At 73.4% G+C, this 56,990-nt stretch carries 51 protein-coding genes (2 of these 51 cut by a window edge); 24 read left to right on the top strand and 27 right to left on the bottom strand.

Annotated features, from left to right (window positions below):
* The 5 genes from ACF1A5_RS23400 to ACF1A5_RS23380 form a co-directional block, all read right to left on the bottom strand.
* Window positions 1–995, bottom strand: the 5' portion of a protein-coding gene (locus ACF1A5_RS23400) for a thiolase family protein (protein ID WP_392194804.1). It extends 226 nt beyond the left edge of the window; 995 of the gene's 1,221 nt are visible here — the first part of the coding sequence; it begins with the start codon at window positions 993–995; the stop codon falls past the left edge of the window.
* Window positions 996–1,143: 148 nt separating this feature from the next.
* The gene (locus tag ACF1A5_RS23395; protein ID WP_392194803.1) at window positions 1,144–4,134 is read right to left on the bottom strand and encodes a hypothetical protein; all 2,991 of its coding nucleotides are present in this window, start codon (window positions 4,132–4,134) and stop codon (window positions 1,144–1,146) included.
* 145 nt (window positions 4,135–4,279) lie between these two features.
* Entirely contained in the window at window positions 4,280–5,569 is a 1,290-nt protein-coding gene (locus ACF1A5_RS23390; RefSeq protein ID WP_392194802.1) for a ribonuclease D, read from the bottom strand.
* A 254-nt stretch (window positions 5,570–5,823) separates the two neighbouring features.
* A complete protein-coding gene (locus ACF1A5_RS23385; protein WP_356184276.1) occupies window positions 5,824–6,486 on the bottom strand; it encodes a response regulator transcription factor in 663 nt (220 codons plus the stop codon).
* A gap of 372 nt (window positions 6,487–6,858) precedes the next feature.
* On the bottom strand, window positions 6,859–7,524 hold the full coding sequence (locus tag ACF1A5_RS23380) for a DUF3000 domain-containing protein (protein WP_392194801.1): 666 nt from the start codon (window positions 7,522–7,524) through the stop codon (window positions 6,859–6,861).
* 120 nt (window positions 7,525–7,644) lie between these two features.
* On the opposite strand from ACF1A5_RS23380, the gene hemE reads away from it, so the two are divergent.
* A complete protein-coding gene (gene hemE / locus ACF1A5_RS23375; RefSeq protein WP_392194800.1) occupies window positions 7,645–8,724 on the top strand; it encodes a uroporphyrinogen decarboxylase in 1,080 nt (359 codons plus the stop codon).
* A 9-nt stretch (window positions 8,725–8,733) separates the two neighbouring features.
* Here the strand turns inward: hemE and ACF1A5_RS23370 are convergent, their stop codons facing one another.
* Window positions 8,734–9,558, bottom strand: coding sequence for a rhomboid family intramembrane serine protease (locus tag ACF1A5_RS23370; protein ID WP_392194799.1), 825 nt, complete (start codon window positions 9,556–9,558; stop codon window positions 8,734–8,736).
* A 117-nt stretch (window positions 9,559–9,675) separates the two neighbouring features.
* Between ACF1A5_RS23370 and ACF1A5_RS23365 the strand changes: the two genes are divergently transcribed.
* Window positions 9,676–9,963: a hypothetical protein gene (locus ACF1A5_RS23365; RefSeq protein WP_392194798.1), complete on the top strand. Its 288-nt coding sequence runs from the start codon at window positions 9,676–9,678 to the stop codon at window positions 9,961–9,963.
* A 62-nt stretch (window positions 9,964–10,025) separates the two neighbouring features.
* On the opposite strand, the gene ACF1A5_RS23360 is transcribed toward ACF1A5_RS23365, so the two are convergent.
* A complete protein-coding gene (locus tag ACF1A5_RS23360) occupies window positions 10,026–11,441 on the bottom strand; it encodes an FAD-dependent oxidoreductase (RefSeq protein WP_392194797.1) in 1,416 nt (471 codons plus the stop codon).
* Window positions 11,442–11,468: 27 nt separating this feature from the next.
* Window positions 11,469–12,452 (bottom strand): DUF4349 domain-containing protein, encoded by a 984-nt coding sequence (locus ACF1A5_RS23355; protein WP_392194796.1) that lies wholly within the window; start codon window positions 12,450–12,452, stop codon window positions 11,469–11,471.
* A gap of 162 nt (window positions 12,453–12,614) precedes the next feature.
* Between ACF1A5_RS23355 and hemG the strand changes: the two genes are divergently transcribed.
* A complete protein-coding gene (gene hemG, locus ACF1A5_RS23350; RefSeq protein WP_392194795.1) occupies window positions 12,615–14,069 on the top strand; it encodes a protoporphyrinogen oxidase in 1,455 nt (484 codons plus the stop codon).
* Window positions 14,070–14,073: 4 nt separating this feature from the next.
* Entirely contained in the window at window positions 14,074–14,805 is a 732-nt protein-coding gene (gene hemQ / locus ACF1A5_RS23345) for a hydrogen peroxide-dependent heme synthase (protein WP_392194794.1), read from the top strand.
* 31 nt (window positions 14,806–14,836) lie between these two features.
* Here the strand turns inward: hemQ and ACF1A5_RS23340 are convergent, their stop codons facing one another.
* The 6 genes from ACF1A5_RS23340 to ACF1A5_RS23315 all read right to left on the bottom strand — a co-directional run bounded on the left by ACF1A5_RS23340 (window position 14,837) and on the right by ACF1A5_RS23315 (window position 21,916).
* Complete coding sequence (locus ACF1A5_RS23340) at window positions 14,837–16,528, bottom strand: alpha/beta hydrolase (RefSeq protein ID WP_392194793.1); 1,692 nt, start codon at window positions 16,526–16,528, stop codon at window positions 14,837–14,839.
* 162 nt (window positions 16,529–16,690) lie between these two features.
* Window positions 16,691–17,467 (bottom strand): TIGR04222 domain-containing membrane protein, encoded by a 777-nt coding sequence (locus tag ACF1A5_RS23335; protein ID WP_392194792.1) that lies wholly within the window; start codon window positions 17,465–17,467, stop codon window positions 16,691–16,693.
* A gap of 108 nt (window positions 17,468–17,575) precedes the next feature.
* The gene (locus ACF1A5_RS23330) at window positions 17,576–18,358 is read right to left on the bottom strand and encodes a DUF4142 domain-containing protein (RefSeq protein WP_392194791.1); all 783 of its coding nucleotides are present in this window, start codon (window positions 18,356–18,358) and stop codon (window positions 17,576–17,578) included.
* Between the two features lie 329 nt (window positions 18,359–18,687).
* Window positions 18,688–20,013 (bottom strand): DUF692 domain-containing protein, encoded by a 1,326-nt coding sequence (locus ACF1A5_RS23325; RefSeq protein ID WP_392194790.1) that lies wholly within the window; start codon window positions 20,011–20,013, stop codon window positions 18,688–18,690.
* 234 nt (window positions 20,014–20,247) lie between these two features.
* Entirely contained in the window at window positions 20,248–20,961 is a 714-nt protein-coding gene (locus ACF1A5_RS23320; RefSeq protein WP_392194789.1) for a peptidyl-tRNA hydrolase, read from the bottom strand.
* Between the two features lie 73 nt (window positions 20,962–21,034).
* On the bottom strand, window positions 21,035–21,916 hold the full coding sequence (locus ACF1A5_RS23315; RefSeq protein WP_392194891.1) for a polysaccharide deacetylase family protein: 882 nt from the start codon (window positions 21,914–21,916) through the stop codon (window positions 21,035–21,037).
* A gap of 308 nt (window positions 21,917–22,224) precedes the next feature.
* Here ACF1A5_RS23315 and ACF1A5_RS23310 point away from each other — a divergent pair, with 308 nt between their 5' ends.
* Window positions 22,225–22,611: a hypothetical protein gene (locus ACF1A5_RS23310; RefSeq protein WP_392194788.1), complete on the top strand. Its 387-nt coding sequence runs from the start codon at window positions 22,225–22,227 to the stop codon at window positions 22,609–22,611.
* 2 nt (window positions 22,612–22,613) lie between these two features.
* On the top strand, window positions 22,614–24,947 hold the full coding sequence (locus tag ACF1A5_RS23305; protein ID WP_392194787.1) for a caspase family protein: 2,334 nt from the start codon (window positions 22,614–22,616) through the stop codon (window positions 24,945–24,947).
* An 89-nt stretch (window positions 24,948–25,036) separates the two neighbouring features.
* Here the strand turns inward: ACF1A5_RS23305 and ACF1A5_RS23300 are convergent, their stop codons facing one another.
* The 6 genes from ACF1A5_RS23300 to zapE form a co-directional block, all read right to left on the bottom strand.
* Window positions 25,037–25,588: a YbhB/YbcL family Raf kinase inhibitor-like protein gene (locus tag ACF1A5_RS23300; protein ID WP_392194786.1), complete on the bottom strand. Its 552-nt coding sequence runs from the start codon at window positions 25,586–25,588 to the stop codon at window positions 25,037–25,039.
* A 105-nt stretch (window positions 25,589–25,693) separates the two neighbouring features.
* Window positions 25,694–26,623: a slipin family protein gene (locus ACF1A5_RS23295; RefSeq protein WP_392194785.1), complete on the bottom strand. Its 930-nt coding sequence runs from the start codon at window positions 26,621–26,623 to the stop codon at window positions 25,694–25,696.
* A gap of 115 nt (window positions 26,624–26,738) precedes the next feature.
* The gene (locus tag ACF1A5_RS23290) at window positions 26,739–28,229 is read right to left on the bottom strand and encodes a SulP family inorganic anion transporter (RefSeq protein ID WP_392194784.1); all 1,491 of its coding nucleotides are present in this window, start codon (window positions 28,227–28,229) and stop codon (window positions 26,739–26,741) included.
* Window positions 28,230–28,237: 8 nt separating this feature from the next.
* Window positions 28,238–28,816 carry a carbonic anhydrase gene (locus ACF1A5_RS23285; RefSeq protein WP_392194783.1) on the bottom strand — a complete coding sequence of 193 codons (579 nt, stop codon included), beginning with the start codon at window positions 28,814–28,816 and terminating at the stop codon, window positions 28,238–28,240.
* Between the two features lie 349 nt (window positions 28,817–29,165).
* The gene (locus tag ACF1A5_RS23280) at window positions 29,166–29,564 is read right to left on the bottom strand and encodes a hypothetical protein (protein ID WP_392194782.1); all 399 of its coding nucleotides are present in this window, start codon (window positions 29,562–29,564) and stop codon (window positions 29,166–29,168) included.
* Between the two features lie 205 nt (window positions 29,565–29,769).
* Window positions 29,770–30,885, bottom strand: a complete 1,116-nt coding sequence (gene zapE, locus ACF1A5_RS23275; RefSeq protein ID WP_392194781.1) for a cell division protein ZapE — start codon at window positions 30,883–30,885, stop codon at window positions 29,770–29,772.
* 37 nt (window positions 30,886–30,922) lie between these two features.
* On the opposite strand from zapE, the gene ACF1A5_RS23270 reads away from it, so the two are divergent.
* The 10 genes from ACF1A5_RS23270 (at window position 30,923) to ACF1A5_RS23225 (ending at window position 42,102) form a co-directional block, all read left to right on the top strand.
* The gene (locus ACF1A5_RS23270; RefSeq protein ID WP_392194780.1) at window positions 30,923–31,750 is read left to right on the top strand and encodes a pyrimidine reductase family protein; all 828 of its coding nucleotides are present in this window, start codon (window positions 30,923–30,925) and stop codon (window positions 31,748–31,750) included.
* A 398-nt stretch (window positions 31,751–32,148) separates the two neighbouring features.
* The gene (locus tag ACF1A5_RS23265; RefSeq protein ID WP_392194779.1) at window positions 32,149–32,622 is read left to right on the top strand and encodes an indole-3-glycerol phosphate synthase; all 474 of its coding nucleotides are present in this window, start codon (window positions 32,149–32,151) and stop codon (window positions 32,620–32,622) included.
* A gap of 74 nt (window positions 32,623–32,696) precedes the next feature.
* Window positions 32,697–34,085, top strand: coding sequence for a UDP-N-acetylmuramate--L-alanine ligase (gene murC, locus ACF1A5_RS23260; RefSeq protein WP_392194778.1), 1,389 nt, complete (start codon window positions 32,697–32,699; stop codon window positions 34,083–34,085).
* A 14-nt stretch (window positions 34,086–34,099) separates the two neighbouring features.
* Window positions 34,100–34,507, top strand: a complete 408-nt coding sequence (gene msrB, locus ACF1A5_RS23255) for a peptide-methionine (R)-S-oxide reductase MsrB (protein ID WP_392194777.1) — start codon at window positions 34,100–34,102, stop codon at window positions 34,505–34,507.
* Window positions 34,508–34,637: 130 nt separating this feature from the next.
* Window positions 34,638–35,006, top strand: a complete 369-nt coding sequence (locus ACF1A5_RS23250; protein ID WP_392194776.1) for a DUF6479 family protein — start codon at window positions 34,638–34,640, stop codon at window positions 35,004–35,006.
* Between the two features lie 152 nt (window positions 35,007–35,158).
* A complete protein-coding gene (locus ACF1A5_RS23245; RefSeq protein WP_392194775.1) occupies window positions 35,159–36,325 on the top strand; it encodes an ABC transporter ATP-binding protein in 1,167 nt (388 codons plus the stop codon).
* Window positions 36,322–37,038 carry an ABC transporter permease gene (locus ACF1A5_RS23240; RefSeq protein ID WP_392194774.1) on the top strand — a complete coding sequence of 239 codons (717 nt, stop codon included), beginning with the start codon at window positions 36,322–36,324 and terminating at the stop codon, window positions 37,036–37,038. The genes ACF1A5_RS23245 and ACF1A5_RS23240 overlap by 4 nt, the downstream gene beginning before the upstream one ends.
* A complete protein-coding gene (locus ACF1A5_RS23235; protein ID WP_392194773.1) occupies window positions 37,035–37,703 on the top strand; it encodes an ABC transporter permease in 669 nt (222 codons plus the stop codon). Before ACF1A5_RS23240 ends, ACF1A5_RS23235 begins: the two co-directional genes overlap by 4 nt.
* 142 nt (window positions 37,704–37,845) lie before the next feature.
* Window positions 37,846–38,805, top strand: a complete 960-nt coding sequence (locus ACF1A5_RS23230) for an ABC transporter substrate-binding protein (RefSeq protein WP_392194772.1) — start codon at window positions 37,846–37,848, stop codon at window positions 38,803–38,805.
* A gap of 333 nt (window positions 38,806–39,138) precedes the next feature.
* Window positions 39,139–42,102, top strand: a complete 2,964-nt coding sequence (locus ACF1A5_RS23225) for a glycosyl hydrolase (RefSeq protein ID WP_392194771.1) — start codon at window positions 39,139–39,141, stop codon at window positions 42,100–42,102.
* Here ACF1A5_RS23225 and ACF1A5_RS23220 read toward each other — a convergent pair.
* Complete coding sequence (locus tag ACF1A5_RS23220; RefSeq protein WP_392194770.1) at window positions 42,093–42,578, bottom strand: DUF6114 domain-containing protein; 486 nt, start codon at window positions 42,576–42,578, stop codon at window positions 42,093–42,095. The two genes, ACF1A5_RS23225 and ACF1A5_RS23220, sit on opposite strands and share 10 nt — an antisense overlap.
* Window positions 42,579–42,582: 4 nt before the next feature.
* Window positions 42,583–43,284, bottom strand: coding sequence for a DUF6230 family protein (locus ACF1A5_RS23215; RefSeq protein ID WP_392194769.1), 702 nt, complete (start codon window positions 43,282–43,284; stop codon window positions 42,583–42,585).
* A 536-nt stretch (window positions 43,285–43,820) separates the two neighbouring features.
* On the opposite strand from ACF1A5_RS23215, the gene ACF1A5_RS23210 reads away from it, so the two are divergent.
* Window positions 43,821–44,474: a Tat pathway signal sequence domain protein gene (locus ACF1A5_RS23210; RefSeq protein ID WP_392194768.1), complete on the top strand. Its 654-nt coding sequence runs from the start codon at window positions 43,821–43,823 to the stop codon at window positions 44,472–44,474.
* A gap of 18 nt (window positions 44,475–44,492) precedes the next feature.
* Here ACF1A5_RS23210 and ACF1A5_RS23205 read toward each other — a convergent pair whose 3' ends face one another.
* The 3 genes from ACF1A5_RS23205 to ACF1A5_RS23195 all read right to left on the bottom strand — a co-directional run bounded on the left by ACF1A5_RS23205 (window position 44,493) and on the right by ACF1A5_RS23195 (window position 47,054).
* On the bottom strand, window positions 44,493–45,428 hold the full coding sequence (locus ACF1A5_RS23205) for a lytic polysaccharide monooxygenase (RefSeq protein WP_392194890.1): 936 nt from the start codon (window positions 45,426–45,428) through the stop codon (window positions 44,493–44,495).
* 126 nt (window positions 45,429–45,554) lie between these two features.
* Entirely contained in the window at window positions 45,555–46,403 is an 849-nt protein-coding gene (locus ACF1A5_RS23200; RefSeq protein ID WP_392194767.1) for an NAD(P)H-binding protein, read from the bottom strand.
* A gap of 3 nt (window positions 46,404–46,406) precedes the next feature.
* The gene (locus ACF1A5_RS23195) at window positions 46,407–47,054 is read right to left on the bottom strand and encodes a ScbR family autoregulator-binding transcription factor (protein WP_392194766.1); all 648 of its coding nucleotides are present in this window, start codon (window positions 47,052–47,054) and stop codon (window positions 46,407–46,409) included.
* 175 nt (window positions 47,055–47,229) lie between these two features.
* On the opposite strand from ACF1A5_RS23195, the gene ACF1A5_RS23190 reads away from it, so the two are divergent.
* The 3 genes from ACF1A5_RS23190 (at window position 47,230) to ACF1A5_RS23180 (ending at window position 50,257) form a co-directional block, all read left to right on the top strand.
* Window positions 47,230–48,150: a ScbA/BarX family gamma-butyrolactone biosynthesis protein gene (locus tag ACF1A5_RS23190; protein WP_392194765.1), complete on the top strand. Its 921-nt coding sequence runs from the start codon at window positions 47,230–47,232 to the stop codon at window positions 48,148–48,150.
* 71 nt (window positions 48,151–48,221) lie between these two features.
* Entirely contained in the window at window positions 48,222–48,869 is a 648-nt protein-coding gene (locus ACF1A5_RS23185) for a ScbR family autoregulator-binding transcription factor (RefSeq protein WP_392194764.1), read from the top strand.
* Window positions 48,870–49,078: 209 nt separating this feature from the next.
* Window positions 49,079–50,257 (top strand): damage-control phosphatase ARMT1 family protein, encoded by a 1,179-nt coding sequence (locus tag ACF1A5_RS23180; protein ID WP_392194763.1) that lies wholly within the window; start codon window positions 49,079–49,081, stop codon window positions 50,255–50,257.
* Between the two features lie 51 nt (window positions 50,258–50,308).
* On the opposite strand, the gene ACF1A5_RS23175 is transcribed toward ACF1A5_RS23180, so the two are convergent.
* Window positions 50,309–51,574 (bottom strand): cytochrome P450, encoded by a 1,266-nt coding sequence (locus tag ACF1A5_RS23175; RefSeq protein ID WP_392194762.1) that lies wholly within the window; start codon window positions 51,572–51,574, stop codon window positions 50,309–50,311.
* Window positions 51,571–52,353 carry an alpha/beta fold hydrolase gene (locus tag ACF1A5_RS23170; protein WP_392194761.1) on the bottom strand — a complete coding sequence of 261 codons (783 nt, stop codon included), beginning with the start codon at window positions 52,351–52,353 and terminating at the stop codon, window positions 51,571–51,573. Before ACF1A5_RS23170 ends, ACF1A5_RS23175 begins: the two co-directional genes overlap by 4 nt.
* Before the next feature lie 152 nt (window positions 52,354–52,505).
* Between ACF1A5_RS23170 and cyc2 the strand changes: the two genes are divergently transcribed.
* The 4 genes from cyc2 to ACF1A5_RS23150 form a co-directional block, all read left to right on the top strand.
* Window positions 52,506–54,695, top strand: a complete 2,190-nt coding sequence (gene cyc2 / locus ACF1A5_RS23165; RefSeq protein WP_392194760.1) for a germacradienol/geosmin synthase Cyc2 — start codon at window positions 52,506–52,508, stop codon at window positions 54,693–54,695.
* Window positions 54,696–54,888: 193 nt separating this feature from the next.
* Window positions 54,889–55,449: a PDZ domain-containing protein gene (locus tag ACF1A5_RS23160; RefSeq protein ID WP_392194759.1), complete on the top strand. Its 561-nt coding sequence runs from the start codon at window positions 54,889–54,891 to the stop codon at window positions 55,447–55,449.
* A 265-nt stretch (window positions 55,450–55,714) separates the two neighbouring features.
* Entirely contained in the window at window positions 55,715–56,842 is a 1,128-nt protein-coding gene (locus ACF1A5_RS23155; RefSeq protein WP_392194758.1) for an aminopeptidase P family protein, read from the top strand.
* 48 nt (window positions 56,843–56,890) lie between these two features.
* On the top strand, window positions 56,891–56,990 hold the start of the coding sequence (locus ACF1A5_RS23150; protein WP_392194757.1) for an aminoglycoside phosphotransferase family protein. It continues 845 nt past the right edge of the window; the window shows 100 of its 945 coding nt (coding positions 1–100); it begins with the start codon at window positions 56,891–56,893; the stop codon falls past the right edge of the window.

The raw sequence follows: 56,990 nt of genomic DNA, 5'->3' as shown, positions 1-56,990 counted from the left end.
TCGAGGAAGGCCAGGACCTGGACGGCGAAGGCCTCGTTGATCTCGAACAGGCCGATGTCGGAGATGGACAGCCCTGCCTGCGCGAGGGCCTTCTCCGTCGCCGGGATCGGGCCGTAGCCCATGACCTCCGGCTCCACGCCGGCGAAGGCGTAGGAGACCAGGCGCATCTTGACCGGCAGGCCGTTCTCGCGGGCGAAGTCCTCGGACGCGATGAGCGAGGCGGTGGCGCCGTCGTTCAGACCGGCCGCGTTGCCCGCGGTGACCCGGCCGTGCACGCGGAACGGGGTCTTGAGCCCGGACAGGTTCTCCAGGGTCGTGCCCGGGCGCATCGGCTCGTCGGCGGTGACCAGGCCCCAGCCGGTCTCGCCGGCCTCGGGGGTGGTGCGGCGCACGGAGACCGGCACCAGGTCCTGCTGGATCTTGCCGTTGGCGTACGCCTTGGCGGCCTTCTCCTGCGAGCGCACCGCGTACTCGTCGGCGCGCAGCTTGGTGATCTGCGGGTAGCGGTCGTGCAGGTTCTCCGCCGTCATGCCCATGAACAGGGCGGACTGGTCGACCAGCTTCTCGCTCACGAACCGCGGGTTCGGGTCCACGCCCTCGCCCATCGGGTGGCGGCCCATGTGCTCGACACCGCCCGCGACGGCGACGTCGTACGCGCCGAACGCGATGGAGCCGGAGACGGAGGTGACGGCGGTCAGCGCGCCCGCGCACATGCGGTCGATCGAGTAACCGGGGACCGAGGTGGGCAGGCCCGCGAGGATGCCGGCGGTGCGGCCGAGGGTCAGGCCCTGGTCGCCGATCTGCGTGGTCGCGGCGACGGCGACCTCGTCGATCTTCTTCGGGTCGAGGCCGGGGTGGCGGCGCAGCAGCTCCCGGATCGCCTTCACGACGAGGTCGTCGGCGCGGGTCTCGTGGTAGATGCCCTTCGGGCCCGCCTTGCCGAACGGGGTGCGGACGCCGTCTACGAAGACGACGTCCCTGACGGTACGAGGCACGATGGCTCTCCTCCAGGGTGCGGGATGGCACTGCTGCGACGCGCAGCACTGAGCGCGCGCTCAGGCCCATGCTACTTGTGGGTAACGTAGCTGCCCAGTCCTGCCGGGGGGAGCGGTGAACGTCACACCCGCGCGGGTGGCCCCGACGTCACGGGAGACTCCAGATCCGGGTGGTGCCGTCGGCGCAGGCCACGGCGAGGGATCTCCCGGCCGGGCTGAGCGCCAGCGCCTCGACCTTGCTGGTGGGCCCGCTCGGGGAGGGGCTGACGACCTCACCCGAGGAGAGGTCCCAGACCTGCGCGCTCTCACCGTGGGCGACGGCCAGCCGGGTGCCGTCGTCGCTGAGTGCGAGGAAGCGGGGTGGGGCGGTCAGCCGGAGAAGCCGTCGGAACGCCGGGTGTCCCTGCCGCCGGGTGATGTCCCATCTGGTGACCCGAGCCTCGGCTCCGGCCGGGTCGAAGCGGGTTTCGACCGTGGTCAGCCGCGTTCCCTGGGCGTTCACGGCCATCGCGACAGCGAAGAAGACCCCGGTCAGCGTGGACGTCGTCGTCCCGGCGACAGTGTCCCGGACGGTGATCGACGAGCCCGTCTCCTGCATCGCCACCCATCGTCCGTCCGCGCTGCCGGCACAGGCGTGGCCGCCTTCCCTCCGCATGGGCGCCATGCAGAGCGGTGCGGGCGCGAGGACCGCGGGACCGGTCTCGTCGCCGCTTTCCGTGTCCCAGTACCGCACCCGTCCCTCGTCCTCGGTGACCAGGGACGCGCCGTCCGGGGTGAAGGCCATGCTGCCGACCGAGCCGGTGGGCAGGGTGACCCGGGAGGTGTCCGCGGGCAGCAGGGCGCAGAGCAACGCCAGGAACAGCGCCAGGACCGCCGAACCGCCGAGCGTCCGCCACCGGCGGCGCACCGTGACCCGCGGCATGTCGGCGGGCCGGTCGTTCGCGGTCCCCGAGAGGGTGACCAGCCGCTCCTGCAACCGGGCGTGACGGAACTGGTACGTGCTTCCCACCTGGCGCAGAATCTGCCGGTCACGTGCCTGCTCGAGGAAGGCCATCAGCCGGAAGGGCAGCTTGCGCCGTACCCCGAGGACGAACCGGACGAGACAGAAGCGCGGCCATGCCCGGGTCAGCAGCACCAGCAGGGAGAACGCGGCTCCCACGGACCCGAGGATGACGGCGTCCCACCCGGTGAGGCCGGTCGAGCCGCTGCCGGTGAACGACTGCCAGCCGAGGTCGAGCGCGCTTCCGTAGGGCCGGTACGAGGTTCCGGAGACCGTCCACACCACGATCAGATGGAGCGCCGCCGCGACCAGCAGCAGGGGCAGCAGGGTCACCGCCAGGACGGTTCCGGCCAGCAGGGAGGAGACGAGGGAGGAGGCGCGGTCCTGCCGGAGTCTCGCGCCCGGAGTGGCCCGGGAGGAGCGCTCGGGGGAGCGGTCGACCCAGTTGTGGACGGCCAGCGCCAGGCCCAGGGCGCCGCCTAGGGCGAGCGCCACCCACAGGAAGCCGACGAACGTGTAGACGTTGGCCGCCGACCACCCCTCGGTGTCGGACACGGAGATGGCGACCGCGGCCGCCGCCAGGACGGGCAGAGTGGGAACGGCCGTCAGCAGCATCCCCGTGGCCAGACCGCGGAGCATGTCGCTCCACGGCCCGCGCAGGCGGAAGGAGAGCCGTCCGGGAGGCTGCTGCGGCAGCGCGAACCAGACGATCATCGAGAGCACCGCGAAGGCCGCGCCGACCCCCGCACCGGCACCGAGCGAGTCGGGAAGGCTGTCGCTCCCGGCGAACGAGAAACCGACGGTGGCAGGGACCAACACGAGGAAACCCAGGGCGATGCCGATCCACGGGCCGGTCCACCGCGACAGCATGTGGTCGCTCATCGACCACCAGTTCAGATCCCGCTCCCGCCGGCGGTGAAGGTGACGGGCCAGCTGCGTCAGCCAGTGCCGCGCCTGCTCCGCTCCGTGCGGGTCGAGGTCGGCGTACGCGGTCTCGAGGGTGCGGTCGAGCAGATGGTCCTCCGCGCCGTGGCGGCTGGTGCAGGTCAGGAGGGAGGAGGGCACGCCGGGATCGCCGCGGTGGACGGATCTGGCCAGCGAGAGCATGAGCGGCGTGGACAGTGCCTTCGCCAGCGGCCCACGGGGGTCCGACCCGAGGCGCTCCATGATCGCGGCGATGCCCGCGCTCGGCGGGGACCGATCCGGACCCGGGCCCAGCTGGGCCAGCATCGTGTCCACGCTGAGCGGCTGCACCTCCACGACCGGTGCGCGGCTCAGCACGGGATCCCCGCCCTCGATCACGTCCTGATACTCCGCCGAGCGGCAGGTGACGACGATCCCCTGTCGTTCCCCGGAGCCCTCGTTGATCGCCGACACCGCCCCGCGCCGCGCCTGCTCGGGCATCTCGTCGAGGCCGTCCAGAACGGGCAGCAGCTTCCCCCGCGAGAGCAGCGCGCGGGGGATCTCGCCGTGGCCGTGGAAGTACTCCGCGGCCACGGTGCCGACGATCCAGTCGTCCAGCGGCTCGTCCAGCGGATCCCAGGAGGCGGCGGAGAGCAGGACCGGCACGGGCTCCTGGTCGGTCCGTGATCTCAGCAGCCCCAGGACGAGCATGATCGCCAGCACGGTCTTGCCCGATCCCGGCTCCCCGAGGACCACCAGGCGATCGCTGGGGATCCGCCGGTACCCGCGGGCCAGCAGGAGGGCGGCGCGGTCGAAGTCGCCGTGCAGGCGGCCCTCGAGTTCCGTCAGGCGGTACCGCGCTCCCGGAACGCCCGCCACAGACTCGGCCGTGTCCGCCACGGGGCGGGCGGTCGCCGACCACTCCAGCGGAATGACCGACTCCTGCAGAAGTCCGCGTGCCTCTGCCTCATCCTCCCACTGGTCCAGGACGTCGCGGGCGAGCATCGAGGCGTGGTCGGCGAGGCCGGCCGGCGGCTGGGCCGGCCACATCTCCCTGATCGAGAAGCCCAGAGCGGCCAGGGACGCGGCCAGCCCTGCGGCGGCCGAGGCCCGGCCCGCCAGGGCGCTGCCGTTGAACGCGACCCAGGCGCACAAGGGCGCCGACACGAGGACGAGGGCGCCGAGCAGTACCGCGACCCGGCGCCGATCCTGGAAATATTCTCTGGTGCCCCCCACGGGGCATATTTTCGGCCCGCGGTTCCGGTGCGCGGGTCATCCGGCTGCGGGGTGGCTCGTACGGGCGATTTTCCCGTCCCACGCTTGCCGACTGCGGCCGGCCTCGGTAAAGAGCACGGGTCCGGCCGCTCCGGAGGGCGCGGCGTCAGGCGCCCTTCGCCGTCAGCGCCGCCACCAGCACCGGCGTGACCAGCTCCACCTGCCACGGACGCGCCCCGTGGCCGGTGAGCGCGGCCGCCACCGACTCGGCGTCGACGTCCTTCGGCGGCTCCCAGCACAGGCGCCGCACGGCGTCCGGCGCGACCAGGTTCTCCTGCGGCATGGCGAGCCGCTCGGCCAGCGCCGAGACGCCGGCTCGTGCCGCCGACAGTCGCGCGGCGGCCGCCGGGTCCTTGTCGGCCCAGGCCCGGGGCGGCGGCGGTCCGGTCACCGGCTGGCCCTGCTGGGGAAGCTGGGGGTCGGGCAGGGCGCGGGCGCGCTCCACCGCGGCCTGCCACTGCTCCAGTTGTCTGCGGCCCATGCGATGCCCGAAGCCGTTCAGCGCGGCCAGTGCGTGCGCGTTGGACGGCAGGCCGAGGGCGGCCTCCACGATGGCCGTGTCCGAGAGCACCTTGCCGGGGGAGACGTCCCGGCGCTGGGCGATCCGGTCCCGGGTCTCCCACAGCTCCCGCACCACCGCCAGCTGCCGCCTGCGCCGCACCTTGTGCAGTCCGGACGTACGGCGCCAGGGCTCCTTGCGGGGCTCGGGCGGCGGCGCGGAGGCGATGGCGTCGAACTCCTGCCGTGCCCACTCCAGCTTGCCCTGCCGGTCCAGCTCCTTCTCCAGGGCGTCCCGCAGGTCGACGAGGAGCTCGACGTCGAGGGCCGCGTACCGCAGCCAGGGGTCGGGCAGCGGCCGGGTCGACCAGTCGACGGCGGAGTGGCCCTTCTCCAGGACGAAGCCGAGGACGCCCTCGACCATCGCCCCGAGCCCGACCCTCGGGAACCCGGCGAGCCGGCCGGCCAGCTCGGTGTCGAACAGGCTGGTGGGCACCATGCCTATCTCGCGCAGGCACGGCAGGTCCTGGGTGGCGGCGTGCAGGACCCACTCGACGCCGTCCAGCCGGTCGCCGAGGACCGAGAGGTCCGGGCAGGCGACGGGGTCGATCAGCGCGGTCCCGGAGCCCTCCCGGCGCAGCTGCACCAGGTAGGCGCGCTGGCCGTAGCGGTAGCCGGACGCCCGCTCGGCGTCGACGGCGAGGGGGCCGGAGCCGGAGGCGAACGCGGCGACCACCTCCGCGAGCGTCTCCGCGTCGGCGACGACGGGCGGGATGCCCTCGCGCGGTTCGAGCAATGGGATCGGCGCCCCTGTGTCAGAAGATCCGCCGTCGTCCGGAGGGGCGCCTCCGGTGGTGCGCAGTGGGCTGTCTGCTGCGGTCTTTTGGGCGTCGGTCACCTGTCAAGGGTATCCGTGGATGGACGACGCCCGCCGACGGAACGTTCCGTCGGCGGGCGCCGGGGGGTCGTAAACCGGTCAGGTCGATGACACGTCCGGTTGACGACCGGCAGGGAGGAGGCGGCGGGACCGGCTGTCGGCACCGGTCACGTGGGGGAATCGTCGCGATTCTCGGCCTGATCCGCGAAAAGGGTGACGTGGACGGGATGGATCTTGCTCAGGGGGGTCGTTCCGGTGCCGGGAACCGGCTCCGGTCAGTGGATGATGCCGGTCCGCAGGGCCACCGCCACCATGCCGGCACGGTCGCCCGTGCCGAGCTTGCGGGCGATGCGGGCGAGGTGGCTCTTGACGGTCAGCGCGGACAGGCCCATCGAGACGCCGATCGCCTTGTTCGACTGGCCCTCGGCGACGAGCCGCAGCACCTCGACCTCGCGGCCGGACAGTTCTCGGTAGCCGCCCGGGTGGCTCGGGGCACCCGGGGGGCGGCGGTGCAGCCTGGCCGCGGCCGAACCGATGGGGGCGGCACCGGGCCGGGTGGGGAGCCCGAGGTTGGTGCGGGTGCCGGTGACGACGTAGCCCTTCACTCCGCCCGCGAGGGCGTTGCGGACGGCACCGATGTCGTCGGCGGCGGACAGGGCCAGCCCGTTGGGCCAGCCGGCGGCGCGGGTCTCGGACAGCAGGGTGAGCCCGGACCCGTCGGGCAGGTGGACATCGGCGACACAGATGTCGCGCGGGTTGCCGATGCGGGGGCGGGCCTCCGCGACGGACGACGCCTCGATGACGTCACGGACTCCGAGCGCCCACAGGTGCCGGGTCACGGTGGAACGGACGCGCGGGTCCGCCACGACGACCATGGCGGTCGGCTTGTTCGGGCGGTAGGCGACCAGGCTTGCGGGCTGCTCGAGGAGAACGGACACCAGGCCTCCTGGGGGGGTGGGGGACGGGGCCGGCTTGTGGGGGCGAAGCCGGGACTAACCGTGCTTGCAAGGTCACAGTCGTCTTCGGCACCAAACCCGGTGTCCTTTAGAGAATGATCACGATCTGGTGAGTAACAATCCGTGCAATTCGGACACGCTATCGATCATCCGAAGATCGAATCGGTTCGGACGGGGCCGTTCAGCGTCGATACCCGCCCGAATATGGCCGTATCGACAAAGGGACAGCAAGAAGGCGGTAAGCCTCCCGGGCAGGAGCGCACAGCGATCGGCCGGCCCCGCGTCCGGGACCCGGCGCCGGCCCGGCCGGTGCGGGCGGCCCGGGGGTTCGGCGCGTGGGGCCGAGGGGTGGGTTCAGCGCGACTGCGGACCGCGCCGCTGGGGGAGCGTCACCACCGAGGCGTCGCCCGGCCCGGCCGGCGGCAGCCCCGCGACCTGGGCCAGCAGATCGCACCAGGACGCCAGGTGGGCGGCCGTGTCCGGCGCCCCGCCCAGGCCCTCCCGCGGCGTCCAGGAGGCACGGATCTCGATCTGCGAGGCGGCGGGGCGTGGCGACAGCCCGCCGAAGTAGTGGGAGGAGGCGCGCGTGACGGTGCCGCTCGGCTCCCCGTACGTCAGACCGCGCGCCTGGAGCGCGCCGGTCAGCCACGACCAGCACACGTCCGGCAGCAGCGGATCGACGGCCATCTCCGCCTCCAGCTCCGCGCGCACCAGCGTCACCAGCCGGAACGTGCCCTGCCAGGCCTCGTGCCCGGCCGGGTCGTGCAGCAGCACCAGGCGGCCGTCGGCGAGTTCCTGCTCGCCGTCGACGACCGTGGCTTCCAGGGCGTACGCGAACGGGGCGAGGCGCTTCGGCGCGGGCACCTGCTCGATCTCGACCTGCGGTCGCACCCGCGCCGCCCGCAGCGCGTCGACGGCGGCCCGGAAGGGCAACGGAGCCGACCTGTCCGCATGCTCCTCCTCCTTCGCGTCGTCCATCCCGTCAGCGCCGTCCGACAGTCGTCCCTGTGCCGCAGCCATGCGGGGAAGAGTAAGGGGAACGGGGCTCCGGTGCAGGGCAAGACACCCCGCCGGGGGCGGCGGCAGCGCGATCCCGCACCTCGCACGAAGTGCACTTCCGGCCGTGCGAGACTTGCCACCGTGAGTGCCAACGAGACCCCCGCGGGCGGGCCGCAGCCGCAGCCGCCGACAGCCACCTACGACTCCGCCTTCCTCCGGGCGTGCCGGCGCGAGCCCGTGCCGCACACACCGGTGTGGTTCATGCGGCAGGCCGGGCGCTCCCTCCCCGAGTACCGCAAGGTGCGCGAGGGCATCCCGATGCTCGAGTCCTGCATGCGGCCCGAGCTGGTCACCGAGATCACCCTCCAGCCGGTCCGCCGGCACGGCGTGGACGCGGCGATCTACTTCAGCGACATCGTCGTGCCCCTGAAGGCCATCGGCGTCGACCTCGACATCAAGCCGGGCGTCGGCCCCGTCGTCGAGCGCCCGATCCGCTCCCGTGCCGACCTGGACCGGCTCCGCGACCTCACCCCCGAGGACGTCTCCTACGTCGCCGAGGCGATCGGCCTGCTCACCCGCGAGCTCGGCGCCACCCCGCTGATCGGCTTCGCGGGGGCGCCGTTCACCCTCGCGAGCTATCTCGTGGAGGGTGGACCGTCCCGCAACCACGAGCACACCAAGGCGCTCATGTACGGCGACCCGCGGCTGTGGTCCGACCTGCTCGACCGCCTCGCCGACATCACGGCCGCCTTCCTCAAGGTGCAGATCGAGGCGGGCGCTAGCGCCGTGCAGCTCTTCGACTCCTGGGTCGGCGCCCTGGCCCCCGCCGACTACCGCCGCTCGGTCGTGCCGGCCTCCCGCAAGGTCTTCGAGGCCGTCGCCGGGTACGGCGTCCCGCGCATCCACTTCGGCGTCGGCACCGGTGAACTGCTCGGCCTCATGGGCGAGGCGGGCGCGGACGTGGTCGGCGTCGACTGGCGCGTCCCGCTCGACGAGGCCGCCCGCCGCGTCGGCCCGGGCAAGGCGCTCCAGGGCAACCTCGACCCGGCGGTCCTGTTCGCCGGCCCGGAGGCGGTCGAGACCAAGACCCGCGAGGTGCTGGACGCGGCCGCGGGCCTGGAGGGCCACGTCTTCAACCTGGGCCACGGCGTCCTGCCCACCACCGAGCCGGACGCGCTCACCCGTCTCGTCGAGTACGTCCACACGCAGACCGCGCGCTGAGCGCGGCGCTCACCACGTGTGCCGGGGCCGGGCCTGCCTGCCGAAGAGCAGGCGGCGCGGTTCCGGCGGGGGCGGTGTGCCGGGGCGCAGCGGCAGCGCGATCAGCATGCCGACGAGGAAGCCGACGACGTGTGCCGCGTACGCCACGGCGCCCGTGCCGGACACCCCCTCCCCGGACGAGTACAGCGCCTGCAGCACGAACCAGAAGCCGAGCACCAGCCAGGCCGGCAGCCGCAGCGGCAGGAAGATCAGGAAAGGCACCAGGACCCACACCCGGACCCTGGGATACAGCACCAGATAGGCGCCGAGCACACCCGCGATCGCTCCCGAGGCCCCGATCAGCGGGGTGGCGGAGTCGGCGTTGAGCAGCGCGAAGCCGTACCCGGCCGCATAGCCGCAGGCGACGTAGAAGAGGAAGAACCGCACATGCCCCATGCGGTCCTCGATGTTGTTGCCGAAGATGTACAGGAACAGCATGTTCCCCAGCAGGTGCAGCCAGCCGCCGTGCAGGAACATCGCCGTGAACACCGACAGCGGCGGGGACTTGTCGTAGCCCGGCGGACCCAGCACGCAGCCCGGCCCGTGCGCGCCCACCCCGACCGCGCCGGTCGGCACCAGCGACGGCAGCTGATGGTGGATCAACTCGCGGGGCACGGCGGCGAAGTGGTCCGTGAACGCCTGCAGATGGCACAACTGGGACAGGGAGCTGTCGCCCGCCACGGACCCGGCCAGGCCGGGCATGAACAGGAACACGGCGACGTTCGCGGCGAGGAGGGCGTACGTCACCCAGGGGGTACGGCGCACCGGGTTCAGGTCGTGCACGGGTATGACCACATGTGAGTAGTGCCCGCCATTCGCCCGGCGAATCGATGAACGCGGCCCGCCGGCCGTCCGTATGTCTCGGCGGCGGCACGGGGATGCGGGCCGCGGGGACGACGTGAGGATCAGGCGATGAACGACCGAGTTACTCCTCCGATGCACGCCCTGCCGGACGGCGAGGCGGAGATCTCGCTGGTGGTGCGGCTGCCGTGGGAGGACGTGGCCCGACTGGGCCAGGAGGCCGGGCGGCTGGCCGCGCAGATGCAGCGGCCGGTGACGCTCGACGAGGCCGTCAGCAACCGGCTGCGGTCCACCCGGCCGGCCGCGGCGCACGCGAAGCCGGCCGGGGAGCAGCCCGCCGCGGTGACGTCCTCCAGCGCGTCGGTGGCGTCGCTGCCGCGGCTCAACGGGACGGCCTAGATGTGCCGTCCCGGGAGGGCGTTGCGGATCCCCGCGTCCCGGCGGGATCCGGAAGAGAGTCCCTAGCGGTCCCGCACCTTCGCGGCCGCCCTCCTCGCCGCCACCAGGACCGGGTCCCACACCGGTGAGAACGGGGGCGCGTACCCCAGGTCCAGCGCCGTCATCTGTTCCACCGTCAGCCCGGCCGTGAGGGCGACCGCGGCGATGTCGACCCGCTTCGCCGCGCCCTCGCGACCGACGATCTGGACACCGAGCAGGCGGCCGGTGCGGTGCTCGGCGAGCATCTTGACCGTCATGGGGGAGGTGCCGGGGTAGTAGCCCGCGCGGCTCGTCGACTCGATGGTGACGGTCTCGAACCGCAGCCCCACCCGGCGGGCGTCCTTCTCGCGCAGCCCGGTGCGCGCGATCTCCAGGTCGCACACCTTGCTGACCGCGGTGCCGACCACGCCCGGGAAGGTGGCGTAACCGCCGCCGATGTTGGTGCCGATGACCAGGCCGTGCTTGTTGGCGTGCGTGCCCAGCGGGACGTGCCGCGTCTGCCCGGAGACCAGGTCCAGGACCTCGACGCAGTCGCCGCCGGCCCAGATGTTCTCGTGCCCGCGCACCCGCATCGCCCGGTCGGTGAGCAGGCCGCCGTGCGCGCCGAGCGGGAGCCCCGCCGTCCGCGCGAGGGCCGTCTCGGGGCGGACGCCGATGCCGAGCACCACGACGTCCGCCGGGTACTCGGCCTCGGCGGTGGCCACCGCCCGGACCCGGCCGTCGTCCCCGGTGAGCATCTCGGTCACCTCGGTGTCGTCGACCATGGTGATGCCGAGCCCCTCCATGGCCTGGCGCACCAGGCGGCCCATGTCCGCGTCGAGCGTCGACATGGGTTCCCGGCCGCGGTTGACGACCGTCACCTCGTAACCGCGTTTGATGAGGGCCTCGGCCATCTCCACGCCGATGTAGCCCGCGCCGACCACCACCGCGCGCCCGGGACGGGCCGCTCCGGCGTGGTCGCGCACGCGGGTCAGGGTGCCGAGCAGTGCCTCGCCGTCGTCCAGCGTCTGCACCCCGTGCACGCCGGGCGCGCCGGCGCCGGGCAGGTCGGGCCGGACGGGACGGGCGCCGGTGGCGATCACCAGATCGTCGTACGACGTCCAGGACTCGGCCCCGGAATCGAGGTCCCGCGCGCGGACGCGGCCCCGGGCGACGTCGATCTCCGTGACCTCGGTGCGCAGACGCACGTCGATGCCCCGCGCGCGGTGCTCCTCGGGCGTGCGGGCGATCAGCCGGTCCCGTTCGCCGACGTCGCCGCTCACCCAGTACGGGATGCCGCACGCCGAGAACGAGGTGAAGCGGCCGCGTTCGAACGTCACGATCTCCAGCTCGTCGGGCCCGCGCGTCCGCCGTGCCTGCGACGCCGCGGACATCCCCGCGGCGTCGGCCCCGACGACGACCAGTCGCTCTCTCGTTCCCCGCGCACCGCTCATGCTCATGCGAACACGCTACGGCCACGCGGGACTTCAGGGGCGCCGACCCTGCTCCCCGCCAGGTCGTGGCGCCGGCGGGGCCGCCGGCAGCGGTCCGGCCGCGGACGGTGCGGGAGCCGGCGCGGCTGCGGGGCGGCGGGCCCGCCGGGGCCGTACGAACCGCACCCACACCACGGCGAACAGCGCCGCCGTCGCGGCGAACGGGAGCACCGCGCCGAGCGCCAGGGCGATCCAGCGGACCACGGTGACGAAGACGTGCCAGCCGCCCCTCACCGCGTCCACGAAGCCCGGGCCGTCGTCCCCGGCGGCCCGGGTCACCGGGGTCTCCGACAGCGACAGGGTGATGGTGGCCAGGCTCGTGCGGTCCTTCAGGGCGGCCTGCTGGGCCAGCAGCGCCTCCAGATCGGACTCGCGGCGGCTCAGCTCGCCCTCCAGCGTGACCACGTCACCGATCTTGTCGGCCCGGTCCATCAGGGCCCGTACCCGGGCCACGCTGGCGCGCTGCGACCTGATGCGGCTCTCGACGTCGACGACCCGGTCGGTGACGTCCTTCGCCTTCGCCGTGCGCTCCAGGAGCCTGCCGGTGCCCGCCAGGTCGGTGAGGACCTCGTCGTACCGGTCGGTGGGCACGCGCAGCACGACCCGGGTGCGTTCGTGGCCGCCGTCGTCCCTGCTGGTGCTCTCGTCGCCGATGTAGCCCCCCGCCTCCTCGGCGGTCGCGCGGGCCGCGTCGAGCGCCTTCGGAACGTCCCGGACCTGCACGGTGAGGGAGGCGGTGCGGATGATGTGGCTCGCGGTGATCCGGGGCGCCGCGGTGCCCTGCGGGCCCGCCTTCGCGCCGGAGGCCGCACCCCCGTCCGCCGCGCTCCCCTCCGCCGCGCCCCGTCGGGCCTCGCCCGCGGCGGCGGGCTTGTCGTCGGAGCCGCCGCCCGCGGCGCATCCGGTGAGCGTGAGCGCGGTCGCGAGCAGCAGCCCGGACAGGGCGTGAACGGGTCGGACGGAACGTCGTACGAGCATGTGGACCTACCCCCGGGGGATCTCCTGACGACTGACGCTCCTTCGACGCCCGGCCCGCGCGGAACGTTGGCCAAAAATGATCCCGATGCGGTCACGGTCGGGACTCGTGCCGGACACCGGGGCACGGCGGGGGGTGTCAGAGGGGTCTGAGAGAGTGGGGCCATGAGCGCAACGGGTGCGGAATCGGGGCATGTCGTCGTCATCGGGGCCGGGATCGCGGGGCTGGCGGCCGCGCACCGGCTGCTGGAGCGCGGGGCGCGGGTGACCGTGCTGGAGGCGGCGGACCGGGTCGGTGGCAAGCTGCTGCCCGGCGAGATCGCGGGCGTGCGGGTGGACCTCGGCGCCGAGTCGATGCTGGCCCGCCGGCCCGAGGCGGTCGGCCTCGCCCGCGAGGTGGGCCTCGGCGACCGGCTGCGGCCGCCGGCCACCGCGACCGCCTCGATCTGGACCCGCGGCGCGCTGCGCCCCATGCCCAAGGGACACGTCATGGGCGTCCCGGGCACCTCCGCCGCCCTGGCCGGCCTGCTGTCCGAGGAGGGACTGGCCCGCATCGAGCGCGACGCGGAGCTGCCCCGCACCGAGATCGGCGACGACGTGGCCGTCGGGGAGTACGTGGCGGCGCGCCTGGGCCGCGAGGTCGTCGACCGGCTGGTCGAGCCGTTGCTCGGCGGGGTCTACGCGGGCGACGCCTACCGCATCTCGATGCGTTCGGCCGTCCCCCAGCTCTTCGAGGCGGCCCGCGCGCACGCCTCACTGACGGAGGCGGTGCGCGAGATCCAGGCGAAGGCCGCCGCCGCGGGCCAGACCGGCCCGGTGTTCCTGGGCATCGAGGGGGGTGTGGGCCGGCTCCCGCTCGCCGTGGCGGAGTCGGTGCGGGCCCGCGGCGGCGAGATCCTCACCGGCACCCCGGTGACGGAGCTGCGCAGGGAGGGGCCGACGGGCTGGCGGGTGGTCGCCGGGGACCGGGCGCTGCACGCCGACGCCGTCGTGGTCGCCGTGCCCGCGCCCGCGGCCGCCGGGCTGCTGGCCGCCGAGTCCCCCGAGGCCGCCGCGGAGCTGCGGGCCGTGGAGTACGCGTCCATGGCACTGGTCACCCTGGCCTACCGCCGCGGCGACACCGCCCTGCCGGAGGGCAGCGGCTTCCTGGTGCCGCCCGTCGACGGGCACACCGTCAAGGCCTCCACCTTCGCCTCCGCCAAGTGGGGCTGGATCGCCGACCAGGACCCGGACACGGTGGTGCTGCGCACCTCGGTCGGGCGGTACGGCGAGACGGAGATCCTCCGGCGGGAGGACGCCGACCTCGTCGAGGTCTCCCGGCACGACCTGCGCGAGGCCACCGGCCTGGACGCCACCCCGCTGGAGACCCGGGTCACCCGCTGGGACGACGGCCTGCCGCAGTACCCGGTCGGCCACCACGCGCGCGTGGCCCGCATCCGCGGGCACGTCGCCGGGCTCCCCGGCCTGGCGGTGTGCGGGGCGCAGTACGACGGCGTCGGCATCCCCGCGTGCGTGGCGAGCGCGTACGCGGCGGTGGACCAGCTCGGCGGCGACCTGGGCGCTGTGCAGGAACTCACCGCCCACCCGGTGCAGAGCCTGCACGGCGGAGCGGGAGAATAGCCCCATGAGTGACGACGCCTCCACCACCGAGTCCGGCAGGATCCCGAACAAGGGCAAGCTGGCCAAGGACCTCAACGAGGTCATCCGCTACACCCTGTGGTCGGTCTTCAAGCTGAAGGACGCGCTCCCCGCCGACCGCGCCGGTTACGCCGACGAGGTCCAGGAGCTGTTCGACCAGCTCGCCGCCAAGGACGTGACGGTCCGCGGCACCTACGACGTCTCGGGCCTGCGGGCCGACGCGGACGTCATGATCTGGTGGCACGCCGAGACCAGCGACCAGCTCCAGGAGGCGTACAACCTCTTCCGCCGCACGAAGCTGGGCCGCGCCCTGGAGCCGGTCTGGTCGAACATGGCGCTGCACCGCCCCGCCGAGTTCAACCGCTCGCACATCCCGGCGTTCCTCGCCGACGAGACGCCGCGCAACTACATCAGCGTCTACCCCTTCGTGCGCTCCTACGACTGGTACCTGCTGCCCGACGAGGACCGCCGCCGGATGCTCGCCGACCACGGCAAGATGGCCCGTGGCTACCCGGACGTGCGCGCCAACACGGTCGCGTCCTTCTCCCTCGGCGACTACGAGTGGATCCTCGCCTTCGAGGCCGACGAGCTGTACCGGATCGTCGACCTCATGCGTCACCTGCGCGGCTCGGAGGCCCGTATGCACGTGCGCGAGGAGGTCCCGTTCTTCACCGGGCGCCGCAAGGACGTCCCGGAGCTGGTCGCGGGTCTCGTCTGACTCCCGCCGGCCGGCCCCGGGCCGGGACCGGTCACCCCCGGGCGGCAAGCCGCCCGGCTCTCCCCCTGGGGGGCTCGCGCCGGCTCTTCCGCTCGGCGGCGGCCCGCGGCTTCGCCGCCCGGGGCTCCGGATGCGGCGCGCAGGCCGCGCGCCGCACCGGAAGGCGCCCCTCCAGCAGGTAGGCCTCCAGGTGCGCGTTCACGCAGGCGTTCGACCCGCCCGCGAGGCCGTGGGTGCCCGCGTCCCGCTCGGTCACCAGCACCGAGCCCGCCAGCCGCCGATGGAGTTCGAGGGCGCCGTCGTACGGCGTCGCCGCGTCCCGCTCGGCGGCCAGGATCAGCGTCGGCGGCAGCTCACCGGGCCCTGTCCGCACGTCCAGCGGCCGCTGCCGGGGCGCCGGCCAGTAGGCGCACGGCAGGTTCGTCCACACGTTGTCCCAGGTCTCGAACGGCGCCACCCGCGCGAGCCGCGTGTTGTCCCGGTCCCACACCCGGAAGTCCGTCGGCCAGGGCGCGTCGTTGCACTCCACGGCCGTGTAGACCGCCGCCCCGTTCTCGGCCTCGACGGCCCCCTCCTTCACCGGCGCGGCCAGGGCGACCAGCGGCTTCGGGTCGCCCTTGAGATACGCCGACAGCGCCCCGGCGCTCCGCGGCCAGTAGTCGTCGTAGTACCCGGCGCTCAGGAACGCCCCCTGCAACTGCCCCGGCCCCACCGCGCCCCCCGCCGGTTTCGCGGCCAGCCGCGCCCGCGCCCGTTCGTAGCTGCGCAGCACCGCCTCGGCCGTGCGGCCCAGCCCGTACACGGCGTCGTGCCGGGCCACCCACTCCCGGAAGTCCGCCCAGCGGCCCTCGAACGCGGCCGACTGGCCGAGGTTGTTGCGGTACCAGACCCGCGCGGGATCGGGGTTCACCGCCGAGTCGAACACCATCCGGCGCACGTGCGAGGGGAACAGCGTCGCGTAGAGGGCGCCGAAGTAGGTGCCGTAGGAGGCACCCATGAACGTCACCCGGTCCTCGCCGAGCGCCGCCCGCAGGACGTCCAGGTCACGGGCGTTGTTGAGGGAGGTGTAGTACCGCAGAGCGGAGCCGGCGCGCCTGCCGCAGCCCCGCGCGTAGGCCCTGGCCTCGGCGACGTGCTGCTTCTTGTACGCCGCCGAGGGGTGCGCCGGCGCGGCCGACGGCCCCTTGAAGTGGCTCTTGGGGTCCTCGCAGGACAGCGGTGCCGACCGGCCCACCCCGCGCGGGTCGTACCCGACGAGGTCGTACGCGGAGGCGATCCGCTTCCACTCCGGCAGCAGCCCGATCAGCGGGAAGAGCAGGCCGGAGCCGCCCGGCCCGCCGGGGTTGTAGACCAGGGCGCCCTGGCGGGGCACCTTGCGCTTGCTGTTGCGCGGGTCCTTGTGGGTGGCCCGCACCCGGCTGACGGTGAGCCGGATCTGCCGGCCGCCGGGGCGCGCGTAGTCGAGGGGCACCGAGACCGTGCCGCACTCCATGGTGCGGGGCGCGTCCGGCACGCCGGCGCACCTGCCGAAGTGGACGCCCGCCGCCCGGGCGCGCGCCGCGGCCGCCGCCGTGCCGCCCAGCTCGGACGCCGCCGTGCCGTGCAGGGCCGCCGCCCCCGTCCGTGGTGCCGCCGTCGTGCCGCCGGTGCCGACGGCCGGCACGGCGGCCAGGGCGGTCAGGACCAAGGACCCGGCGGCCGTGCAGACGGTGGCAGCTCTCATCACGTATCCCTTCGGCGCACGACGGCAACAGAAGGGATATTTCGTACGCCCCCGGAGAAAGGCAAGCACCGGCCGCCCGGTGTCGGGCCAATGCGCCCGATGCGCCCCGTGCGGGTCCCGCACTCCGCGGTGTCCGCCGGGTCCCGCCGTTCGCGCGGCCCGTCAGTCGTGCCAGGGCTGGTCGCGGTGCGCGAGGGCCGCCCGCAGCTCCGGCTCGCCGATCGCGCGGATGCCGCGTACGGCGACCGAGGCCAGATACGAGCGGTCGTCACCGCCGCCGGTCATCCGCCGGGGCAGCGCGCCCAGCAGCCGCTGCCCGGCCGGGGAGGCCCACGGCGAGTACGGGTGGATCTCCACCCGGGCGATGGCGAGACAGCTCAGGGCGAGCGCGAGGGGCAGCGCGAACCAGAGGGCGACCAGGTCGCGCGGCATCCCGGTCGGGCCGGGCATCAGCAGCGCGGTCACGCCCAGCGCGAGGACCACCAGCGCGGCGGCCCGCACCTGGCGGACCCCGGCCGCGACCGTCGTCCGCGCCCCGTCCGGCACGGCCAGGCCCGCGCGGACCAGCCGGTCGGCGAGGCCGCGGACCGCGTCGGCGGCGGCCGTGGCAGCCCGCACCGGCGCGATCCGGGACTGCCCCTCCGGCCCGATCGCGCCGATGACCGACCGCTCCATCTCGTCCCGGCCGCGCGGGTCGACGACCGTCGCCCAGCCGGTGTGCGCGAGCAGCAGCCGGCGCTGGCGCGCCATGGAGACCAGGGTCACGTCGGCGACCCGGGCGGGGCCGCCCGACAGGAACGCCGCCTCGTAGAGCGTCAGATCGTGTCCCCGGGCCGCGTCCATGTCGACGGCCGCCGCGCGCACGGCGGCCAGGCACAGGCGCGTGCACGCCGCACCGGCGACGGCCCAGGCCAGCAGCAGGAGGAGGACCCAGAACATGACGCGTTTCTATGCCAGGGGCCTGAGAAACGCCATGCCTTGTTCACCATACGGACGCAGTGTGGCCGAGATGTGACGTTCCGTTGGTCCTGCGAGGCCGGGGCCGGGTCATGGGGTCCGCGGGGGCGGGCTGGAGGCGGCCGGCGGGAGCGAGTAGGCCGGGGACGCCGGCGGGGTCAGCGGAACGACCTCGCCGGCGCCGACGGTGGGGACGGGCGTGCCGGAGGGAGCGCCGGGAGAGGGGCCGGTGCTCGCGGCCAGGTCCCTGGCCAGCGCGGTGAAGTCGACGAACCCGGTGGCCTCCAGCACCCGGATGTGGTCCAGCACCGTCGTGTTCGCGTCGTCGGCGAGGGCGCGCACGAGCGTGTTCTGCGTGCTCGCCCGGACCTGCGCGACCAGCGAGAACACCCTGCCGTGCGCGAGGCGCGCGATGTTGGCGAACCGGCGGTCGAACTCCCCTCCCCGCGCCGCGCCGAGGATGGCGAGCCACTGCTTCTGCTGCGCGGTGGGCTCGTTGGGCAGGCCCAGCCCGAGCCTGGCGGCGACGTCTCGCACCCGACCGTCCAGGAACACGTGCCCCGCCACGAGGTGCCGCCCCGCCGTCCGTACCGCCCTGGTGGTGCCCTTTCGCTGGGCCTGCCGCCCCGCGGGCAGTTCCCACAGGCCCGCCAGCCGCACCTTGGTGACGAAGTCGCGGTCGAGGGCGGACAGCGGCCCGTACGGTGTCGCCACCGTCCCGGCGCTGAGCACGTCGGCGGACGCGGTGGCCGGGCGGTGGGCGTAGGACCAGAGCGGGAAGAGCAGCGCCACGAGGGTGGCGGCGAGCGCCGAGAGGATGATCCCGGTACCGCTGAACACGCCTCTGCCCCTGACGGGGGGTCGCGGTCGCATGGTGCCTCCTGTTACGGCACCGCACGTCAGTGCGTTTCGGGACGGGGGAGTTGGCATATTACTGCGCGGAGCGAGGCGGTCGTCGCGGGGGACGAAGCGGTGCGATTCAGGCTTTATGGTGTGGTGGGGGCCCCGAAGTGTGGCGGACATGTCGCGGTAAAGGCGGAGAGAGAGGGGTGAGTCGGACACTGACGGCGCAGGGACTGTTGAGTCCGGCACACCGCATCCGGTCGACCGTCTCTCGCCGGTTGCCCGGCCGTCTGTCCTCCGCTGCCCCCGGTCGCCGGTCGCCGGTCAGCCGGGAGGGGCGCGGGCCTGCGAGGGAGCCGTCAGCGCCGGGACAGGATCCGGCGGGCGGCGCGGGAGAGCCGCGCCGCCGGGCGCCGCGACCTCGGCGCCGGGCCCGAACGCTCCCGCCGCCACTCCCGCAGCTCCCGCCGGGCCTCCGCGTCCTGCGGCCGCCCGGCGTCGAGCAGGAAGGCGGCGAACTCCATCGCGTCCCGCCGGTAGCCTCCGGCCATCGGGTGCCCGTGCGCGTATTCGAGGAAGGCGGACCGGTACCCCTCTCCGAGGATCACGGGCAGCTCCGGCGCCACCTTCGCCACCACGCCGGCCCGCTTCGACGCGAGCGCCCGCGCCTGCACGCCCAGCCGCACCCGGTCGAACCCCTCCGGCACGGGCGTCCCGGCGACGAGCGCCGACAGCAGCGCGGTCTGCGCGAGAGAGACCCGCTGCCGCGCACTTCCGAGGGCGCCGGCCTCCTGCGCGGCGCCGTCCGGGCCCGCCGGCCGGGGTGCTGTGGGGGCGCCCGGCCGGATCGCGGCCGTGGTGCGGCCCGCGTGCACCGCCTGCCGGATCGCCTCCAACTCCCGCTCCAGCTCGACCGGTTCTGGGAAGTTCTCGTCGCGTTCCAGCAGGACCCCGGGCGGCGACACGCGCGAGGCGAGGTCGGTCAGGATGCCGAGGACGGGCCGCGGGACCGGGTGGGCGTGGCTGTCGTGCCAGACGCCGTCCCGCTCGAAGCCGCCCGCGACATGCACGTAGGCGATGGCCTCCAGGGGCAGTCCGGCGAGCGCCTTGGCCGGGTCCTCTCCCCGGTTGACGTGGTTGGTGTGCAGGTTGGCCACGTCGATCAGCAGCCGGACGCCCGTACGATCCGCCAGCTCGTAGAGGAACTGACCTTCCGTCATCTCCTCGGCGGGCCACGCCAGCAGGGCGGCGATGTTCTCCACCGCGAGCGGCACCGGCAGCGCCTCCTGTGCGATGCGCACGTTCTCGCAGAGCACGTCGAGGGCGTCCCGCGTGCGCGGCACCGGGAGCAGGTGTCCCGCCTCAAGGCGCGGGGAGGCGGTCAGCGGGCCGCCCCCTCGTACGAACGCGATGTGCTCCGTGACCAGCGGCGACCCCAGTGCCTGCGCCCGCTCGGCGAGGGCGGTCAGCCGGCCCTCGTCGGGCCGTTCGGCGCCGCCGAGGCCGAGCCCGACGCCGTGCGGCACCACGGTCACCCCGCGGGCCCGCAGCCGCAGCAGCGACTCGGGGAGATGCCCCGGGCACACGTTCTCGGCCACGACCTCGACCCAGTCGACGCCCGGCATGTCCTCCACGGCGTCCGCGATCTCCGGCCGCCAGCCGATGCCCGTCCCCAGTCGCTCCATCGTCCCCTCCTCCGGGCCCCCGCCCGCCTCCCCGTGCCCGGCACCCCGTGCCGTCCCCTTCCGCCCCAGTGGCGGGACCGGTACCGGTGTGACGGGGGTATGGCCCCGCGGCGCGCCGCCGAACCTCACGGCCCCGTCTTCAGAGCAACATTTGAGGTTCGGGCGGCGACGGGACGGTGGGGGACGGGGTGGGAGGCGACAGGGCGGTGGGCGACGGACCGAGGGGCGAGAGCGCTACCGCAGCGCCGGATGGTCGGCGACCACCGTGCAGGACCCGGGAGCGATCTCGGTGAAGCCCGCGTCGCGCACCACCGGCAGCCCGCTCCCGGTCAGCCGGCGCCAGCGGTCCGGCCCGGCGGTGCGCACGGCGAGCGGGAACCCGGCGTCCCGCCAGGCCTCGCGCTCCCCGTCCGTCAGCTCCCACCAGGCGAGCTGGGCGCCGTGCCCGGCCTGGGCCATCGCCTTGCCCGCGGACATCTCCACCGCCGGGCTCAGCCACAGCACGGGCGTGCCCGGGTCGGCCGGGGCGGGCGGTTCGGGATCGTCGAGATCGGTTCCGGAGACCTGGAGCTTGGCCAGTTCCCTGGGCCAGCCGTCCAGGGGGACCGGCGGGAAGACCCGTACCTCCGCGGACTTGCCGGTGACCGTGATCCCGGGCAGCGCCTCGGCCCGCCGCCACTCGGCACCCCGCGCCCGCCGGACCACCTTCCGGATCCGGGCGTCCTGCCACTCCCGAACGGCCCGCGCCCACTCCCCGTCGCCGAGCGACCGCTCGTCGGAGAGCATCACCAGGACCGCCCGGGCCGCGGCCTCCAGCGCGTCGGTACGGGCCGGCGGAGCGGCCCGCTCGATCCGCACCACCAGCGGCAGCACGAACTGCGGCGCCCGGTCGCGGACCCCGGGCTCGGACCGGAACGGGCTCTCCTGGACGGGGATGTCGTTGTTCACGCCCACCAGTGTGCCAACCCCCCGCCGCGCTCACCGGCGGGCAGGTGGGGCGCCTTCGGTGCGGGGCCGGTGGTCAGCGGCGGGTGGACTCGCCGATCAGCTCGGACACCTTCACGAAGCGGTACCCCCTCCTGCGGAGCTCCGGCACCACGGCGCGCACCACGCGCTCGGTGGTCGGGGCCGCGCTGCGCGTGCAGTGCATGACGACGACCGATCCCGGCCGTACCCCGTCGAGCACCTGCCGTTCCACCGCGTCCGCGTCCGTCGCGAAGGCGTCGCCGCTGATCACGTCCCACTGCACTGCGGTCACCCCGAGCCCGCTGAGCGCCCGCAGCGCCCGCTGGTCGTAGCAGCCGCCGGGGAAACGGAAGTAGGGCATCGGGTGCGGCACGCCCGCCTTGCGGAACTCCTCGTACGCGCGCTCCACGTCCGGCCGCATCCGGTCGGCGGAGACCCTCGGCAGGCCGTAGCAGTCGCCGGTGAACGCGTAGTGGCTGTAGGAGTGGTTGGCGAGTTCGAAGAGCGGGTCCCGGCCGATGGAGCGGGCCTCCTCCGGGTACTCCTCGGCCCACCTGCCGGTCATGAACACGGTGGCCGGCACCTTCAGCGAGCGCAGGGTGGCGATGAGTGCCGGGTTGTCGAAGTGCTCGCCCGCCGCCGCGCGCGGCCCCTGGTCGGCGGTCATGTCGGCGTCGAAGGTGAACGCGACCGTCTTGCCCCCGGTCCGCGGGCCGTGGCTGAAGACCGGGGTGAGGCCGCCGGGGCCGGGGGCGAGGGAGGGCGGCCGGGAGGGCGCCACGGCGGAGGGGGAGGCGGGGGACTTCGAGGGGGCGGGCCGCTCGGGGCGGGGGGCGTGGGTGGTGCCGCAGGCGGCGAGGGCGGTGCCCAGGAGACAGACGGCGGTCGCCCGTCGTACAAGTCGTACACGTAGTACAAGGCGTACAGGTCTTACCAGTCTGACGAATGGGGTCACCGGACGTACGTTAGGACCGCCTCCAGTCATATGAACGGCGGCGCGACCGTGCGGTCACCCGCCCGGCCGCCGCCCGGCGGATCCGGAGCGCGCCCCCGATTTACCGGTGGAATTCCGAGAAGCTTTTCGCCTCAACTTCTTTCGGGCGGTAACAATTCAACACGCTATTAAATGGCGCATGTGATTTGCCATCGCACGGCCCGCGGGCGAGACTTGGAGAAACATGACGTAGAGTCATCCGTGGTCCGACTCTGCGCCGCCCCGACGAGCAGAACAAAGGGGCTGAGCCGGTGGAAAAGCAGCTGCAGATCCTCCTTTCCGAGGAGGGCGCCGAAGCGGAGCGCGTGGAGACGCTGACCGGTTATCTCCGCGCGGAACTGCTCCAGACCGACGTGGACGACGTGGCACCCCTTCCCGGGGGCGAGGCGCCGCCCGGCGCCCGCGCGGTGGACGTCACCCAGATCGGCGCCCTGCTGGTGAGCCTCGGCGGCTCCGTCACCGCGCTCAACCAGGTCGTGGACGTGGTGCGCGACTGGTGGGGCCGGTGCCGCGACAGCCGCCCCTCGTTGCGCCTGACCATGGACGACGACGTGCTGGAGATCTCCGAGGCGACGCCGGAACAGGTGACGGAGGCGTTCGACCTGTTCGTCCGCCGCCACTCCGCCGTGGGGACATAGCCATGGGCGCATCGCGGCGCGCGCTGATCGTCGCCAACGACAGCTACCAGGACCCCGGGCTCAGCAGGCTGAGGGCGCCGGCCCAGGACGCCGTCGCGCTCGCCGACGTGCTGCACGATCCGCAGATCGGCGACTTCGCGGTGGACGTCGTGAAAAACGAACCGGCCCATGTCATAGAGCGGCGCGTAGAGGCTTTCTTCTCCGACGGCCGACCGGGCGACACGCTCCTGCTGCATTTCTCCTGCCACGGTCTCAAGAGCGAATCCGGCGAACTGTACTTCGCGGCCGGCGACACCGATCCGCGGCTTCTCGGCTCCACCGCGGTCGCCGCCCAGTTCGTCCGCCACTGCATGTTCCGCACCCGGGCCCACACGACCGTGCTGTTCCTCGACTGCTGCTACGGCGGCGCCTTTTCCCGGAGCGCGTCCGCGGTGCGCGCCGCGCACGACGTGAACGTCCTGGAGTCCTTCGCGGGTGCCAGGCTCGGCGGCGGACGGGGCTGGGCCGTCATCACCGCGTCCAACTCCATGGAGTACGCCTTCGAGGGCAGCGAACTCGCCGAGAACACCGGCCCGCGGCCCTCGGTGTTCACCCACGCCGTGGTGCAGGGCCTGGAGAGCGGCGAGGCCGACCGCGACGGCGACGGCTGGGTCTCCCTCAACGAGCTCTACGACTACGTCTACGACCACGTCCGGGAGCAGAACCCGAACCAGACCCCGAGCTGCACCTCCGAACTCCAGGGCGACATGCGTGTGGCGCAGAGCCGGCGCCGCTGCCGCTGCACGATCGACCCCACCCCCATTCCGGCCGCCCTGCGCACCGCCATGCGCAGCAAGGTGATGTACACCCGCCTCGGCGCGGTGGCGGAGCTGAACCTCCGCATGGAGAACGACGACCTCTCCATCGCGGAAGGAGCGCGGCGGGCCTTGGCGGACGTGGCGCAGAACGACATCCAGTCGGTCGCGGACGTGGCGAGCCGGGCCCTGCGCGAGGTCGCCGTCCGGCCGTCCCCGGCGCGCCTGGAATTCGGCCGGGTGCCCCAGGACGCGCCCGCCCCGACGCTGTCCGTGCGCCTCCAGGGTCCGCCCCTGGCCCGCTGCTGCGAGCCGCAGGCGCCGGGCGACTGGCTGCGGATCGAGGAGTCCGCCGAGGGTCTGGAGGTCCGGGTCGACACCTCGACGCCGGGGCACCGGAGCGGCGACATCGTGCTCAAGGGTGTCGCCGGGGACGCCAGGCTGCACACGGAGGTCGAGATCGCCCCGGCCCCCGAACGGCCCACGCCGGAGCGGTCGGCCCCTGGACCCGCGGTCCCCGGACGCACGGCTCCCGAGCACGCGGCTCCCGAGCACGCGGCTCCCGAGCACGCGGCTCCCGAGCACGCGGCTCCCGAGCCCACGGCTCCCGAGCCCACGGCTCCCGAGCCCACGGCCCCCGAGCACGCGGCTCCCGAGCCCACGGCTCCCGAGCCCACGGCTCCCGAGCCCACGGCTCCCGAGCCCACGGCCCCCGAGCCCACGGCTCCCGAGCACGCGGCTTCCGGACGGGACGGCGAGGAGCCGTCACCCGGGCGGGACGACGGCGCTGCCGGCGGCCCGTCCCACCACCGGCCGGTCGCGGCGCGGATCACCTCGCCCCAGGCGCCGTCGCGACCGACACCGACCGCGGCGGCCCCGGTGTCCCCGCCCCGCCACGAGACGCCCGGCGCCGAATCCACCGGTCGAGCGGGCCGTCCCTCCGGACCGCCCGACCACGGGAGCCGGCCGCGCCCGCGACCGGCCGCGCCGGATTCCCGGGACACCGTCCTGGCCTCCCGCACCCCCGGACTCGCCGCGAAACGCCCGCCGTCCAAGGCGTCCGCCCCGGAGCGGCCGTCTCCGGCACCGCCCCCGCCCCCGCCGGGGACGGCACCGGCGGCCACCGACGGGACCCCGCCCCGGAGCCCGACGAGCCGCTCGGCCCGGCGCGCGCCCGCACTCGCCGCCGCGGCCCTGGTGCTCGCCCTGACGTCCGTGACGACCCTCGTCGTGGCAGCCGTCACCGCGGTGCCGGCGGTGGTGAACTGGACCCACGCCCACGGAAGCCACCTCGTCGACCACGTCCGCGGCACCCCGCTGCTGCCGTCGCTGACCACCGCGCTGCTCACGGGGCTGGCGGCGCTGATCTGCGGCGCCGTCGGGGCGTACGACGTCGCCGCCCGCCCCGGCCGGTACTCCATGGCGTCGACCAGCGCGACCAAGAGCCTGGCGTGGACGGCCAAACTGCTGGCCATACCGGCCCTCGCCCTCGGGATCCTCCTGGGCATCGCGTACCTGGTCGTCCACGCCGCCCTCGACTGACCCGGCCGGCCTGCCGGGTGACCGTCCGGCGCGCACATGGCACCCGGCCGGGCGGCGTGCCCCTGCGGAACGGTACGGAGCCGGCGGGGTCAGCGGCCGTAGCGCCCGGTCAGCGATCCGACGGCCAGCGCATGGCCGTTCACGGCCCGGCGTATGTCGTCGGCCGTGGCGTCGGTGGCGAGGCCGAGCCGCCGGTCGGTGGCGTACACCGTGAAGACGTAGCGGTGCGGCTTGCCCACGGGCGGGCAGGGGCCGCTGTAACCGGCCTTCGTGAAGCTGTTGCGGCCCTGCGTGGCTCCCGGTGGCGTCCGGCCGGCGGGCACCACCGTGGTGTGCGGGTCGATGTCCCACATCAGCCAGTGCGTGAAGGGACCGCGCGCCGCGTCGGGGTCCTCGAGCAGCAGGACCAGGCCGGTCGTGTGCGCGGGGACACCGGTGAAGGTCAGCGGCGGGGAGACGTCCTCGCCGTCGCACGTGTAGGGGCGGGGGATGGTGCCGCCGTCACCGAACGCCGGGCTCGCCACGGCGATCCGCCGCTCGGCCGTGGGCGTGGGCACGCCCGAGCCGCCTTTGTCGTCCCCGCACGACGAGACGAGCCCCAGGGCCGCCACCGCGGCGAAGACCACGAGCCTGCTGCGCATGCCGGGCACGCTAGCGCCGCCGCGACGGCCCCGCCAGCCACACCGGCACCGGGAGGGGCCGCGCCGACGTCCCGGCCGGCCCCTCCCGTCGGCTTCCCGCCCGGCCTACGGCGTGCTCGTCGGCGCCGGCCGGACGTCCCGCGGGAGCGGGGCGGACGGCGTCGGCTGGGTCGGGGCGAGGGACGGTTCGATGCCCGGGGGCCCCGCAGCCGTACGGAGGGTGCCGCCGTCGGCCGTGGCGTCCTGACCGGCCGTTTGCGCCTGGTCCTGTTCCGGCTGCTGGGCGCGCTCCAGGAAGCGCAGCAGCTCGACCGGGAAGGGCAGGACGAGCGTGGAGTTCTTCTCGGCGGCCACCGCCACGATCGTCTGCAGCAGCCGCAGCTGGAGCGCGGAGGGCGTCTTCGCCATCTGCTGGGCCGCCTCCGCCAGCTTCTTCGAGGCCTGGAGCTCGGCGTCCGCGTTGATGATCCGGGCCCGGCGCTCCCGGTCGGCCTCCGCCTGCCGGGCCATGGACCGCTTCATCGTGTCCGGCAGGGACACGTCCTTGATCTCGACCCGGTCGATCTGCACGCCCCACCCGACGGCCGGGCTGTCGATCATCAGCTCCAGGCCCTGGTTGAGCTTCTCCCGGTTGGACAGCAGGTCGTCGAGGTCGCTCTTGCCGATGATCGAACGCAGGGACGTCTGGGCCATCTGCGAGACCGCGAACTTGTAGTCCTCGACCCGGATGAGCGCGTTCGGCGCGTCGACCACCTTGAAGTAGACGACGGCGTCCACGCGCACGGTCACGTTGTCCCGGGTGATGCCCTCCTGGGCGGGGATCGGGAGCGTGACGATCTGCATGTTGACCTTGTAGAGCCGGTCCACGAACGGGATGATCAACGCGAGGCCGGGCTTGCGCGCGTCCCCGGTCAGCCGGCCGAGCCGGAACACCACCCCACGCTCGTACTGCTTGACGATCCGTACGCCTGCCGCGAGGTACACGAGGCCCGCGACCCCGGCGGTGATCAGTATGGCCACCAATTCCTGAAGCATGACGACGACCTCTCGTCAGCCGCTCCGGCGCTTTTTGCGCCTTTTCCAAACGATATGCCCGGGATGAGACCGCGGTCGAGGCCAGGCCACGACCGCGGTCCGGCGCGCGGGACGGTCACGGCGCCGGGGCCTCCGCCGGGGCCGCGGCCCGCGGAGCCGTGACCTTCACCGGATCGGTGCCGGCCGCGCTGTGCCGCTCGGCCCAGCTCTCCAGCGCCGTACGGCAGGCGTGGTCCAGATGGTGCAGTCCGGACAGGTCCAGCTCCACGGGGCGGTCCTGGGGGAGCGCCTCCAGGCTGTCGAGGATCTTCGGCAGCCGCAGGAAGGTCGCGTTGCCCGCCAGACGCGCCCGCACCGGACCGGCCCCCTTGTCGACGACCTCCAGCTTCACGTGCGACGCCTCCCAGGCGGTCTTGGCGACCGACAGGGCCAGACCGATCAGCACCCCCTCGAACATGTTCACGGCGACGATGGACACGGCCGTCACCACCAGGATCAGCGCCTCGCCCCGGTACCCGCGCCACAGCGACACCAGCTGGCGGAGCGGGATCAGCTTCCAGCCCGCGTGCACGAGGACAGCGGCGAGGGCGGGCAGGGGTATGAGCGCCAGGGCCGCGGGGAGCAGGGCCGCGAACAGCAGCAGCCAGACGCCGTGCAGGACCCGGGATGCCTTGGTGCGGGCCCCGGCCTGGACGTTGGCGGAGCTGCGCACGATCACGGCGGTCATCGGCAGTGCGCCGAGCAGCCCGCACACCGCGTTGCCCGCTCCCTGGGCCATCAGCTCCGTGTCGTACCGGGTGCGCGGGCCGCTGTGCAGCCGGTCCACGGCCGCCGCGCTGAACAGGCTCTCCGCCGAGGCGATGAGCGCGAAGGCGAGGATCGTGCCGAAGATCGCCGGACGGGCCAGCTCGCCGAAGGCCTCGGCGCCGGGCGGCTGGACCGTGCCGAACAGGCCCCGCACCTCGACCGTGGCCACCGGCAGCCCGAGGGCAAGGGAGACGACCGTGGCCAGCAGTACGGCGGTGAGTGCGCCCGGTACCGCGCGGACCCGCCGGGGCATCCGCCGCCACAGCACCAGCACGGCGACGGTGCCGGCGCCGACCGCGAGCGAGACGAGCGCCTCGGTGCTGCGCAGGGCGTCGACGGCGGCCCCCGGCAGCCCCGCGATCTTGGCGAGTCCGGACGCCGGGGCCTTCAGCCCTGCCGCCGCGTACAGCTGGCCCGCGATGATCACCAGTCCGATGCCGGCCAGCATCCCCTCGACCACCGAGAGCGAGATGGCCCGGAACCAGCGCCCCCACCTCAGCGCGCCCATGACCAGCTGGAGCACGCCGGCGGCCAGTACGACGACCCCGAGCGCGGGCAGCCCGAACTGGCGGACCGCCTCGAAGACGAGCACGGTCAGACCGGCGGCCGGCCCGGACACCTGCAGGCTGCTGCCGGGCAGCAGTCCGGTGACGATGCCGCCCACGATGCCGGTGACCAGGCCCAGTTCGGCCGGGACGCCGGAGGCGACGGCCACGCCGACGCACAGCGGCAGCGCGACCAGGAACACGACGAGCGAGGCGGCGAAGTCCTGCCGCAGATGCGGGAACCTGTTGGTCATGGCGCCGCTCACAGGGCCGTGAAGGTGTCGGTCTGCGGGCGGTGCGCCAGTACGGCGCCGGTGTGCACCTCGTAGTACCAGGCGTGCAGGGTCAGCCGGCCGCTGTCCAGCTTCTCGGCGACGCAGGGGTACGCGCGCAGCCGCAGCAGCTGGGTCAGGACGTGGCTCTGCACGCCCTCGGCGACGGCCGGGTCCTCGGCCGAGCCCTCCGGCCGGGGTGTGGCGTTGGCCAGCCAGTCCCGTACGGCGGGTACGGCGTCCAGGTCGTCGCCGCGGACGAGGGCGCCGACGGCGCCGCAGTGCGAGTGGCCGCAGACGACGACGTCCCGCACGCCCAGCACTTCCACGGCGTACTCGATGGTCGCCGCCTCGCCGGTGGGGTGCCCTGAGGTGTGCGGCGGCACGATGTTGCCGGCGGTGCGCAGCTCGAAGAGCTCGCCGGGGCGGGCCCCGGTGATCAGGGCCGGGACGACCCGGGAGTCGGAGCAGGTGATGAACAGGACTTGCGGGGACTGGCCTTCGGCGAGCCCGGCGAACTCCTCAGGGCGCTGTCCGAACGTACGGGCGTTGTCGATGAGGGGTTGCATGTGTGGTGACTCCTCCTGGCGCGCCGTGGGGGCGCGTCCGGTCTGCACGACGGGTGGGGGGAGACTGCGCTGCTGCTCGGCAGGACTGCCCGGTGCGCGGCAGGACTGCTCGCTGCTCGGCAGGGTGAGAGGTGCTCGGCGGAGCCGCTCGGCGGTGCTTCTCGGCCGAGGTGCTCGACCGAGGTGAGAGCGGAGGTGGGAGCGGAGGTGCTCGGCTGAGGTGAGAGGTGAGGTGTCGCTCAACAAGGCGTGCCGCTCGGCACGGTGCGCTGCTTCGCGGGTCGGGCCGCGAGGCGGGGCGCGGTGCCCGGCAGCGTGTGGTGCTGTCCGGCGGGATCGGCCGCGCTCGTCAGCAGCGGAAGACCTGGAGTGCCGCCGGGGTGCGGTCGGCCGGGGGTCTGGACCTGCGGGAGTGGGCGGCGCCGGGTCCGGCCCCCTCGTGGGCGGCCGCCGGGACGTCCCTCAGCGCGGGGCGCTCGGGCGTCTCGGGAGCGGAGTCGGCGACGCGCTGGCGGTCGCGGGTGCGCAGGGGGCCGGTCGGGTTTCCGGCGGGGCCGCAGTCACGGGGCGTCGCCCTCTCGTGGTGCGCCGCCGCGCCGGAGGGTGTGATTCCGGTCGGAGTCTTGGCCTCAGGATGACGGATGGTATGCGCGGATGCGAAGGACGGGGTCGCCGCGAAGACGGGAAGGGCGAGCAGGGCGGCGGTGAGGAGGGCGAACGCGGTCCGGGCTGTTCTACCTCGGAACATGCGCCTCCCTCCGCTCGTTTCCCATCTCTGGTTCCGACCAATGGTTGGTCAACTACTGGTCAAGAGACACGGTAGCCGTGCAAAGTTGTTTGCAGGGTCAACTCCGCGTGGCGCGGCAAAGAGAGCCTCAAAAGTGAGGGTGTGTTGGCGCGAACCGGCTCTTGATCAGTGCGAGCCGCTCGGGTATTGGGTCCGTCGGTGACGGTCAGTCGCCGTCGACGAGCCCCTTGGCGTCCCGGGCGAGCGCGGTGAGCCGGGATATCGCGCGGAAGTACTTCTTGCGGTAACCGCCGTTCAGCATCTCCTCGCTGAACAGCCGGTCGAAGGGCAGACCGGAGGCCAGCACGGGCACCTCGCGGTCGTAGAGCCGGTCGGCGAGCACGACGAGACGCAGCGCCGTCGACTGGTCCGGCACCGGCCGCACGTCGGTCAGGCACACGGCCCGCAACCCGTCGGTCAGGGCGCCGTACCGGCTGGGGTGGACCTTGGCCAGGTGCTCCAGCAGGTGCGGGAAGTCGTCGAGCGAGGCCCCCTCGGTGGCGTACGCCGTCCTCGTCACCTGCTCCTCGGAGTAGGGAGCCGGTGCGTCGGGCAGACCGCGGTGGCGGTAGTCCTCGCCGTCGATGCGCAGCGTGCGGAAGCGGGCGGACAGGCCCTGGATCTCGCGCAGGAAGTCGGCGGCCGCGAACCGGCCCTCGCCGAGCTTGCCGGGCAGGGTGTTGGAGGTGGCGGCGAGCGCGACGCCCGCGTCGACGAGCTTGCCGAGCAGGGTGGACACCAGCACCGTGTCGCCCGGGTCGTCCAGTTCGAACTCGTCGATGCAGAGCAGCCGGTGGCCGGAGAGGGTCTGGACCGTCTTCTGGAAACCGAGGGCGCCGACCAGGTTGGTCAGCTCCACGAAGGTGCCGAAGGCCTTGAGCTCGGGCTCGGCCCGGGCGGCGTGCCACAGGGAGGCCAGCAGGTGGGTCTTGCCGACGCCGTAGCCGCCGTCCAGGTAGACCCCGCGGGGGCCGGCCGGGGCCTTCGCGGTCTTGGCCCGGCCCCGGCCGAGACCGAAGAGGCCGCGCTTGCCGGAGCCGCTGGCGTGCGCTCCGCCGAGCCCGGCCGCGAAGTCCTCCAGAACGCCCACGGCCTCGGTCTGGCTCGGCTGCTTCGGGTCCGGGATGTACGTGGCGAAGCGCACCGCGTCGAAGCGCGGCGGCGGCACCATCTCGGCGACCAGGCGGTCGGCCGGGACGTGGGGCTCGCGGGCGCACAGGGACTGCGGGGCCGCGTCGGCTGTCGGACGGAGGCGGCCGGAGGCGGCGGTGGAGGAGGACACGGTTCCCCATGCTAAGCCGCGTGGAACACTGCACGTCATGCGACGCCTGTTCCCTGTGACCGACGAAACAGCAGCCCAGGCCCCGGAAGAGGCCCGCGGTGCCGGTGGTGCGCCCGTGCCCGGCGTCCCGGCGGACCGGGAGTGGAGCCTCGCCGAGCTGGCCGCCGCCTACGCCTACCCGGAGCCCGGCCCCGGGGGACGGCGGCCCTGGCTGCGGGCCAACATGGTGTCCACGCTCGACGGCGCCGCCCAGCACGAGGGCCGTTCGCAGCCCATCTCCAGCGCCGCCGACATGCGGATCTTCGGCACGCTGCGGGCGCTGGCGGACGTGGTCGTGGTGGGCGCGGAGACGGTACGCCAGGAGGGGTACCGCCCGGCCCGCGCGCGCGAGGAGTTCGCGGCGACGCGGGCGGCAGCCGGGCAGGGCCCGGCGCCGGCGATCGCGGTCGTCACCGCGAGCCTGGAGCTGGACTTCTCCCTGCCGCTGTTCACCTCGCCGCTGGTGCCGACGCTGGTCCTGACGGGGGCCGCGGCGCCCGCCGACCGGGTCGCGGCGGCCGAGAAGGCGGGCGCGAAGGTGGTGGCCGCCGGGGAGGGCACGGGCGTCGATCCGGCGCGGGCGGTCGCCGAGCTGGCCGGACTGGGCCACACCCGCCTGCTGACCGAGGGCGGCCCGCGCCTGCTGGGCCAGATGGTGGCGGCCGGGGTCCTCGACGAGCTGTGCCTGACCGTCTCCCCGATGCTGACCGCGGGCGACGCCCAGCGGATCGCGGGCGGCCCCCCGGTTCCGGTCCCGCGCCGCTTCACCCTGGCCTCCCTGCTGGAGCAGGACGGCTTCCTCTTCACCCGCTACCTCCGCCCCTGACCACCGTCCGGAGCCGGCGACCCGGGCGCGCGGTCCGGCCACTGCCGGGCGGCGGCCCGTCCGATGCGCGCGCGAACCGTGCGCGCGGGGCTTCGGGGCGGGGCTCGGGGCGGGCCGCGACGGACCCGGCGGACTGCCACGGAACCGGCGGCGCGTCCGCGGTGGCCGGCGGGCCCCGGTGGGGCGGCTGTGGGGCCCCCTTCGCGGGTGCCGGTGGTCCCGGAGTCGGGCGCCGCTGGTCCCGGGATTGGCGGAATGGATCGTTCCGCTTTGTTGCGGCTGGGCACACTAAATCCGGCAGTACCCGTGCGATCACGGGGCAGGATGGTTTCCGCAGGGGCCGCGACGGCCCACGGGGAGAGAGGGTCCGCGGGCCCTCGAAGGAGAAGAGGCGCCTGGTGTTCACAAGCGTACTGATGATCGAGAAGGCCCTGACGTCCGCCGACGTGGAGTTCGTCACCACCCTTCACGGGGAGGAGCCGGTCGCCTTCCACGTGCTGCTCCAGCCGCGCGGCGACCAGGCGGACCGCCTGCTGCGGGCCATCGACGACATCGCGCTCGGCGAACTCGACGAGGCGGCGCGCGAGCGTGAGGTCCCGGAGGGCGAGGAGGCCAAGAGCGCCGGTCAGCAGGCCCTGGAGGTGTCCCTGAAGGCCCTGCGCGCGGCCGGCAGCGAGGCCGAGGGCCGGCTGGTCGAGGACCACCCCCTGGACGCCCTGAAGGGCCTGGTCGGCGAGACCGGGGCCGACGAGGTGATCGTCCTGACCGACCCGCACTACGTGGAGGAGTTCTTCCACCGCGACTGGGCCTCACGGGCTCGCCACAAGGTGGGAGTGCCGGTGCTGAAACTGTTCTCGCACAGCAAGGCATAGTCTTGGTCGCGCCCTCCGCCGGAGGGCGCGACCGTCGTCGTACCGCTCGTCGTACCACCTGGGGAGAAACGCGCATGGCACCCGGCCTTCCTACCGCCATGGACCGACCGCACTTCATCGGCATCGGCGGCGCCGGAATGTCGGGCATCGCGAAGATCCTCGCCCAGCGCGGGGCGAAGGTGACGGGCAGCGACGCCAAGGAGTCGGCGACGGCCGAGGCGCTGCGGGCGCTCGGGGCGCGAGTGCACATCGGGCACGCCCGCGAGCACCTCGCCGACGACGCCAGCTGCGTGGTCGTCTCCTCGGCGATCCGCGAGGACAACCCGGAGCTGGCCCGCGCCGCCGAGCTGGGCATCCCGGTGGTCCACCGGTCCGACGCGCTCGCCGCGCTGATGACGGGCCTGCGCCCGATCGCGGTGGCCGGCACCCACGGCAAGACCACCACCACCTCCATGCTGGCGGTCTCGCTCAGCGAGCTGGGCCTGCGGCCGTCGTACGCCATCGGCGGCGACCTCGACGCCCCCGGTTCCAACGCGCTGCACGGCGAGGGCGAGATCTTCGTCGCCGAGGCCGACGAATCGGACCGCAGCTTCCACAAGTACGCCCCCGAGGTCGCCATCGTCCTCAACGTCGAGCTCGACCACCACGCGAACTACGCCTCGATGGACGAGATCTACGAGTCGTTCGAGACCTTCGCCGGAAGGATCGTGCCCGGCGGCACGCTGGTGATCACCTCCGACCACGAGGGCGCGCGCGAACTCACCCGGCGGCTGGCCGGTGCGGTGCGCACGGTGACGTACGGCGAGGCGCCGGACGCCGACGTGCGGATCCTGTCCGTCGTGCCGCAGGGCCTGAAGAGCGAGGTCACCGTCCTGCTGGACGGCGCCGAGCTCACGTTCACCGTCTCCGTCCCGGGCCGCCACTACGCGCACAACGCCGTCGCCGCGCTCGCCGCGGGCGCCGCCCTCGGCGTCCCTGCCGCGGATCTGGCTCCGGCGCTGGCCGCGTACACCGGGGTCAAGCGGCGCCTCCAGCTCAAGGGCGAGGCGGCCGGCGTCCAGGTGATCGACTCCTACGCCCACCACCCCACCGAGATGACGGCCGACCTGGAGGCGATGCGGGCGGCGGTCGGCGACGCCCGCATCCACGTGGTCTTCCAGCCGCACCTGTTCTCCCGCACCCAGGAGCTCGGCAAGGAGATGGGCGAGGCACTGGCCCTCGCGGACGCCTCCGTCGTCCTCGACATCTACCCGGCCCGCGAGGACCCGATCCCCGGTGTCACCAGTGAGCTGATCATCGCAGCCGCCCGGGCCGCGGACGCCGACGTGACGGCGGTGCACGACAAGGCCGAGGTGCCGGACGTGATCGCGGGAATGGCCAAGCCCGGCGATCTCGTTCTCACCATGGGGGCGGGCGACGTCACCGACCTCGGGCCGCGCATCCTTGACCGTCTGTCGAAGTGAGGGGCTGAGGGCGAATGCCGTACGACGTCGAGAAGCCGGACGAGCAGTGGCGGGCCGAGCTGACCCCGGCCGAGTACGCCGTGCTGCGCCAGGCCGGCACGGAGCCCGCCTTCGTGGGTGAGTACACCGACACCAAGACCGAGGGCGTCTACTCCTGCAGGGCCTGCGGCGCCGAACTGTTCACCTCCACCACCAAGTTCGCGTCCCACTGCGGCTGGCCGTCCTTCTACGACCCGAAGGACACCGACGCCGTGGAGCTGGTGGCGGACCACTCGCACGGAATGGTGCGCACCGAGGTCAGGTGCGCCCGCTGCGGATCGCATCTCGGGCACGTGTTCGAGGGGGAGGGGTACCCCACCCCGACCGACCAGCGGTACTGCATCAACAGCATCGCGCTGCGGCTGGCGCCGGCCGGCGAGTAGGCCGGTGCCCGGCCCGGGCGGCTCCGCGCTTTGCGGCGGACCGGGACGGTGGGACACTGTGTGACACAGGTGACGTTCTGCGCGTCACCGGCACTCTTCACTTTCCTCGGCGGAGGCGGGTGGGAAAAACATGGTCACAGCTTCCTACGTCGTACTGGCCGCGTCGCCGCACTCCTGGGCGGTGGTCACGGCCTTCGTCCTCGGGCTGCTCGTCGTGGTCGGGGGACTGGTGTGGGCGGTCTGGCTGGGCATCAGGGTGATGCTCAGGGAGCCCGACCGGCCCAGCGAGGCCCAACAGCCGCATCTGCCGGTCACCGGGGCGGTCCACGAGATCCGGGAGCTGAGGGAGCCGGACGAGGTGCACTGCGACGACGGGGAACGGCTCATGCCCTACGAGATCCACGCCGCGGGCACCCGGCGCAGCCACGACCAGCACCGGCACCGCTGGAGCCCGGGCGGCAGCGGGTCCTTCGGCAGCGGAGGCCCCGGGGCCCACTGACGGCCGTACGCCCGGCCCGGTGTTCTGTTCGACGCCGGGCCGCGGGTCGCCGAGGGCCCGCCACCTCGGACGTCTAGACTCTCCGGGCACGGCCCGCGCGACCGTGGGCGAGAGCGGGGAAATCCCGCCAGACCCGAAGGGCACTCGGCGTTTTGATACGGATAGATTCAGTCACCAAGCGGTATCCGGACGGCACGGTGGCGGTCGACCGGCTCTCGCTGGAGATCCCGGACCGCGCCATCACCGTCCTCGTCGGCCCGTCCGGCTGCGGCAAGACCACGACCCTGCGCATGATCAACCGGATGGTGGAGCCCACCGAGGGCGCCATCCTGCTCGACGGCGCCGACATCAGGAAGCAGCCCGTCAACACCCTGCGCCGGTCCATGGGCTACGTCATCCAGAACGCGGGCCTCTTCCCGCACCGCACCATCGTCGACAACATCGCGACCGTCCCCCGCCTGCTCGGCTGGGGCAGACAGCGGGCCCGCGCCCGGGCGGCGGAGCTGATGGAGCGGGTCGGGCTCGACTCCGCGCTCGCCAAACGCTATCCGTACCAGCTCTCTGGGGGCCAGCAGCAGCGCGTCGGCGTGGCGCGGGCGCTCGCCGCGGACCCGCCGGTCCTGCTGATGGACGAGCCGTTCTCCGCCGTCGACCCGGTGGTGCGCAAGGGACTTCAGGACGAGCTGCTCCGCATCCAGGCCGAGCTGGGCAAGACGATCGTCTTCGTCACCCACGACATCGACGAGGCGATCAAGCTGGGCACCATGGTCGCGGTGCTGCGCACCGGCGGCAGGCTCGCCCAGTTCGCGCCGCCCGCCGAACTGCTGTCCGCGCCCGCGGACGCCTTCGTCGAGGACTTCCTCGGCACCGACCGCGGCATCCGCCGCCTGTCCTTCTTCGCCTCCGCGGAACTGGAGCTGACGACGGCCCCGGTCGTCGCGGTGGACTCCACCGCGGAGCAGATCGCCGCCCGCGCCTCGACGGACGCGCCCTACCTGCTCGTCACGGACGCGGAGGGCAGGCCGCTCGGCTGGAGCGAGCCCGCCGCGCTGACCGCCGGGGACGTGGATCCCGCCCGGCTCCTGCCGTACGGGCGGCCCTTCGTGCACGGCAGGGACTCGCTGCGTGCCGCGCTCGACGGCGCCGTGCTGTCGCCGACCGGCTGGGCGGTCGCCGTGGACGGCACCGGCCGGGTGGCCGGCGTCGTCTCGCAGGCGGCCATCGGCGAGGCGATCCGCAGCGCCCACGCCCAGGGCCGCGCCGGCGCCCGGGCCGACGCCGAGGCCGACACCCGTGCCGACGCCGAGGCCGCCCGATGAACCGCTTCTTCGACATCCCGAGCGACCTCCAGCACAGCTGGCTCGGCCTGATCGGCCTGCACCTGCGCGAGGCCCTGCTGCCGGTGCTCGCGGGCCTGCTGGCCGCTCTGCCGCTCGCGCAGCTGTGCGTGCGGTTCCGCTGGCTGTACCCGCCCGTTCTGGGCGTGACGACCGTGCTGTACGCGATCCCCTCGCTGGCCTTCTTCGTCGTCCTCATCGACTACACCGGCCAGACCGAGGTCACCGTGATGATCCCGCTCGCCGTGTACAGCCTCGTCGTGCTCGTCCCGGCGATCGTCGAGGGGGTCCGCTCGGTGCCGCGGGAGACGCTCGCCGCGGCCACCGCCATGGGCCTCGGGCCCGTACGGCGTTATGTCCAGGTGCAGTTGCCGATCGCCGCACCCGCGATCATCGCCGGGCTGCGCGTGGCGACCGTCTCCAGCATCAGCCTCGTCAGCGTCGGGATGCTGATCGGCAACCAGGGCGCGCTCGGCAACCTGCTGCACGACGCCAACATCTACCACCGGCCCGAGCTTGCGGTGAACTCCGTGGTCACCACCGCCGCCCTGGCCGTCCTCGCCGACGCCGCGCTGGTCCTCCTGCGCCTCGCGCTGACCCCCTGGATGCCGCGCGGCACCGGCCGCCGCACCCCGCGGACCGCCCAGGCCCGGCCCGAAGCGGCCGCGCCCGCCCTGGAGGACGCCGCCCGGTGAACGTACTGCACTTCGTCAACGCCTTCTTCGGCGACAGCGCCCACTGGCACGGCTACGACGGCATCCCCACGCGCGTCGGGGAGCACATCCGGTACTCCCTCATCGCCCTCGCGCTCGCCGCCCTCATCGGACTCCCGGTCGGCCTGGTCACCGGCCACTACGGGCGCGGCGGCAACGCCCTCGCCCTGATCGCCACCGCCGGGCGGGCGCTGCCCAGCTTCGGCCTGCTGGTGCTGATGTTCATCGTGCTCGGACTGGGTCTGGTGCCGGTGATGATCCCGCTGGTCGTGCTCGCCGTACCGCCGATCCTCGTGACCACGTACGAGGCGCTGCGGTCCGTCGACCCCTCGCCGGTGGACGCCGCGCGGGGCATGGGGATGGGGGAGTCCCGCGTCCTCCTCCACGTCGAACTGCCCGTCGCGCTCCCGCTGATCCTGAGCGGCCTGTGCTCGGCGGCCATCCAGATCGTCTCCACGGCCACCATCGCCGCCTACGTCAGCCTCGGCGGCCTCGGCCGCTACATCGTCGACGGCCTCTACCAGCGCGACTACGAGAAGGTCGTCGGCGGCGCCGCGCTGGTCGCCGTGCTGGCGCTGGCCACGCTCGCGCTGTTCTGGGCGGTGGCGCGCTGGGCGGTGTCGCCCGGGGTGCGCCGCAGCGGCTGACCCGAGGGCCGGCACCCGGCCTCCCCCCGGTGGAGGCCGTCCATCGAGGCCGATCGGTGACCTGGCCGCACTTGACTGACCGAGAACCCCCTGGATTGGATCGGAATACGACGTGCCAACTCCTCAGCCCGGAACGGGAACCGTGACTTCTCACACGAAGAGCACCAGGTCAAGCACGAAGCGCTCCGGCGCCGCCGCCGTCGTCCTCGCCGTCACCGCGGCGCTCGTCGCGGGGTGTTCGTCCTCCGGCGGCAAGAGCGACAACCCCCTCGCGGAGAAGAAGGCCGCGGGCGACACCGTCGTCGTCGGCTCCAACAACTTCGCCGAGAGCATCCTGATCGCCGACATCTACGGCGAGGCCCTGAAGGCCAAGGGCCTCAAGGTCAGCTACCGGCCCAACATCGGCAGCCGCGAGACCACTTACGGCCTGCTCAAGAACGGCTCCGTCACCGTCCTGCCCGAGTACAACGGCGCGCTGCTGGCCTACCTGGACAAGAAGGCCGCGCCGAAGACGGTCGAGGAGACGACGGCCGCCATCACCGCCAAGCTGGACCCCAAGCTGACCCTGCTGAAGCCGGCGCCCGCCCAGGACAAGGACTCCGTCACGGTCAACGCGCAGACCGCCAAGAAGTACGGCCTCACGGAGAAGTCCTCCGTCGCGGACCTCAAGGACGCCGCGAAGGACATGGTCATCGGCGGATCGCCGGAGTTCCAGACCCGGCAGCAGGGGCTGGTCGGCCTGAAGTCGGTCTACGGACTGGAGTTCAAGTCCTTCAAGGCGCTCGACGCGGGCGGCCCGCTCACCCAGGCGGCGCTGAAGAAGAACACCGTGCAGGCCGCGGACGTCTTCACCACGGACCCGACCATCTCCAAGGAGAAGTTCGTCGTCCTGCAGGACCCGAAGAACCTCTTCGGATTCGAGAACGTGCAGCCGCTGGTCTACAAGTCGGGCCTGAACCAGAAGGGCGTCGACGCGCTCAACGCCGTCTCGGCCAAGCTGGACACGGCGACCCTGCTGGAACTCGACACCCAGGTGCAGTCGCAGAACAAGGACCCGATGGACGCGGCCAAGGCCTGGCTGAAGTCCGCCGGCCTCGGCTGACGAGTCGGCGAGCCGACCGGAGGGAGCACACGGGCCCGGGCGTCTTCGCCCGGGCCCGCGCCGCTCCCGGCGGCCGGAAGGGCTCTGAGAGCGCTCTCAGACGTCCTGCCCGCTGCAGGTGTCCCTCCGCCCTACCGTTCCCTTGTTGCGAAGGGGTGACCGTCCGGTAAACGGTGATTGCGCGATGTATTGACGCGCTGTCAGGCCCTGCCTAGCCTCAACGTTCTGAGAGCGCTCTCAAACCCACTCCGGGAGCGGTGCACGTCTCCATGTCCTCGACCTCGTCGCGTGCCGGAGCGCACGCGCGACCCCACGTTCGGGAGATGCCCACACATGTCAAGAGACAGCGATCTGCCCCACAGAACGGCGCTGAACCGGCGCCGCGCGGCGGTGTTCCTGGCCGTCGCCGCCCTGCTCGGCGCGGCCCTGGCCGTCCTCACTCCCCGCACCGCCGACGCCGACACGGTGGGCCAGGGCAGTTACACCACCAAGGCGCCCGGCCCGCTGCCCTCGGGCTGCGCGGACCTGTCCACCAATCCACGCCACTGGGTCACGGCAAACGCCCCGTCAGGTGCCGTACCCACCAACGACTGGTGGTCGTCGATCCTCTGGAAGCGCACCAACTGCGCCTACGGAGAGCCCCTGTTCGCCCAGCCCCTCGGCTTCCGGGCCCAGTCGGGCGGACTGGGCTTCTCCTACAGCACGAAGCCGGCGATATCCGGCGGCGCCAAGGGCGTGGGCGAGTACCACTTCAACTACCAGGAGGACTTCGTCGCCGGTGTCTCGGGTCTGGCCGCCCCCGAGGTGAAGGTCGACGGCTGGAGCGACTGGACCGTCAGCCCCTACCTGAGCGACGGGGCGCACACCCTGCGGGCGACCATCGGTTCCGGTCTGCCGTTCGCCTACTTCCGGGCGACCGGCGGTGACGCACGGATCAAGGCGGCCTCCGACGCGACCGTCGACGTGTGGTCCCGCTCCGGCTCGACGATCGGCTACACGATCAACGGCCACGACTACGTCGCCTTCGCCCCGACCGGCGCCACCTGGACGGTCGACGGCTCCACCTTCACCTCCTCGCTCGGGGGCAAGGACTACTTCTCGGTCGCCGTACTGCCGACCACGCCGTCCACCCCGGCCACCGACCGGGCCGCCCTCGCCGACGAGTACGCGAAGTACGCCCACAACCACGTCACCGGGACCGCGGTCTCGTACCGGTACGACGAGGCGGACAGCACCGTCACCACGACGTACCGCCTCACCACCACCGCCCGGGAGGGCACGGGGACGGGCACGGTCGCGGCGCTGCTGCCGCACCAGTGGCGCCACCTCGCCGGGGGCAGCCCGCTGCCGCAGAAGTACGTCTCCTCGCGCGGTCCGCTCAAGGTGCTCACCGGCATCACGTCCTTCACCACCTCGACGGTCTTCCACGGCGTGCTGCCCGAGGTGCCGGCCGTCGCCGACAGCTCCGGGACCGACGCCACCACGCTGCAGAACTACCTCGACGCGGAGAAGGCCGATCCCACCCGCCAGCAGAGCGACGACACCTACTGGACCGGCAAGGGCCTCGGCCGGGCCGCGCGTCTGGCGGAGATCGCCGACCAGACCGGCAACAAGGAGGTGCGCGACGCCGCCCTCACCGCGATCAGATCCAAACTGACGGACTGGTTCACCGCCTCCCAGGACAAGACGGGCCACCTGTTCTACTACGACGACAAGTGGGGCACCCTGATCGGCTACCCGGCGTCCTACGGGTCCGACCAGGAGCTGAACGACCACCACTTCCACTACGGCTACTTCGTCGCCGCGGCCGCGACCCTCGCCAAGTTCGACCCCACCTGGGCCGATGCGAGCCACTACGGCGGCATGGTCGACCTGCTCATCCGCGACGCCAACAACTACGACCGCACCGACAAGCGCTTCCCCTACCTGCGCGACTTCGACATCTACGGCGGCCACGACTGGGCCTCCGGCCACGGCTCGTTCGCCGCCGGCAACAACCAGGAGTCCTCGTCCGAGGGGATGAACTTCGACAACGCGCTCATCCAGTGGGGCATCGCGACCGGCAACAAGGCCGTCCGGGACGCAGGCATCTACATGTACACCACGCAGGCCGCGGCCATTCAGGACTACTGGTTCGACACCGGGGACCAGATCTACCCGAGCGACTTCCCGCACAAGGAGGTCGGCATGGTCTGGGGCAACGGCGGCGCCTACTCGACCTGGTTCTCCAGCGCTCCCGAGCAGATCCAGGGCATCAACCTGCTGCCGGTGACCGGCGGGCACCTCTACCTGGGCGGCGACCCGGCCTACGTCAAGGCCAACTACAAGGAGATGCTGGACCAGAGCGGCAAGACACAACCGTCCATCTGGACCGACATCTGGTACGAGTACCTGGCCCTCGGCGACGGCGACGCGGCCCTGGCCGCCTTCCGCGGCAACAACTCCTTCACCTCCGAGGAGGGCGAGAGCAAGGCCCACACCTTCCACTGGATCCGCAACCTGGCCGCACTCGGCACGGTCGACACCCGTGTCACGGCCGACACTCCCCTGGCCTCGGTCTTCGTGAAGGACGGCGCGCGCACCTACGTCGCCTCCAACGTATTGTCCGAGGACGCGACGGTGCACTTCTCCGACGGGACCACCGTGCAGGTGCCCGCGGGCAGGACGGTCGCCTCCGGGGCCCTCGACTGGAGCGGCGGCAGCGCCACGGGCGGCACTCCGCCGAGCCCGACGCCGACCACCAGCCCCACGGACAGCCCGTCCCCGACCCCGACCGGGACCTCGAGCCCCACGCCCACCCCGACCCCGACACCGACGGGCACCGCCTCGTCGCCGACGCTGTATCCGCAGAGCGACGGAACCCTGGCGGGCACCTCCGGCAGCGACGGCAGCGCCACCGTGGCCTCCGCCGACGGAGTCAACCACGACGGCACCCCGTACAAGCCGTACACGCTGAAGGCCGACGGGCTGAACCTGAAGTACGAGGGCGGCGCTCTGACCTTCGACCTGGCCGTCGACGCCAAGCAGGTCGTGGGCAACGCGGTCCAGCTCCAGGTGTCGTACGACTGCACCGGTGACGGCGACTTCGAACGCGTGGAGACCTACCGGTACTTCGCCACCGACCCGCTGAACGGCTGGGAGCACTACACCGAGAAGGCGGGACTCGCCTCGGCGAGCGGAACGGCGTGCGACCTGAAGGGCGGGACCGTACAGGCCAAGGTCTGGAGCGCGCTGGGCAACAGTGACAACCTCCTCGGCACCGGCGGTCTGTCGGTGCTGCGGCTGCCCTACACCTGAGCCGGACCGGCAGGCGGGCGGACCGGGCCCCGGACCCCGCCCCCTGCCTTCCGCTCCCTGCGGCGCTGCCTGCGCCCGCGGCGCGGCTCCTGGTCCGGGAGCCAGCCGAAGGCCAGGCAGCTGCCGGTCACCCCGAGGAGGAGGCCCAGGAAGAAGCCGCCCAGGTTCGAGGTGAGCCAGGTGCCGAGGGACAGCAGGGTGCCTACGAGGGAGTAGAACAGCCGCTGGGCCGGGTTGAACAGGGTCAGCAGACCGCACAGCAGCATCAGGGCGGGCAGCAGGTACCCGGCCAGGCCCTGCATACCGATGTGCATGACGACCTTCAGGGACGCCTTCTCGGTGAGCAGGATCTCCGCCCCGCCCAGCGTCAGCAGCAGCCCGCCCCAGAAGGGGCGGCGGGCCCGCCACCGGCGGAAGGCCGCCCGTGGGCCCGGGCGGGGCCGGGCCGGCGTCCCCGGCCCCGTGTCGTCCGTCATCGGGTCAGCAACCCGAGCCGCTGAAGCGGAGCTTGAGGCCCGGCAGCTTGAAGACGCCAGCCGTGGTGGCGTAGTTGGTCTGCCGCAGGCCGGCGATCCGGACGGTGTCCGCCTGCTGGCTGAACACGCCCTTCGGGCCCCGCACCCCCGCCTTGGTGAGCGTGCTCGCGTCGTTGCCGATCTCGATGTTGTCGAACGCGGCGTCGCCCGACAGCTCGGTCGAGTCGGTGGTCAGATCGGCGGCGGTCACCTTGTCCACCCCGCTGCCCGCGGTGATGAGCAGGTTCGTGCCGCCGAGGTCGACGCTCTGGCAGAGCCTGGTCAGCGTCGCTTTCTTGATCGCCGAGGTCACCACCAGGACCTGACCGCCGGTGTCGCCCGCGTTGGGGCTGTCCTCGGCCATGTTGTCCAGGGCGCCGAACTGCTCGAAGCCCGTGCCGTTCAGCTCCGTCGCGGTGACCGTGAACGGCATCCCGGAGATCGCGAACTGCACGCCCAGCGCTCCCTGGGCGGTGAACACCGCCAGCGCCGCGGCGACCAGCGTCGCGGGGACGGCCATGATCGCGGCACGGCGCAGCCGGACCCGGCCGCCTCTCTCCGTGCCGTCGGCCGTCCCGGACGCCTCGGGCGTCTCGGTGACGGAACCGCTTTCCGGCTGCTCGGGGGCGTTGCCGGCGGACGACGTGGGGTCCGAGGACGAGGCCATTTCTCTACTCCCATGGGCATGGTCAGTGCGGTCGGAGTGCGGCGGCCCGTTGCCCTGGCGCGGACAGCGGCTGCGGCGCGGCGCCCTCGCGACTCCCGGTGGATGCAAGGGCTTTCTCATTACGCGGCAGTAGTCGTCGAGGAAGTTACCGGTGGTTACATTTGCGGGTCAAGGTGCTTGTAAGAGTTGCGTGGCGATTGTGTGCCGCCTGCCCGGTCCGTGGGGCGTCCCGACCCCTGGGAAACGTCAACTCCCTTGCTGCGTATTGACGTTGACTGGCGAGTAGGTCTACAACTCTGCCTGGCTCCCCCGGATCCGTGGCGCCGGATCCGCCGCGCGGCGCGACCGCGTGCCCTCCCGGACTCCGACCTGCCGACGTGCGCTCTCGTGACGCCCAGCACGCACCCCGCACCCCCTGGCACCCGTGTCCCCCCTGGCACCGGTGCGGACGCCTTCCCCTTCGGCGCTCCGCGCCGGTGGACGCCTCACGCGTCCCGCACTCGCACCACCCCCCACTCCAGAAACGAGGTACCCGCATGCGTACGCGTCCCCTCCTCACCCTCGCCGCCGCGGTCGCCGCACTCTCGCTCCCCGCCCTCGGCACCGCCTCCGCCGCCGGCACCCCGGTGCTCACCACCGGCAGCGCCGGCGGGGCGGCCGTCGCGGTCGGCGACACCCTCACCGCCCAGCTGGCGAGCGGCACCACCGCCACGCTCTACTCCAGCGCGACCGGCACCAGCGGTGTCTCCTGCACCTCGTCGACCTTCACCGCGTCCGTGACGGACAACCCCACCGCACCGGGCACGGCGACCGAATCGGTGAGCGCCCAGACCTTCGACCCCGCGAGCTGCACCAGCAACGTCACCGGTGTGCTCGGCGTCAACAGCATCACCGTCGACAACCTGCCCTACACCACGACCGTGTCCTCCGACGGCACCCTCACCGTCGCTCCGGCGAGCGGCTCGACCGTCCAGACCACGGTGAAGCTGCGCACCTTGCTGGGCAGCGTCACCTGCGTCTATCAGGCCCCCGGCCTCAGCGGCGGGGCCGACAACGCCGACAACGGCATCACCTTCACCAACCAGCAGTTCAGCAAGGTGTCCGGCTCGTCGCTGTGCTTCAGCAGCGGCTTCTTCACCGCCAAGTACGCCCCGGTGACCGACGCGGGCGCACCCGTCTTCGTCAACTGAACCGTGCGATAACGAGGTTCAGCGTCGTCGCAGACGCAGTGCCAGGGCGGCGCCCCCGGTGAGCACCAATACCACGGCGGCGCCGCCCGCCAGCATCGGCGCGGACGGACCCGAACCGGTGCCGGTCGTGGCCGCCACGGGGCCGGTGTCGGGGTTCGCGCCGCCGCCCGACCGAGGGGCGGCCGCGGACGAGCCCGCCGGGGAGGACGTGCCCGGGGCCGCGGTCGTGCCGCCCCGCCCGGCCGGCGCGCCGCCCGACGCCGTGCGCCCGTCCGTGCCCGTCCCGCTCGTGCCCGTCCCACCGGTGGCCGTCCCGCTCGTGCCGCCCTTGCCGAACACCACGTCGGAGCACGAGTAGTACGTGTCCGGCGTGCTGCTGTTCTGCCAGACGGTGAACAGCACATGACGGCCCGTCCGGTCGGCGGGCAGGGTGGCCCCGATACGGTACGCGCCGCCCGCGAACGCCGGGTCCTTCACCTCGGCGAACGGCCGCGCGGGCAGGTCGGACCAGGTCAGCGGCTTCGTGGGGTCGTAACCGGATGTGGTCAGGTACAGCTTGAAGGTGCCCTCGTGCGGGATAGTGGAGGCGTACTTCAGGGTGAGCTTCGCGCCCGGCGTCAGACGGGTCGAGGGCCAGTCGGTGCGGGCGAGGTCGAGCCCCTTGTAGGCGGGCAGGCCGCCGCTGCACAGCTTTCCGTCCGGGATCGTCTGGCGGTCCCTGCCGTTCACGTTCGCCACCCGCAGGTTGTCCCACGCCGTGAAAGGGGCGCCGTTCGCCGCGATCGCCGCCCGGCAGGCCGCCGTACCGGCGTCGCCGCCGTCCGGCGAACAGGCGAACACCCGGCTGACCGGGTCCGTCGGGGCGCCGTGGGCCTGGGCGGGAACCGCCGCCCATACGGTGAGCAGGGCGGACGCCGCCGCGGCGGCTCCAGTGACCCTGAGGGGGGCGGTCATCCGAGTCACGGGGACGTCTCCTCGGCCGGCGCGGGAACGGTCTGTTCCGTGCAGTACGGGAGAGACGCCCCGCGCGTTCAAATCCGGTGCGGAGGAGCCCGGAGGGCTCCCGGCGCCCGTCCGGACTCAGCCCCCGAACGCCTCCAGGTGGTCCGCCGCCCAGTCCCGGTAGCCGCGCGCCGGGCGGCCGAGCAGCGCCTCCACCGTCGGATGCACCCGGGCCTTCGCGCCGGACCGTCCGCGTGCGGCGCTTTCCAGCAGGGCGTCGGCCAGGGGCGCCGGGTAGCGGTCGCGGAGCAGCCTGCGCGCCGTGTCCGGTGCCAATTCCTCGAAGCGCACGGGCCGTCGCAGCAGCTCGGCGAGCACCCGGGTCTGCTCGGCGGCGCTCACCGGCTCCGGGCCGGTGAGGGCGTGGGAGCGGCCCGCGTGGCCGTCGGGGTCCAGCAGTGCGGCCGCCGCGACCTCGGCCACGTCCCGGGGGTCGACCGTCGCGTTGGACGCGTGTCCGCCGGGCGCGCGCACCACGCCCTCCTCCCGTACGGAGCGGGCCCAGCTCAGGGTGTTGGACATGAAGGCGCGCGGGCGCAGCATCGTCCACGACAGCCCCGACTCCCGCAGCAGCCGCTCGTTTCCGCGCTGCCAGGTGGTGATCAGGTCCGTGGCCCCGGGGTCGGTCACCGCCAGCGCCGACAGCTTCACCACATGGCGTACTCCCGCGCGGAGCGCCGCCGTCACGAAGTGCTCGTCGTGGGCGGGGGTCAGCGGGTCCGCGGTGACCAGCAGCGCCGACCGCACCCCGGCCAGGGCGCGTTCCAGGCTCGGCGGATCGCCGAAATCCCCGGCTACGGCCTCGACTTCGGGGCCGGGAGCGACCCGGCGCGGATCGCGGGTCAGCACCCGCACGGGCACCACGCCGGACAGCCGCCGCGCCACCAGACGTCCGACGGTGCCGGTTCCACCGGTCAGCAGGATCACGGCTCAGGACCCGGCGCTCTCGAGCGCGGCCAACACCCGTGCGCCCCGGTCGGGTTCGGCGTCCAGGCGGCGCAGCAGCCCCGGCACCGCGAGGCTCGGCAGGATATGCCCCCACAGCACGGAGATGCGGTGCCCCAGGTCCTCCCGGCCGGTCAGGGCCCGCGACATCAACTGGATGCCGGCGAACCCGCCGACCAGCAGCTCGACGGTCTCGCGCGGTTCCACGGCCGGCAGCAACTCGCCCTGCTCGCGGGCCTGTTCCATGAGCCCCATGAGGTGATCGGCCCACTGGAGGAACGGCCCGGTGTGGTCGACGCCGGGCGGTGCGCACTGGTCCACGGTCAGCCGGACGCTGCCGCGCAGCAGGGCGTCGCCGAGCAGGCGCCGGGCCACCACGAACGTGGTGTCGATGATCTCCTGCAGCTTGCTCGACTGCGGCGGCACCGCCCCGAAGTCCACCTGCTCGTCCAGCACCGCCTGGGCCAGGGACTCCTTGGACGGGAAGTGGAAGTACAGGGCGCCCTTGGTGACATCGGCGCGCTCCAGCACCATGGCGATGGTGGTGGACGTGTAGCCGTGCTCGTCGAAGACCGCGCCGGCCGCCTCCAGGATCGCCCTGCGCGTCCTGATGGCGCGCTCCTGCTTCGCCACAAGAACCCCTCCACTGCGCCGAGTCGGCCGGTCACCGCCCGTGCGCCGGACCGGTGGCGCACAGGCCCGGTCCACCCGATCTCATTGAAAACAAACCGGTCGGCTCGTATTCTAGCGCTCACCGGGGCTGGCAACTCGCCGTCCGCCAAGGCTTTCAGGGGACCCAGGAGGGGACATGCCTCAACTGCGGCAGCTCGCCGAGTTCCCGGCGGCGGCCACCGATCCGGGGGCCGTCCTGACGGCGACCGTCCCCCGGCAGCTCGTGCACCGCGCGGCGGTGGCCGAGACCTTCCTCACCGGATGGGCCAGGAACGGCGACGACCATTTCACCGTCACCGCGCAGTGGCCACGGGCCCACCAGTTACACGTGTCGCCGGACCGGGCCGCGTACGAGCCGCTGCTCGTGGTCGAAACCGTCCGCCAGAGCGGGACGTTGCTCGCCCACACCGAGTACGACGTGCCGCTGACCCACCAGTTCGTGCTCCAGGAGCTGAGCGTCACCACGTACCCGGCGCAGCTCGTCGTCGGTCCCCTGCCCGCCGAAACCGACCTGGACGTCCGCTTCTCCCGCTCCGGCAGCCGGCGCTCCGCCTCCCTGACCTACGAGGTGGACGTGCGCCGCGACGGGGAGCGGGTGGCGACCGCGCACGTCGCCTTCACCAGCGTCGGCGACTCCGCCTACCACCGGCTGCGCGGCGGGCGCACCGCCGACGGCGTGACCGCCCTGCCCGTCCCTCCCGGTCTCCCGGCCGCCGACGTGCACCGCGCCCTGCCCGCCGACGTCGTCCTGGCGCCGACGCGTGACGAGGACCGCTGGCAACTGCGTGTGGATACCGCGCATCCCGGTTTCTTCGACCATCCGCTCGACCACGTTCCGGGCATGCTCCTGTTGGAGGGCGCCCGCCAGGCCGCCTGTCTGCGCATGGCCGCCGACCGGCCGCCGGCCGGCTTCCACGCCACCTTCCACCGGTACGCCGAACTGGACCTGCCCACGTGGATCGAGGCGGAGACCACGAGCGGCGGCGAGATACGCGTGGCCGGAATCCAGGAGGAGTCGACCGTCTTCACCTGCGTGGTGAACGCCGCGGGCTGGTGAGCTATCGTGTACGGGGAGTCAGAAACAAACGGCATGTCCCGTTCTTTGCAAGCCCCGGGAGTGTTCTGTCGATGCCGAGGCAGTTACGCGCCGAGCAGACCCGCGCGACGATCATCACGGCGGCCGCCGACCTGTTCGACCTGCACGGCTACGAACGGACCAGCCTCAGCGACATCGTGGTGCACGCGCGGGTCACCAAGGGCGCGCTGTACTTCCACTTCGCGGCCAAGGAGGATCTGGCCCACGCCATCATGGAGTTGCAGTCCCGGGCCTCGCGCCGGGTGACGAACGAGGTGGACGAGCGGGGCTGCTCCTCGCTGGAGGCGCTGATCCGCATCACCTTCGCGCTGACCCGGCTCACCGTCGAGGGCCCGGTCACCCGAGCCGGCCTGCGACTGGCCACCGGCGGGGTCGAGGTGCGGCCGCCGCTGCGGCACCCCTTCACCGAGTGGCTGGAGATCGCCACCCGCAAACTCCGCGGCGCGGCCCGGGAGTCCGACCTCCACGCGGACGTCGACGTGCACGCCGTCGCGCACTCGCTCGTCTGCTTCTTCGTCGGCACCCGGATCGCGGGCCGGCCGCTGGAGCCGGTGGCGCGGCTGCCGCGCCGGACCGCCGAGATGTGGCACGTCCTGATCCGCGGTCTGGTCCCGGTGCACCGGCGCCCGCGCTACCTCACCCTCGCCACCCAGCTGGAGCGGGAGATCACCGCCGTCTGACCGCCCGGCCGGAGCGGCGACGCCGTCGAGCAATGAGGCGCCGACGAGCGGCGACGGTCCCGGGGCGGCGACGACTTCGGGGGCGGCTACGACTCCGGCGGGCGGCAACGACTCAGGGCGGCGGCGTCCCCGGGCCTCCCTGACAACTCCGGCGAGCCCTGGGGAGCGGAAGATCGGGACGCGGGCACCGGCGGGGTACGGTGAGGCGTATGCCCGACATCCCGTCCGCGCCCGTGCTGCTCGGCAACGAGCCCGGTTCGTTCCCGCACAGCGTGCTGGCCGAGCGGCACCCCGCCATCATCCGGCAGGTGCGGGACGCCTTCCCCTACGGCCCCGAGCAGCACCGCGCCCTCGACGCCCTGCTGGAGAGCTGCACGGAAGGCGTCGTCGAACCGCTCCCCGCCGACGCGCACGACCGCGACCGCTGGCGGGACTGGGGACTCGACTCGTACGCGGGCCGGTCCTGGTTCGACGTGCCCTGGCTGTGGTCCGAGAGCTACTTCTACCGCCGGCTCCTCGACGCCGTCGGCTACTTCGGCCCCGGCCCGTGGCAGGGCATCGACCCCTTCCGGCCCTCCAAGCTCGCCGAACTCGACGCCGGGGAGACGGACGAGGAACTCGCCGCGCTCGACGGGCTGGAGGGCGAACCGGCCCAGGAGCGGGCGCGGGCGCTGCTGCACGGGTCCCTCTGGGGCAATCGCGCCGACCTCGGCTTCCGGCTGTCGGCGGCCGGGGCCGAGGCGGACCGGCCCGCCCCCGGACTGGTCGCCGACGACAGCGACGCCCTCTGGCAGCTGCTGCCGCCCTCCGGCACGGGCACACTCTGCCTCATCGCCGACAACGCCGGCCGGGAACTCGTCCCCGACCTCCTCCTCGTCGCCCACCTCCTGGACCACGGCCGGGTCGGGCGGGCGGTTGTGCACGTCAAGCCGTACCCGTACTACGTCTCCGACGCCACCACCGCCGATGTCGTCGACGCGGTGCGCCGGCTGCTGGCGGCGCCGGGCGCGGCCGCCGGCTACGGCCGGTGCCTGTGGTCGGCGATGGCCGACGGCCGCCTGACGGTGCGGGCCCACCCCTTCTCCTGCGCTCCGCTGCCGTATGCGGACATGCCGGGCGACCTGCGGGGGGAGTTCGCCGCGGCCGCACTGACCGTCCTGAAGGGCGACCTGAACTACCGGCGCCTGGTGGGGGACCGGCTCTGGCCCCCGACCACCCCCTTCGCCGGCCTCACGACGTCCTTCCCCGGCCCGGTGGCCGCCCTGCGCACCCTGAAGTCCGACGTGATCTGCGGTCTCGACGCGGACACCGAGGCCGCGCTGAACGCCGCCGAGGGCGGGCGCTGGCGCGTCGGCGGCACCCATGCGCTGATCCAGGTCAGGACGTGACGGGGCTCGGTGGACCGCGACGGGCGACCGCGGTCCGCGCGTACGCCGCTCTCAGGCAACCCGCATCGGCAGGGACTTCAGCCCGTTGATGAAGTTCGACACCAGCCGCCGGGGCGGTCCGGCGAGTTCCGGCGGCGCGGGCAGCACCCGCAGCGCCTCGGCGTGGAGCAGCCGCAGTTGCAGCCGGGCGAAGTGCGCGCCCAGGCAGACGTGCGGGCCGTCCCCGAAGGAGACGTGCGGATTGCGCCCACGAGCGAGGTCGAGCCGGTCCGGTGCGGAGAAGACCCGCTCGTCCCTGTTGGCCGAGCCGTGGAAGACGACCACCTTGTCACCGGCGCGGATCCGGCGGCCGACCAGCTCGGTGTCGCGTGCGGCGGTGCGGCGGAAGGTGAGCACGGGCGGATGCCAGCGCAGCAACTCCTCGACCGCCGAGCCGAGTTCCACCTCGCCCGCACGGAGCCGCCGGTACGCCTCCGGGTGTTCGGTCAGTGCCAGCAGCCCGCCGGGGGCGGCGCTGCGCACGGTGTCGTTGCCCGCCACCGTGAGCAGGAAGAAGAACATCTCCAGCTCGGCGCCCGCCAGTTCGCTGTCGTGGGCGAGCGTGGTGAGGACGTCGTCCGCCGGGTGCCGCCGTTTGAACGCGGCCAGTTCCCGGGCGTAGGCGAACATGTCGCCCAGCATCGCCGGTGAACGCGGATTGACCGGCCTGCCCGCCGCGTCCCGCACCGGGGCGCCGGCTTCGTCCGGGTCCTGGTAGCCGATGACCCGCTGGGTCCAGTGCAGCAGCAGCTTCCGGTCCCGCTCCGGCACGCCGAGCAGGTCCGCGAGGTTGAGCAGGGCGTAGTCGTCCGTGACGGCGGTGACCAGGTCGACGGTGCCGTCCGCCGCTCGGGCCGTGTCCAGGGCCCGCGCGAACAGGGCGCGCGCCCGTTCCTCCACGACCGCCGCGAACCGCTCGATGCGGCCGGGGGTGAACGCCCGGCTGACCAGGCGCCTGAGCCGTCCGTGCCCGGGCGGGTCCTGATTGAGCATCATGCGCCGGATGAACGGCAGGTCGCCGGCGTCCGGATCGCGGATCTGCGTGGCGCCCAGACACGACGAGTACGTCGCCGCGTCCTTCAGCACCCGCACCACGTCCGCGTGCCGGGTCACCGCCCAGAACCCGGGCCCGGCCGGCCAGCCCAGCACCTCCGGCTCCTCCTGCCAGGCCACCGGATGGTGGTCGCGCAGGATCCGGTAGGCGGCGTACGGCACCCCGGCGCCGTACCGGCGCGGGTCGAACACGTCCGGAACCGGTGGGGCCGCGCGCGTCGTCACGCCCCCTCGCCGTCGTCGGCGCGCAGGAAGTCCTCCACCACACGGACCAGTTCCAGCGGGGTCTCGTCCATGGCGTAGTGCCCGGCCGAGGCCATCTCGTGGAGTTCGGCCCGCGGGTACCAGCTCATCCAGGTCCGCCGGAGCAGCGGGGCGGACAGCGCGGGGTCGAGGGCCCCGGCCACGGCGAGCGCCGGTACGCCGGCCCCGCGCACCCCGTCGTGGAAGTCCTCCCCGGCCCAGGAGTCCAGCCAGGCGCGGAACGCCTTGGAGTCGCTGCGCTCCAGCGACCGGGCGACCATGCGGTCGAGCCAGGCGGCGGGCCGGCGGCCGCCGGTGGTGAAGTCGATGATGGCGCGCCGGTTCTCCGGCCGGTCCGCCGCGTCCGCGAACAGCTCCCACTGGCCGGGCGGCAGGTCGAGGCCGCAGGCGGGCACGGGGGAGACCCCGGCGATCCGCCGCAGCCGGTCCGGAGCCGCCGAGAGCAGCCGCTGCGCGACCGCGCCGCCCATCGAGTGCCCCACCACCGAGAACCGGTCCCAGCCGAGCCGGTCGGCCAGGTCCACCAGGTCCCGGGCCGCCTCGGCGGTCGTGTACGCCCCGGCGGCGTCCCTGGCCTCGCCGTAGCCGCGCAGATCCACCAGCGCGTAGGTGAGGTGCTCGCGGTCCAGATCGGGCAGCACGGCCGCGTACGCGGACCGGTCGGCGAACCAGCCGTGCACGGCGAACACCTTGTGGGCGCCGTCGCCGTGCACTTCATGAGGGAGTACGAAGGTCGTCATAGGACCACCGTGGACCGGGAAGCAGGGGGCGGCAAGAGCCCGGACGGTGGACGCGGGGGCGAATGTCCCCTGTTCACCGGCCGGTTCACGCGATGGTGTGATCACGTCCGGGTGGGCGGATGCCGCCGGAACCCCACGGGTAGGGCCCGGCCATGACGCACCAGCCCTTCGAACTCCCGCACTTCTACCTGCCGTATCCCGCGCGCCTGAACCCGCATGTCGACGAGGCCAGGGCCCACTCGACGCGATGGGCACGCGAGATGGGCATGCTGGAGGGGTCCGGGATCTGGGAGCAGGCCGACCTCGAGGCGCACGACTACGGACTGCTCTGCGCCTACACCCACCCCGAGTGCGACGGACCCGCGCTCTCGCTCGTCACCGACTGGTACGTGTGGGTCTTCTTCTTCGACGACCACTTCCTGGAGACCTTCAAGCGCAGCCAGGACCGTGCCGGCGGCAAGGCGTACCTGGACCGGCTGCCGCTGTTCATGCCGCTCGACCCGTCGGCCGCCGTCCCCGAGCCGCGCAACCCGGTCGAGGCGGGCCTCGCGGACCTGTGGGCGCGCACGGTGCCGGCCATGTCGGCCGACTGGCGGCGGCGGTTCGCGGTCGCCACCGAGCACCTGCTGAACGAGTCCCTGTGGGAGCTGTCCAACATCAACGAGGGCCGGATCGCCAACCCGGTCGAGTACATCGAGATGCGCCGCAAGGTCGGCGGCGCCCCCTGGTCGGCCGGGCTCGTGGAGTACGCGACCGCCGAAGTGCCCGCGTCCGTCGCCGGGTCGAGGCCGCTCAGGGTGCTGATGGAGACCTTCTCCGACGCCGTGCACCTGCGCAACGACCTGTTCTCCTACCAGCGTGAGGTCGAGGACGAGGGCGAGTTGAGCAACGGCGTGCTCGTCCTGGAGACCTTCTTCGGCTGCACCACCCAGGAGGCCGCCGACACCGTCAACGACGTCCTCACCTCGCGCCTGCACCAGTTCGAGCACACCGCGCTCACCGAAGTGCCCGCCCTGGCCGCCGAGCAGGGTCTCACCCCCGGCGAGGTCGCGGCGGTGGCGGCGTACGCCAAGGGCCTGCAGGACTGGCAGGCCGGCGGCCACGAATGGCACATGCGCTCCAGCCGCTACATGAACGAGCGAGCGCGGCCGACCACCCCCTGGCACCACCCCACGGGCCCCGGCACCTCGGCCGCCGACGTCGGCGCACTGCTCGCCGCGGCCGGTGCCATGGGGGCACCTCCCACGCCGTTCAGGCAGTGGGGGAGGCTGCGCGCCTACACGCACGTCCCGTACCAGCGGGTCGGACCCGCCCGCATCCCCGACCTGTACATGCCCTACCCGGTGGAGCTCAGCGGACATCTGGACGGCGCCAGGCGCCGGCTCGTCGAGTGGAGCCACCGCACGGGCATCCTCCGGGAGGGCGTGTGGGACGAGGACAAGCTCGCCGCCTACGACCTCGCGCTGTGCTCGGCGGGCCTCGACCCGGACGCCACGCCCGAGGCACTCGACCTGAGCGCGCAGTGGCTCGCCTTCGGCACCTACGGCGACGACTACTACCCGCTGGTCTTCGGGCACCGGCGCGACCTGGCCGCCGCCAGGCTGACCACGGCCCGGCTGTCGGCGTGCATGCCGGTGGAGGGCGAGGCGGCGCTCGCCCCGGTGAACGCCATGGAGCGCGCCCTGTGCGACCTGTGGGCGCGCACGACGGCGGAGATGTCCCCGGCCCAGCGGCGCACCTTCCGGCACGCGATCGACGTGATGACCGAGAGCTGGGTGTGGGAGCTGTCCAACCAGCTCCAGAACCGCATCCCCGACCCGGTCGACTACCTGGAGATGCGGCGCGCCACCTTCGGCGCCGACCTCACGCTGAGCCTGTGCCGGATGGGCCACGGCCCGGCGATCCCGCCCGAGCTCTACCGCAGCGGCCCGGTCCGCTCGCTGGAGAACGCGGCCGTCGACTACGCCTGCCTCCTCAACGACGTGTTCTCCTACCAGAAGGAGGTCGAGTTCGAGGGCGAGATCCACAACGCCGTGCTCGTGGTGCAGAACTTCTTCGGCGTCGACTACCCGGCCGGGCTCGCCGTGGTCCACGACCTGATGACCCAGCGGATGCGGCAGTTCGAGCATGTCGTCGCCCATGAACTGCCGGTCGTCTACGACGACTTCGAGCTGTCGGAAGAGGCGCGCGAGGTCATGCGGGGCTATGTGACCGATCTGCAGAACTGGATGGCCGGCATCCTCAACTGGCACCGGAGCGTGGACCGCTACAAGGAGGCATGGCTGTCCCGGCGTACCCACCGCTTCCTGCCGGACCGTGCTCCCGTCCTGCCGGTCGGCTGACCCCGCGAGGCACTCCCGGCCGGGCCCGTCGGTCCGGTCCCCTGGACCGGGACTCCTGAACCGGGGGGACCGGCTCCCGTGGGCTGGGTTGCCGGGACGAGGGTCTCCCGGGCCGGGCCTCCCGGTCAGTCTCACTCTTTCGTGGCTCGTGGTGCGCCGGTGCCCCGGGTAGCTCACCAGCCGGAGGCGATCCATGGAACAGACTGCGTTGCGTCCCAAGCCGATGCCCGGCCGGGAGCCCGCCGGCACCACGCGCGGGTCCGCCCGCCACCCGCACGCGGCGCGCCGGCGCGGCCGCCGGGTCACGACCCTGCTGCTCGGCCTGTGCGCCGGCCTGCTCCTGGTGCTGTCCGGGGTCGGCATCGGCACGGTCGGCGCCGCGGTGATCGGCATGAACAAGAGGTCCGCGCCGGCGCGGCAGGAGGCCGGGCCCGGGGCGGCCCCGGCCCCTTCGGCCCGGTCCACGCCCGGCCCCGGCCCGGCGCCGGTGCGCATGACCCTGGGAGTGGAGGCGGTGGACGACGACCGGCCGGGCGCGCGAGTCGTCGGCGTGCACGTCCCCGGGCCCGGCTACTCGGCGGGCCTCGTCCGCGGTGACGTACTCCTGGAGTTCGGCAGAACGCGGATCGACTCGGCGGCGGACCTCGCGCGCGCGGTCGCCCGGGCCCGCCCGGGCCGCACGGTGACCCTGACGGTCCGGCACCGCAGCGGCGGCCACCAGCAGCTCACGGCGACGTTGGGGGTCGTCACCTGACCCCGTGTCCCACCGGGCCGGCGCGCTCGCGCGTCGGGCTCGGCGCCGGGCGCACGTCGGGGGGGATGCGCCCGGCCCGCGCCCCGGCCGCCGGGGTCGGGCCGCCCGCCGGCCGAGGGGGGGCGGGCCGCTCTCAGGCCGCCGGGGCCGGTCCGCCCTCGTCGCCGGGGCGGAACAAGCGGCGATCGGCTCGCGCGGCCCCGTTCGGGCGGGCAGGATGCTGCCCGTAGCTTTCATCGACCTTGAGCCGCACACGGAGGACCGGATGACCGGCAGCGCTGCCGCGCCCTTCACCGCCGACGACTACCGGGCCCGGATGGAACGCGCCGCGCGGGCCGCCGCCGACGCCGGACTCGCCGGGCTGCTGGTCGCGCCCGGTCCCGACCTGGTGTGGCTCACCGGCTACGAGCCCCCCGCCGCCACCGAGCGGCTCACGCTGCTCGTCCTCGCCGCCGGACACGACCCCGTCCTCGTCGTCCCCACCCTGGAGGCCCCGGACGCCTGGAAGGCGGCGGGCGCGTCCGCCCTGACCCTGCGCGACTGGACCGACGGCAAGGACCCCTACGCCCTCACCGCCGGCCTCCTCGACGGCAGCGGCCGGTACGGCATCAGCGACAACGCCTGGGCCATGCACCTGCTCGGACTGCAGCGGGCCCTGCCCGGCACCGCCTACGCCTCGCTCACCCAGGCCCTGCCCATGCTGCGCGCCGTGAAGGACGCGGCCGAACTGGAGCTGCTGGCGGCCGCGGGCGCGGCCGCGGACCAGGCTTTCGAGGAGATCCGGAACGTGCCCTTCGCCGGGCGTCACGAGACCGACGTGGCCGCCGATCTCGCGGCTCTGCTGCGCCGGTTCGGGCACTCCCAGGTCGACTTCACCATCGTCGCCTCCGGCCCCAACGGCGCCAATCCGCACCACGAGGTCGGCGACCGCGTGATCGAGCGCGGCGACATGGTCGTCCTCGACTTCGGCGGGCTGAAGCAGGGCTACGGCTCCGACACCTCCCGCACCGTCCACGTCGGCGAGCCCACCGAGGAGGAGCGCCGGGTGCACGACCTGGTGCGCGAGGCCCAGGAGGCGGGCTTCCGGGCGGTGCGCCCCGGAGTCGCCTGCCAGGAGGTCGACCGGGCCGCGCGCGCGGTCATCGCCGACGCCGGGTACGGCGAGTACTTCATCCACCGCACCGGCCACGGCATCGGCGTCACCACGCACGAGCCGCCGTACATGATCGAGGGGGAGGAGCAGCCCCTCGTGCCCGGCATGTGCTTCTCCGTGGAGCCCGGGGTGTACCTGCCCGGCCGCTTCGGGGTACGCATCGAGGACATCGTCACGGTGACCGAGGACGGCGGCCGCCGCCTGAATGACACGACCCGCGAGATGGTGATAGTGGACTGACCGGACACCAGCGGCCCCTGCACGCAACCCGGATGACACGGCACGACCATGACCCAGGCACCGACACCCACCGCGGACACCGTCCGCCGGCTGGTCCGCACCCTGCTCAAGGAGGACGCGGGCCCCACCGCCGGACCCGAGATCCGGC

This window comes from Streptomyces sp. NPDC014864, from assembly GCF_043081525.1.
GTDB lineage: Bacteria > Actinomycetota > Actinomycetes > Streptomycetales > Streptomycetaceae > Streptomyces.
The sequence above is the reverse complement of the archived record's forward strand: the minus strand, read 5'-3'. Positions and strand labels throughout refer to the sequence as shown.

Coding starts and splice junctions, on each gene's coding strand:
- ACF1A5_RS23380 (WP_392194801.1), bottom strand. CDS start 7,524: ATGGCTGCGGCACAGGGACGACTGTCGGACGGCGCTGACGGGATGGAC.
- ACF1A5_RS23365 (WP_392194798.1), top strand. CDS start 9,676: ATGAACGACCGAGTTACTCCTCCGATGCACGCCCTGCCGGACGGCGAG.
- ACF1A5_RS23360 (WP_392194797.1), bottom strand. CDS start 11,441: ATGAGCATGAGCGGTGCGCGGGGAACGAGAGAGCGACTGGTCGTCGTC.
- ACF1A5_RS23355 (WP_392194796.1), bottom strand. CDS start 12,452: ATGCTCGTACGACGTTCCGTCCGACCCGTTCACGCCCTGTCCGGGCTG.
- hemG (WP_392194795.1), top strand. CDS start 12,615: ATGAGCGCAACGGGTGCGGAATCGGGGCATGTCGTCGTCATCGGGGCC.
- hemQ (WP_392194794.1), top strand. CDS start 14,074: ATGAGTGACGACGCCTCCACCACCGAGTCCGGCAGGATCCCGAACAAG.
- ACF1A5_RS23340 (WP_392194793.1), bottom strand. CDS start 16,528: ATGAGAGCTGCCACCGTCTGCACGGCCGCCGGGTCCTTGGTCCTGACC.
- ACF1A5_RS23335 (WP_392194792.1), bottom strand. CDS start 17,467: ATGTTCTGGGTCCTCCTCCTGCTGCTGGCCTGGGCCGTCGCCGGTGCG.
- ACF1A5_RS23330 (WP_392194791.1), bottom strand. CDS start 18,358: ATGCGACCGCGACCCCCCGTCAGGGGCAGAGGCGTGTTCAGCGGTACC.
- ACF1A5_RS23325 (WP_392194790.1), bottom strand. CDS start 20,013: ATGGAGCGACTGGGGACGGGCATCGGCTGGCGGCCGGAGATCGCGGAC.
- ACF1A5_RS23305 (WP_392194787.1), top strand. CDS start 22,614: ATGGGCGCATCGCGGCGCGCGCTGATCGTCGCCAACGACAGCTACCAG.
- ACF1A5_RS23300 (WP_392194786.1), bottom strand. CDS start 25,588: ATGCGCAGCAGGCTCGTGGTCTTCGCCGCGGTGGCGGCCCTGGGGCTC.
- ACF1A5_RS23295 (WP_392194785.1), bottom strand. CDS start 26,623: ATGCTTCAGGAATTGGTGGCCATACTGATCACCGCCGGGGTCGCGGGC.
- ACF1A5_RS23290 (WP_392194784.1), bottom strand. CDS start 28,229: ATGACCAACAGGTTCCCGCATCTGCGGCAGGACTTCGCCGCCTCGCTC.
- ACF1A5_RS23285 (WP_392194783.1), bottom strand. CDS start 28,816: ATGCAACCCCTCATCGACAACGCCCGTACGTTCGGACAGCGCCCTGAG.
- ACF1A5_RS23280 (WP_392194782.1), bottom strand. CDS start 29,564: ATGTTCCGAGGTAGAACAGCCCGGACCGCGTTCGCCCTCCTCACCGCC.
- ACF1A5_RS23270 (WP_392194780.1), top strand. CDS start 30,923: ATGCGACGCCTGTTCCCTGTGACCGACGAAACAGCAGCCCAGGCCCCG.
- murC (WP_392194778.1), top strand. CDS start 32,697: ATGGCACCCGGCCTTCCTACCGCCATGGACCGACCGCACTTCATCGGC.
- msrB (WP_392194777.1), top strand. CDS start 34,100: ATGCCGTACGACGTCGAGAAGCCGGACGAGCAGTGGCGGGCCGAGCTG.
- ACF1A5_RS23250 (WP_392194776.1), top strand. CDS start 34,638: ATGGTCACAGCTTCCTACGTCGTACTGGCCGCGTCGCCGCACTCCTGG.
- ACF1A5_RS23240 (WP_392194774.1), top strand. CDS start 36,322: ATGAACCGCTTCTTCGACATCCCGAGCGACCTCCAGCACAGCTGGCTC.
- ACF1A5_RS23225 (WP_392194771.1), top strand. CDS start 39,139: ATGTCAAGAGACAGCGATCTGCCCCACAGAACGGCGCTGAACCGGCGC.
- ACF1A5_RS23220 (WP_392194770.1), bottom strand. CDS start 42,578: ATGACGGACGACACGGGGCCGGGGACGCCGGCCCGGCCCCGCCCGGGC.
- ACF1A5_RS23215 (WP_392194769.1), bottom strand. CDS start 43,284: ATGGCCTCGTCCTCGGACCCCACGTCGTCCGCCGGCAACGCCCCCGAG.
- ACF1A5_RS23210 (WP_392194768.1), top strand. CDS start 43,821: ATGCGTACGCGTCCCCTCCTCACCCTCGCCGCCGCGGTCGCCGCACTC.
- ACF1A5_RS23205 (WP_392194890.1), bottom strand. CDS start 45,428: ATGACCGCCCCCCTCAGGGTCACTGGAGCCGCCGCGGCGGCGTCCGCC.
- ACF1A5_RS23190 (WP_392194765.1), top strand. CDS start 47,230: ATGCCTCAACTGCGGCAGCTCGCCGAGTTCCCGGCGGCGGCCACCGAT.
- ACF1A5_RS23185 (WP_392194764.1), top strand. CDS start 48,222: ATGCCGAGGCAGTTACGCGCCGAGCAGACCCGCGCGACGATCATCACG.
- ACF1A5_RS23180 (WP_392194763.1), top strand. CDS start 49,079: ATGCCCGACATCCCGTCCGCGCCCGTGCTGCTCGGCAACGAGCCCGGT.
- ACF1A5_RS23170 (WP_392194761.1), bottom strand. CDS start 52,353: ATGACGACCTTCGTACTCCCTCATGAAGTGCACGGCGACGGCGCCCAC.
- cyc2 (WP_392194760.1), top strand. CDS start 52,506: ATGACGCACCAGCCCTTCGAACTCCCGCACTTCTACCTGCCGTATCCC.
- ACF1A5_RS23160 (WP_392194759.1), top strand. CDS start 54,889: ATGGAACAGACTGCGTTGCGTCCCAAGCCGATGCCCGGCCGGGAGCCC.
- ACF1A5_RS23155 (WP_392194758.1), top strand. CDS start 55,715: ATGACCGGCAGCGCTGCCGCGCCCTTCACCGCCGACGACTACCGGGCC.